At 64.2% G+C, this 56231-nt stretch carries 51 protein-coding genes and 1 tRNA gene (1 of these 52 running past the window's edge); 19 read left to right on the plus strand and 33 right to left on the minus strand.

The features are described from left to right. Positions 1–115: 115 nt before the first annotated feature. A complete protein-coding gene (locus ACIPG5_RS23805; protein ID WP_401378534.1) occupies positions 116–880 on the minus strand; it encodes a TOBE domain-containing protein in 765 nt (254 codons plus the stop codon). 54 nt (positions 881–934) lie between these two features. Further along, positions 935–1672: a double zinc ribbon domain-containing protein gene (locus tag ACIPG5_RS23810; protein ID WP_401378536.1), complete on the minus strand. Its 738-nt coding sequence runs from the start codon at positions 1670–1672 to the stop codon at positions 935–937. A gap of 89 nt (positions 1673–1761) precedes the next feature. Between ACIPG5_RS23810 and bioB the strand changes: the two genes are divergently transcribed. From bioB to ACIPG5_RS23855, 9 genes are all read left to right on the plus strand, one after another. Then, positions 1762–2820, plus strand: coding sequence for a biotin synthase BioB (gene bioB / locus ACIPG5_RS23815; protein WP_236236981.1), 1059 nt, complete (start codon positions 1762–1764; stop codon positions 2818–2820). A 1-nt stretch (position 2821) separates the two neighbouring features. Beyond that, on the plus strand, positions 2822–3994 hold the full coding sequence (gene bioF / locus ACIPG5_RS23820) for an 8-amino-7-oxononanoate synthase (protein ID WP_401378538.1): 1173 nt from the start codon (positions 2822–2824) through the stop codon (positions 3992–3994). Beyond that, positions 3987–4718, plus strand: a complete 732-nt coding sequence (locus ACIPG5_RS23825; protein WP_401378539.1) for an alpha/beta fold hydrolase — start codon at positions 3987–3989, stop codon at positions 4716–4718. The genes bioF and ACIPG5_RS23825 overlap by 8 nt, the downstream gene beginning before the upstream one ends. Continuing rightward, entirely contained in the window at positions 4711–5529 is an 819-nt protein-coding gene (bioC, locus tag ACIPG5_RS23830) for a malonyl-ACP O-methyltransferase BioC (RefSeq protein ID WP_286914891.1), read from the plus strand. Before ACIPG5_RS23825 ends, bioC begins: the two co-directional genes overlap by 8 nt. A 10-nt stretch (positions 5530–5539) precedes the next feature. Continuing rightward, positions 5540–6220 (plus strand): dethiobiotin synthase, encoded by a 681-nt coding sequence (gene bioD / locus ACIPG5_RS23835; RefSeq protein ID WP_401378541.1) that lies wholly within the window; start codon positions 5540–5542, stop codon positions 6218–6220. Positions 6221–6337: 117 nt separating this feature from the next. Beyond that, a complete protein-coding gene (locus ACIPG5_RS23840) occupies positions 6338–6634 on the plus strand; it encodes a pyrroloquinoline quinone biosynthesis protein PqqE (RefSeq protein ID WP_176514873.1) in 297 nt (98 codons plus the stop codon). Positions 6635–6936: 302 nt separating this feature from the next. After that, complete coding sequence (locus ACIPG5_RS23845) at positions 6937–8742, plus strand: phenylacyl-CoA dehydrogenase (RefSeq protein ID WP_176514875.1); 1806 nt, start codon at positions 6937–6939, stop codon at positions 8740–8742. A gap of 202 nt (positions 8743–8944) precedes the next feature. Next, on the plus strand, positions 8945–10228 hold the full coding sequence (locus tag ACIPG5_RS23850; protein WP_176514877.1) for a diguanylate cyclase: 1284 nt from the start codon (positions 8945–8947) through the stop codon (positions 10226–10228). 124 nt (positions 10229–10352) lie between these two features. After that, positions 10353–12131: an acyl-CoA dehydrogenase C-terminal domain-containing protein gene (locus tag ACIPG5_RS23855; protein WP_401378543.1), complete on the plus strand. Its 1779-nt coding sequence runs from the start codon at positions 10353–10355 to the stop codon at positions 12129–12131. A gap of 230 nt (positions 12132–12361) precedes the next feature. Here ACIPG5_RS23855 and ACIPG5_RS23860 read toward each other — a convergent pair whose 3' ends face one another. After that, positions 12362–13288, minus strand: coding sequence for a LysR family transcriptional regulator (locus tag ACIPG5_RS23860; RefSeq protein ID WP_176514881.1), 927 nt, complete (start codon positions 13286–13288; stop codon positions 12362–12364). 211 nt (positions 13289–13499) lie between these two features. Between ACIPG5_RS23860 and ACIPG5_RS23865 the strand changes: the two genes are divergently transcribed. Together ACIPG5_RS23865 and ACIPG5_RS23870 are read left to right on the plus strand one after the other, a co-directional pair. Next, positions 13500–14780, plus strand: a complete 1281-nt coding sequence (locus ACIPG5_RS23865) for an aspartate aminotransferase family protein (RefSeq protein ID WP_236236974.1) — start codon at positions 13500–13502, stop codon at positions 14778–14780. A gap of 138 nt (positions 14781–14918) precedes the next feature. After that, entirely contained in the window at positions 14919–15077 is a 159-nt protein-coding gene (locus ACIPG5_RS23870; protein ID WP_009681539.1) for a YqaE/Pmp3 family membrane protein, read from the plus strand. 3 nt (positions 15078–15080) lie between these two features. Here the strand turns inward: ACIPG5_RS23870 and ACIPG5_RS23875 are convergent, their stop codons facing one another. From ACIPG5_RS23875 to ACIPG5_RS23930, 12 genes are all read right to left on the minus strand, one after another. Then, positions 15081–16904: a S9 family peptidase gene (locus ACIPG5_RS23875; protein WP_401378545.1), complete on the minus strand. Its 1824-nt coding sequence runs from the start codon at positions 16902–16904 to the stop codon at positions 15081–15083. Beyond that, positions 16870–18018: a pyrroloquinoline quinone biosynthesis protein PqqE gene (gene pqqE, locus ACIPG5_RS23880; protein WP_401378547.1), complete on the minus strand. Its 1149-nt coding sequence runs from the start codon at positions 18016–18018 to the stop codon at positions 16870–16872. Before pqqE ends, ACIPG5_RS23875 begins: the two co-directional genes overlap by 35 nt. Next, a complete protein-coding gene (gene pqqD / locus ACIPG5_RS23885) occupies positions 17990–18265 on the minus strand; it encodes a pyrroloquinoline quinone biosynthesis peptide chaperone PqqD (RefSeq protein ID WP_176514890.1) in 276 nt (91 codons plus the stop codon). The genes pqqE and pqqD overlap by 29 nt, the downstream gene beginning before the upstream one ends. Further along, a complete protein-coding gene (pqqC, locus tag ACIPG5_RS23890) occupies positions 18262–19017 on the minus strand; it encodes a pyrroloquinoline-quinone synthase PqqC (RefSeq protein ID WP_401378549.1) in 756 nt (251 codons plus the stop codon). The genes pqqD and pqqC overlap by 4 nt, the downstream gene beginning before the upstream one ends. A 9-nt stretch (positions 19018–19026) precedes the next feature. Then, positions 19027–19938 carry a pyrroloquinoline quinone biosynthesis protein PqqB gene (pqqB, locus tag ACIPG5_RS23895; protein ID WP_401378551.1) on the minus strand — a complete coding sequence of 304 codons (912 nt, stop codon included), beginning with the start codon at positions 19936–19938 and terminating at the stop codon, positions 19027–19029. 80 nt (positions 19939–20018) lie between these two features. Next, positions 20019–20090: a pyrroloquinoline quinone precursor peptide PqqA gene (pqqA, locus tag ACIPG5_RS23900; protein ID WP_003243383.1), complete on the minus strand. Its 72-nt coding sequence runs from the start codon at positions 20088–20090 to the stop codon at positions 20019–20021. Between the two features lie 169 nt (positions 20091–20259). Further along, entirely contained in the window at positions 20260–22548 is a 2289-nt protein-coding gene (pqqF, locus tag ACIPG5_RS23905) for a pyrroloquinoline quinone biosynthesis protein PqqF (RefSeq protein WP_401378553.1), read from the minus strand. 11 nt (positions 22549–22559) lie between these two features. Then, a complete protein-coding gene (locus ACIPG5_RS23910) occupies positions 22560–23354 on the minus strand; it encodes a carbon-nitrogen hydrolase family protein (protein ID WP_314616514.1) in 795 nt (264 codons plus the stop codon). Positions 23355–23369: 15 nt separating this feature from the next. Then, positions 23370–25052: a flavin monoamine oxidase family protein gene (locus ACIPG5_RS23915; protein ID WP_401378555.1), complete on the minus strand. Its 1683-nt coding sequence runs from the start codon at positions 25050–25052 to the stop codon at positions 23370–23372. 162 nt (positions 25053–25214) lie between these two features. Beyond that, a complete protein-coding gene (locus ACIPG5_RS23920) occupies positions 25215–25529 on the minus strand; it encodes a helix-turn-helix domain-containing protein (RefSeq protein WP_401378556.1) in 315 nt (104 codons plus the stop codon). Further along, positions 25507–25869 carry a toxin gene (locus tag ACIPG5_RS23925; RefSeq protein WP_314616516.1) on the minus strand — a complete coding sequence of 121 codons (363 nt, stop codon included), beginning with the start codon at positions 25867–25869 and terminating at the stop codon, positions 25507–25509. Before ACIPG5_RS23925 ends, ACIPG5_RS23920 begins: the two co-directional genes overlap by 23 nt. 139 nt (positions 25870–26008) lie before the next feature. After that, positions 26009–26470 (minus strand): Lrp/AsnC family transcriptional regulator, encoded by a 462-nt coding sequence (locus tag ACIPG5_RS23930; RefSeq protein ID WP_401378558.1) that lies wholly within the window; start codon positions 26468–26470, stop codon positions 26009–26011. Positions 26471–26622: 152 nt separating this feature from the next. Here ACIPG5_RS23930 and ACIPG5_RS23935 point away from each other — a divergent pair, with 152 nt between their 5' ends. Continuing rightward, the gene (locus ACIPG5_RS23935) at positions 26623–27144 is read left to right on the plus strand and encodes a serine acetyltransferase (protein WP_401378593.1); all 522 of its coding nucleotides are present in this window, start codon (positions 26623–26625) and stop codon (positions 27142–27144) included. A gap of 49 nt (positions 27145–27193) precedes the next feature. Here the strand turns inward: ACIPG5_RS23935 and ACIPG5_RS23940 are convergent. From ACIPG5_RS23940 to rpsU, 5 genes are all read right to left on the minus strand, one after another. Further along, positions 27194–27270, minus strand: a tRNA-Ile gene (locus ACIPG5_RS23940). A gap of 16 nt (positions 27271–27286) precedes the next feature. Then, entirely contained in the window at positions 27287–31033 is a 3747-nt protein-coding gene (locus ACIPG5_RS23945) for an EAL domain-containing protein (RefSeq protein ID WP_176517385.1), read from the minus strand. Between the two features lie 122 nt (positions 31034–31155). Next, positions 31156–33006, minus strand: a complete 1851-nt coding sequence (gene rpoD, locus ACIPG5_RS23950) for an RNA polymerase sigma factor RpoD (protein ID WP_176517386.1) — start codon at positions 33004–33006, stop codon at positions 31156–31158. Positions 33007–33073: 67 nt separating this feature from the next. Further along, positions 33074–35056, minus strand: a complete 1983-nt coding sequence (gene dnaG, locus ACIPG5_RS23955) for a DNA primase (protein WP_401378560.1) — start codon at positions 35054–35056, stop codon at positions 33074–33076. Between the two features lie 293 nt (positions 35057–35349). Further along, positions 35350–35565, minus strand: coding sequence for a 30S ribosomal protein S21 (gene rpsU / locus ACIPG5_RS23960; protein ID WP_003255575.1), 216 nt, complete (start codon positions 35563–35565; stop codon positions 35350–35352). A gap of 204 nt (positions 35566–35769) precedes the next feature. Between rpsU and tsaD the strand changes: the two genes are divergently transcribed. After that, positions 35770–36795, plus strand: a complete 1026-nt coding sequence (tsaD, locus tag ACIPG5_RS23965; RefSeq protein ID WP_176517388.1) for a tRNA (adenosine(37)-N6)-threonylcarbamoyltransferase complex transferase subunit TsaD — start codon at positions 35770–35772, stop codon at positions 36793–36795. 15 nt (positions 36796–36810) lie between these two features. On the opposite strand, the gene plsY is transcribed toward tsaD, so the two are convergent. Continuing rightward, on the minus strand, positions 36811–37380 hold the full coding sequence (gene plsY / locus ACIPG5_RS23970; RefSeq protein WP_176517389.1) for a glycerol-3-phosphate 1-O-acyltransferase PlsY: 570 nt from the start codon (positions 37378–37380) through the stop codon (positions 36811–36813). A gap of 74 nt (positions 37381–37454) precedes the next feature. Between plsY and folB the strand changes: the two genes are divergently transcribed. Together folB and folK are read left to right on the plus strand one after the other, a co-directional pair. Further along, a complete protein-coding gene (gene folB, locus ACIPG5_RS23975) occupies positions 37455–37811 on the plus strand; it encodes a dihydroneopterin aldolase (RefSeq protein WP_176517390.1) in 357 nt (118 codons plus the stop codon). Continuing rightward, a complete protein-coding gene (gene folK / locus ACIPG5_RS23980; RefSeq protein WP_176517391.1) occupies positions 37802–38311 on the plus strand; it encodes a 2-amino-4-hydroxy-6-hydroxymethyldihydropteridine diphosphokinase in 510 nt (169 codons plus the stop codon). The genes folB and folK overlap by 10 nt, the downstream gene beginning before the upstream one ends. Positions 38312–38432: 121 nt before the next feature. Here the strand turns inward: folK and ACIPG5_RS23985 are convergent, their stop codons facing one another. From ACIPG5_RS23985 to ACIPG5_RS24035, 11 genes are all read right to left on the minus strand, one after another. Beyond that, positions 38433–39548: a multifunctional CCA addition/repair protein gene (locus ACIPG5_RS23985; protein WP_401378562.1), complete on the minus strand. Its 1116-nt coding sequence runs from the start codon at positions 39546–39548 to the stop codon at positions 38433–38435. A 59-nt stretch (positions 39549–39607) separates the two neighbouring features. Next, the gene (locus ACIPG5_RS23990) at positions 39608–41176 is read right to left on the minus strand and encodes a SpoVR family protein (RefSeq protein WP_176517393.1); all 1569 of its coding nucleotides are present in this window, start codon (positions 41174–41176) and stop codon (positions 39608–39610) included. Then, on the minus strand, positions 41173–42447 hold the full coding sequence (locus ACIPG5_RS23995) for a YeaH/YhbH family protein (protein WP_286914828.1): 1275 nt from the start codon (positions 42445–42447) through the stop codon (positions 41173–41175). Before ACIPG5_RS23995 ends, ACIPG5_RS23990 begins: the two co-directional genes overlap by 4 nt. Positions 42448–42578: 131 nt before the next feature. Then, entirely contained in the window at positions 42579–44501 is a 1923-nt protein-coding gene (locus ACIPG5_RS24000; RefSeq protein ID WP_176513938.1) for a PrkA family serine protein kinase, read from the minus strand. 283 nt (positions 44502–44784) lie between these two features. After that, positions 44785–45114 (minus strand): thiosulfate sulfurtransferase GlpE, encoded by a 330-nt coding sequence (gene glpE / locus ACIPG5_RS24005; protein WP_176513940.1) that lies wholly within the window; start codon positions 45112–45114, stop codon positions 44785–44787. 14 nt (positions 45115–45128) lie between these two features. Continuing rightward, entirely contained in the window at positions 45129–45995 is an 867-nt protein-coding gene (locus ACIPG5_RS24010) for a symmetrical bis(5'-nucleosyl)-tetraphosphatase (RefSeq protein WP_176513942.1), read from the minus strand. Beyond that, positions 45995–46375, minus strand: a complete 381-nt coding sequence (gene apaG / locus ACIPG5_RS24015; RefSeq protein ID WP_176513944.1) for a Co2+/Mg2+ efflux protein ApaG — start codon at positions 46373–46375, stop codon at positions 45995–45997. Before apaG ends, ACIPG5_RS24010 begins: the two co-directional genes overlap by 1 nt. Positions 46376–46522: 147 nt before the next feature. Further along, positions 46523–47323, minus strand: a complete 801-nt coding sequence (gene rsmA / locus ACIPG5_RS24020; protein WP_176516047.1) for a 16S rRNA (adenine(1518)-N(6)/adenine(1519)-N(6))-dimethyltransferase RsmA — start codon at positions 47321–47323, stop codon at positions 46523–46525. Next, on the minus strand, positions 47320–48309 hold the full coding sequence (gene pdxA, locus ACIPG5_RS24025; protein ID WP_401378565.1) for a 4-hydroxythreonine-4-phosphate dehydrogenase PdxA: 990 nt from the start codon (positions 48307–48309) through the stop codon (positions 47320–47322). The genes rsmA and pdxA overlap by 4 nt, the downstream gene beginning before the upstream one ends. Further along, complete coding sequence (gene surA, locus ACIPG5_RS24030) at positions 48306–49625, minus strand: peptidylprolyl isomerase SurA (RefSeq protein WP_176516042.1); 1320 nt, start codon at positions 49623–49625, stop codon at positions 48306–48308. Before surA ends, pdxA begins: the two co-directional genes overlap by 4 nt. Continuing rightward, positions 49606–52410, minus strand: a complete 2805-nt coding sequence (locus ACIPG5_RS24035) for an LPS-assembly protein LptD (RefSeq protein ID WP_401378567.1) — start codon at positions 52408–52410, stop codon at positions 49606–49608. Before ACIPG5_RS24035 ends, surA begins: the two co-directional genes overlap by 20 nt. Positions 52411–52540: 130 nt before the next feature. Here ACIPG5_RS24035 and ACIPG5_RS24040 point away from each other — a divergent pair, with 130 nt between their 5' ends. The 3 genes from ACIPG5_RS24040 to ACIPG5_RS24050 are packed head-to-tail and all read left to right on the plus strand — an operon-like array spanning position 52541 to position 54994. Beyond that, positions 52541–53560, plus strand: coding sequence for a phosphotransferase (locus ACIPG5_RS24040; RefSeq protein WP_314616532.1), 1020 nt, complete (start codon positions 52541–52543; stop codon positions 53558–53560). Next, positions 53557–54228 (plus strand): N-acetylmuramate alpha-1-phosphate uridylyltransferase MurU, encoded by a 672-nt coding sequence (gene murU / locus ACIPG5_RS24045; protein WP_401378569.1) that lies wholly within the window; start codon positions 53557–53559, stop codon positions 54226–54228. Before ACIPG5_RS24040 ends, murU begins: the two co-directional genes overlap by 4 nt. Before the next feature lies 1 nt (position 54229). Then, entirely contained in the window at positions 54230–54994 is a 765-nt protein-coding gene (locus ACIPG5_RS24050; RefSeq protein ID WP_176516034.1) for a TerB family tellurite resistance protein, read from the plus strand. Between the two features lie 94 nt (positions 54995–55088). Here ACIPG5_RS24050 and ACIPG5_RS24055 read toward each other — a convergent pair whose 3' ends face one another. Continuing rightward, entirely contained in the window at positions 55089–56087 is a 999-nt protein-coding gene (locus ACIPG5_RS24055) for an alpha/beta hydrolase family protein (protein ID WP_401378571.1), read from the minus strand. A 95-nt stretch (positions 56088–56182) separates the two neighbouring features. Between ACIPG5_RS24055 and ACIPG5_RS24060 the strand changes: the two genes are divergently transcribed. Beyond that, on the plus strand, positions 56183–56231 hold the start of the coding sequence (locus tag ACIPG5_RS24060; RefSeq protein WP_401378573.1) for a PAS domain S-box protein. The gene runs 2354 nt beyond the window's last position; 49 of the gene's 2403 nt are visible here — the first part of the coding sequence; the start codon lies at positions 56183–56185; the stop codon falls past the right edge of the window.

Raw genomic sequence — 56231 nt, forward strand, 5'->3', positions numbered from 1 at the left:
GTGCTCAAGGCACCTCGGGCTAACAGCTTGCCATTCACCGCTCTCACTCTAGATCTTATCCCCTCATGCAGACACAAGCGGGCTTGCCCCGCGAACCGCGCGCAGCGCGGCCCGCCTATACCGGTACCCCCAGCAACACCGACGACGGATGGAACTGCACCCGCACCGGGCTCCCCGCCTGCACCTTCTGCTGCGTCAGCCACTGCGCCTCGGCAAAGGCATACAACGTCTGCCCATTGCTCAGCGCCAGGCGCACTTCACTGGGCTCGTGGCCATCGATCAGCACTTCTTCGACGGTGGCTTCAAGCACATTGCTGCCTGCCTCTGTCGGGTCGCCGGCCCCCAGCAGCTGCACCCAGCCCGCCTTGAGCAGCGCCACCACCATGGTGCCCAGGGTCAGCTCCAGGCGCGCAGTGCTGTCATGGGTGATCAGCGCCGCGATTTCCAACCCGCCACCCAGGGCCAGGCTCACCCGGTCGTGCCGGCCTTCGCGGCGCAGGCCGCTGACCTGGCCCTGCAGCTGGTTGCGCGCGCTGGTACGCAGCATCAGGCGCCCGAGCAGGTCGAGGTCGCTGGATTCTTCTGCGGCTTCAAGCAGCTGGGCCTGCAGGTTCTGCAGGCGCTGGTACAGGCGCAGCACCCGCTCGCCTTCGGCCGAAAGGCGCGCGCCGCCTCCGCCGCGGCCACCGGTGCTGCGCTCGACCAGCGGCTGGCTGGCCAGGTTGTTGAGTTCGTCGATGGCATCCCAGGCGGCTTTGTAGCTGATGCCGGCCGCCTTGGCGGCGCGGGTGATCGAGCCTTGCTCGGCGACGTGCTGGAGCAGGGCGATGCGCTGCGGGCGGCGGGCGATGTGTTGGGTGAGCAGGGCAGGTAGGGACATGGGCTTGGCGGTCATGGGCTGATGGCAAGACGGTGCCTTCGTGCCGGTGCACAGTCAAGCCTGGCCCGGCTTTGGCGTGCGCGCCAGGCAGTAGACATCGACGCGCCGCGCGCCATCCTTGTGCAGCAGCTGGGCAATCGCCTGGGCCGTGGTGCCGGTGGTGAGCACATCGTCGACCAGGGCGACATGCCTGCCCTGGAACATGCCTGGGCGCTGCAGGCTGAACGCCTGGCGCAGGTTCCGGCGCCGCGCCTTGGCATCCAGCCCCTGCTGGGCAGGCGTGTCGCGGGTGCGCAGCAGCAGGCGCTCATCGCAACGCACATTCAGCAGTGACGACAGCCAGCGCGCCAGCATGCCGGCCTGGTTGAACCCCCGTTCACGCAGCCGCCTCCGGGCCAGCGGCACCGGCAACAACAGCTCGGGCACGGCCAGCCCTTCGGCATAGCGGTGAAGCAGGCCATGGCCCAGGAGCTCGGCCATCAACCGCCCAAGCGGCCATTGCCGGCGGTGCTTGAAGCGGCTGATCAAGGTGTCCACGGGAAACCCGTAGTGCCACAGCGCGACCACTTGCGCGTAGGCCGGTGCACGCCGGCTGCACGGGCCGCAGGTCAAGCCGGCCATGGGCAGCGGCAGCGCGCAGCGCACGCAGTGCTCGTCCAGCCAGGGCAGTTCCTGCTCGCAGGCCGCGCACAGGGGGTAGGGCTGTTCGGCCGGCTCGTCACAGAGCAAACAGGTATGATTAATATTTGTACAGTTGTAAACCAGTGCTTTTACATGCGGTTGACAGTTCATAGGCCTTCCATGACTATGCGAGCTATCCGTGATGCGCTGGCGGGCATTCCTGTCCCGGCGCCAGCTACAGCCTAAACAAGGAAACGCCGATGAGCGCCAGCACAACTGCTACAACACGTCACGACTGGTCCCTGCCAGAGGTCAAGGCACTGTTCCAGCAACCGTTCAACGACTTGCTGTTCCAGGCGCAGACCGTGCACCGCGCGCATTTCGACCCCAACCGTGTGCAGGTCTCGACGCTGCTGTCGATCAAGACCGGCGCCTGCCCGGAAGATTGCAAATACTGCCCGCAGTCCGGCCACTACAACACCGGGCTCGAAAAACAGAAGCTCATGGAAGTGCAGAAGGTCCTGGAAGAGGCCGCCCGGGCCAAGGCCATCGGCTCCACGCGCTTCTGCATGGGCGCTGCCTGGAAGCACCCGTCCGCCAAGGACATGCCCTACGTGCTGGAGATGGTCAAAGGGGTCAAGGCCATGGGCCTGGAAACCTGCATGACCCTCGGCAAGCTCGACCAGGAGCAGACCCAGGCCCTGGCCCAGGCCGGCCTGGACTACTACAACCACAACCTCGACACCTCGCCTGAGTTCTACGGCAGCATCATCACCACCCGCACCTACGGCGAGCGCCTGCAGACCCTGGCCTACGTACGCGATGCCGGGATGAAGATCTGCTCCGGCGGCATCCTCGGCATGGGCGAGTCGCTGGATGACCGCGCCGGCCTGCTGATCCAGCTGGCCAACCTGCCCGAACACCCGGAGTCGGTGCCGATCAACATGCTGGTGAAGGTGGCCGGCACGCCGCTGGCCGAGGAAGAAGATGTCGACCCGTTCGACTTCATCCGCATGCTGGCAGTGGCGCGCATCCTCATGCCCAAGTCGCACGTGCGCCTGTCCGCCGGCCGTGAGCAGATGAACGAGCAGATGCAGGCCCTGGCCTTCATGGCCGGTGCCAACTCGATCTTCTACGGCGAGAAGCTGCTGACCACCGCCAACCCGCAGGCTGACAAGGACATGCAGCTGTTCGCGCGCCTGGGCATCAAGCCCGAAGCGCGTGAAGAGCATGCCGACGAAGTGCACCAGGCCGCCATCGAGCAGGCGCTGGTCGAGCAACGCAGCAGCGAGCTGTTCTACAACGCAGCCTCGGCCTGAGATGGCCTTCGATCTGGCGGCGCGCCTGGCCGAACGGCGCGCCGCTGACCTGTATCGGCAGCGGCCGTTGCTGGAGAGCCCACAAGGGCCGCAGGTGGTAGTCGACGGCCAGCCGTTGCTGGCCTTCTGCAGCAATGACTACCTGGGCCTGGCCAACCACCCCGAAGTCATCAAGGCCTGGCAGGCCGGCGCCGAGCGCTGGGGCGTCGGCGGTGGCGCCTCGCACCTGGTGATCGGCCACAGCACGCCGCACCATGCCGTCGAAGAGGCCTTGGCCGACTTGACCGGCCGCCCGCGCGCGCTGCTGTTTTCCACCGGCTACATGGCCAACCTCGGCGCCATCACCGCCTTGGTGGGGCAGGGCGACACCGTGCTGCAAGACCGCCTCAACCACGCCTCGCTGCTCGACGGTGGCTTGCTCAGCGGTGCGCGTTTCAGCCGCTACCTGCACAACGACGCAGCCAGCCTGGCCACCCGCCTGGAAAAGGCCACCGGCAATACCCTGGTGGTTACCGACGGGGTGTTCAGCATGGACGGCGACCTGGCCGACTTGCCGGCCCTGGCCAAGGCCGCCCGGGCGCGGGATGCCTGGCTTATGGTCGACGACGCCCACGGCCTGGGTACCTTGGGCGATCAGGGTGGTGGTGTCGTCGAGCACTTCGGCCTGGGCGTGGAGGACGTGCCGGTGCTGATCGGCACCCTGGGCAAGGCGTGTGGCACCGCGGGTGCCTTCGTCGCCGGTAGCGAGGACCTGATCGAAGCGCTGGTGCAGTTCGCCCGGCCCTACATCTACACCACCAGCCAGCCACCGGCACTGGCCTGTGCCACGCTCAAGAGCCTGGAGTTGCTGCGCCGGGAAACTTGGCGGCGGGAACACCTGGCGGCGTTGATTGGCCAGTTCCGCCAGGGCGCCGAGCAGATCGGCCTGCAGCTGATGGACAGCCCGACGCCGATCCAGCCGATCCTGGTCGGCGACAGTGCAAAGGCCCTGCGCCTGTCGCGCATGCTGCGCGAGCGCGGGCTGCTGGTTACCGCCATTCGCCCCCCCACCGTGCCTGCCGGCAGCGCACGCCTGCGGGTCACCCTGAGCGCGGCGCACAGCCAGGCGCAGGTGCAGCTATTGTTGAATGCATTGGCCGAGTGTTATCCACAACTGGAGGCCGCCGATGCGTAACCGACTGATCCTTCTGCCCGGCTGGGGCCTGGGCACCGCTGCCCTGGAGCCGCTGGCCGCCAGCCTGCGGGCCCAGGACGCCCGCCTGCAGGTCGAGCTGATGCCGCTGCCGGAGCTGGCCGACGCCGATTTGCAGGCCTGGCTGGAGCACCTTGACCGCAAATTGCCCACCGACACCTGGCTGGGCGGCTGGTCGCTCGGCGGCATGCTTGCCAGCGAACTGGCGCGCAAGCGTGGCGACCATTGCTGCGGCTTGCTCACCCTGGCCAGCAACCCCAGTTTCGTCGCCCGCCCGGGCTGGCCCCACGGCATGGCCGCAGACACCTTCGGCACCTTCCTGGACGGTTGCCGCAGCCATACCTCGGTCACCCTCAAGCGCTTTCGCACCCTGTGCAGCGACGGCGCCCAGCAGCCGCGCACGCTGTTGCGCCAGCTTGGCGTGGGTGTGCCGGATACCGACCCGCTGTACCTGGCCAGCGGCCTGCAAGTGCTGGCCCAGCTCGATACCCGCGAAGCCCTGCAGGCCTACGCCGGCCCGCAGCTGCACCTGTTCGCCGGCAGCGATGCGCTGGTGCCGGCGGAAGCGGCCAAGGCCCTGAGCGAGTTGCTGCCCGACGTGGAAGTCGGGTTGGTCGAAGACAGTTCCCACGCCTTCCTGCTGGAATACCCACAGGAGCTGGCGGCGGGTATCAAGAGTTTCCTGCATGAGAGTGGCGATGACTGACCTTTCCCATCCAACCCTGCCTGGCACGCTGCCGGACAAGCGCCAGGTGGCGGCTTCGTTCTCCCGCGCGGCGGCCAGCTACGACAGCGTGGCGGCACTGCAGCGCGCCGTGGGCGTGAGCCTGCTGGAGCAGCTGCCGAGCGACCTGGCGCCTTCGCGCTGGCTCGACCTGGGCAGCGGCACCGGCTACTTCAGCCGGGTGCTGGCCGAGCGCTTTGCGCCTGCCAGCGGTGTGGCGGTGGATATCGCCGAAGGCATGCTGCGCCACGCCCGTGGCGAGCAGGGTGGCGCGGCCTATCACGTGGCAGGCGATGCCGAGCGCCTGCCCCTGGGCGATGGCAGTGTCGACCTGGTGTTCACCAGCCTGGCGGTGCAGTGGTGCGGCCAGTTCGCCAGTGTGCTGAGCGAGGCGCAACGGGTGTTGCGCCCAGGCGGCGTGCTGGCCTTCAGCAGTTTGTGCGTCGGCACGCTGGATGAGCTGCGCGCCAGCTGGCAGGCGGTGGACGGCATGGTCCACGTCAACCGCTTCCGCCGCTTCGAGGATTACCAGCGCCTGTGTGCGGCCAGTGGTTTGGAGCAGCTCGGCCTGCAGCGCCAGCCCCATGTGCTGCATTACCCGGATGTGCGCAGCCTGACCCATGAACTCAAGGCGCTCGGCGCCCATAATCTCAACCCTGGCAGGCCTTCCGGGCTGACCGGGCGCGCCCGTATGCAGGGCCTGCTGCAGGCATACGAGGCGTTTCGCCAGCCCCAGGGGCTGCCAGCCACCTATCAGGTGGTCTATGGTGTGATGCGCAAGCCACGGGCATGAGAGGAGTGAAATGAGCCAAGCCTATTTCATCGCCGGCACCGATACCGATGTCGGCAAGACCACGATCGCCGCAGGCCTGTTGCATGCGGCACGTTTGCAGGGCTTGAGCACCCTGGGCGCCAAGCCGGTGGCCTCCGGCGGCACGGCCACGGCCAAAGGGCTACGCAATGCCGATGCCCAGGCGCTGATCGACGAAAGCACGCTGAAGCTGGCCTATGAGGCGGTCAACCCGTTTGCCTTCGAGCCTGCCATCGCCCCCCATGTGGCCGCGCGCGAGGCGGGTGTGGCGCTGGAAGTGCCGGCGCTGCTCAAGGCCATGCGCCATGTGCTGGACCAGGGGGCGGATTTCACCCTGGTCGAAGGCGCGGGTGGCTGGCGGGTGCCGTTGTCCGACCATGCCAACCTGTCCGACCTGGCGGTTGCGCTGAAACTGCCGGTGATCCTGGTGGTGGGCGTGCGCCTGGGGTGCATCAACCATGCCCTGCTGAGCGCCGAGGCGATTGCCCGCGATGGGCTGCAGCTGGCGGGTTGGGTCGCCAACATCATCGAGCCGCGTACCTCGCGCCTGGAAGAGAACCTGGCCAGCCTGGCCGAACGCCTGCCGGCGCCTTGCCTGGGGCGTGTGCCGCGGCTCAAGGTGGCGAGCGCAGACGCGGTGGCAGAACACCTGCAGCTGGACCTGCTGGACTAGCGGGCATGCCCAGGGTCTATCAGCTAGCACTAGGCCATTAGGGATTTAAACGGGCCTTTTGCGTCATGGCCTGCTTTAATTGCCAGTGTTCCTATCCAGCGTCATTGGAGTTCTGACATGGAAATCACCGGTAGCTCCGCCTACTACGCGGGCCTTGGCGCCATCCAGGCCGGGCAGAACCGCATCGACCAGGCCGCCGGCCAGATCGCCAACACCACCGTCGAACGCGCCGCCACCAGCCAGTCCAGCGACTTCCAGGCCGAGCGCCTGCGCGGGGTTGATCGCAGCCAGCAGATGGACTTGGCGACCAGCACCGTGCAGTTGGCCCTGGGCAAGACCGAAGTCGAGCTTGGCGCAAAAGTCGCCAAGGCTTCCGACGAAATGCTCGGCCGCTTCATCGACACCTACGCCTGATCCAACAATCAGCAGCCCCTCAAACTTGTGGGAGTGGGCTTGCCCGCGAATGCGTCAGAACGGACATCCACTGTTGTCTGGGCCGGCGCTTTCGCGAGGCAAGCCCGCTCCCACAGTCGTTTATGGGCAGGATTTTCCCTAATGGCTGATATGCCATTTTTCGTGACTGAAATGGCACCATGGTCCCTCCTTGACATCCGGCGGTGCTAAACGTAAGTTTCAAACAACTGTTTGACCGAAAGCCACCAAGAGCTGGTCGGTATCGGCGGTCTCCCCAGAACTCATCACAGAGGTTCATCGCAATGCCTGATTACAAAGCCCCCTTGCGTGATATTCGTTTCGTCCGCGACGAGCTGCTCGGCTACGAGGCGCACTATCAGAGCCTGCCGGGTTGCCAGGACGCAACGCCAGACATGGTCGACGCGATCCTTGAAGAAGGCGCGAAATTCTGTGAACAGGTGCTGGCCCCGCTGAACCGCGTCGGCGACCTGGAAGGCTGCACCTGGAGCGAGTCGGGCGTGAAGACGCCGACCGGCTTCAAGCAAGCCTACGAACAATTTGTCGAAGGTGGCTGGCCGAGCCTGGCCCACGACGTCGCCCACGGCGGCCAGGGCCTGCCAGAGTCGCTGGGCCTGGCCCTGAGCGAAATGGTCGGTGGTGCCAACTGGTCGTGGGGCATGTACCCCGGCCTGTCCCACGGCGCGATGAACACCATCTCGGCCCACGGCACCGAAGAGCAGCAGCACACCTACCTGACCAAGCTGGTCAGCGGCGAGTGGACCGGCACCATGTGCCTGACCGAGCCACACTGCGGCACCGACCTGGGCATGCTGCGCACCAAGGCCGAGCCGCAAGCAGACGGTTCGTACAAAGTCTCCGGCACCAAGATCTTCATCTCCGCCGGTGAGCACGACATGGCCGATAACATCGTCCACATCGTCCTGGCCCGCCTGCCCGATGCCCCGGCCGGCACCAAAGGCATTTCGCTGTTCATCGTGCCGAAGTTCCTGCCCAACGCCGAAGGCGGCGTGGGCGAGCGCAACGGCGTGAGCTGCGGCTCGCTGGAACACAAGATGGGCATCCACGGCAACGCCACCTGCGTGATGAACTTCGACAGCGCCACCGGCTACCTGATCGGCCCAGCCAACAAGGGCCTGAACTGCATGTTCACCTTCATGAACACCGCGCGCCTGGGCACTGCCCTGCAGGGCCTGGCGCACGCCGAGGTGGCCTTCCAGGGTGGCTTGAAGTACGCCCGTGACCGCCTGCAGATGCGTTCCCTGACTGGCCCGAAAGCGCCGGACAAGGCCGCCGACCCGATCATCGTCCACCCGGACGTGCGCCGCATGCTGCTGACCATGAAAGCCTTCGCCGAAGGCAACCGCGCGATGGTGTACTTCACCGCCAAGCAGGTGGACATCGTCAAGTACAGCCAGGACGAGGAAGAGCGCAAGAAGGCCGATGCCCTGCTGGCTTTCCTGACCCCGATCGCCAAGGCCTTCATGACCGAAGTCGGCTTTGAAGCCGCCAACCACGGCGTGCAGATCTACGGTGGCCACGGCTTCATCGCCGAATGGGGCATGGAGCAGAACGTGCGCGACAGCCGTATCTCCATGCTGTACGAAGGCACCACCGGCATCCAGGCACTCGACCTGCTCGGCCGCAAGGTGCTGATGACCCAGGGCGAAGCGCTCAAGGGCTTCACCAAGATCGTGCACAAGTTCTGCCAGGCCCAGGAAGGCGTCGACGCGCTCAAGGAATTCGTCGAGCCGCTGGCCGCGCTGAACAAGGAGTGGGGCGAGTTGACCATGAAGGTCGGCATGGCTGCGATGAAAGACCGCGAGGAAGTGGGCGCCGCTTCGGTGGACTACCTGATGTACTCCGGTTATGCCTGCCTGGCCTACTTCTGGGCCGACATCGCCCGCCTGGCAGCCGAGAAGCTGGCGGCCGGTACCAGCGAAGAGGCGTTCTACACCGCCAAGCTGCAGACCGCACGCTTCTACTTCCAGCGCATCCTGCCGCGTACCCGTACCCACGTGGCGACCATGCTGTCGGGTGCCAATAACCTGATGGCGATGGACGAAGAAAACTTCGGCCTGTCGTACTAAGCCGCAAGGCTCTACAGAAACCCGCCTGCCCTCACCGGCAGGCGGGTTTTTTCATTCTGGCCTGCTTAAAACTGGTTACAACAAAACCTCAAGCGCAGCGCCCCCATGGCCGTTAACCCAGGTTGTCCTCATCTATTCATGTGCGCTGCCGATGAAGTAAGGGCACAATGCCATTATTGATCTGCCGGGTCGGAGATTACCCTTGTTTCGTCTAAACGCTGTACGCGCGAGCCACTTCCTGCCTTCGCTGGTTCTATTGTTGGCAGGGCTTGCGGCGGCTTACGTAAGAGACCTCAGCGTCTTCTTCACCTCACTGTTCAACGTGCTGCCCACGTTGGTTCTGCTGCTGGGCGGTGCTTATTGCGCCGTATACCGTCGCCAGCGCGAACTGTTTCTGATGGTCACGGTATATATCGCCTACTTCCTGCTCGATACCCAGACCGACTATTACCGTGACAACGGCCGCGTGCGTGAAGACGCAGCGGTGATCTTCCACCTGGTCTGCCTGCTGCTGCCGGCCTTGTACGGCCTGTTCGGCGCGTGGCAGGAGCGTACCCACCTGGCCCAGGACCTGCTGGCCCGCTTCGCCGTGCTGTTCGCCGTCGGCAGCGTGGCGGTGGCGCTGGAGCAGAGTTTCCCCGAAGCCTTGCTCAGCTGGCTGGCGGAAATCCGCTGGCCATCGCTGCATGGCCAGTGGATGAGCCTGATCCAGATGGTCTACCCGCTGTTCATCGGCGTGTTCATCCTGCTGGTGGTGCAGTACCTGCGCGAGCCCAGGCCCTTGCATGCGGCGCAGCTCATCGGCCTGGTGGGCATTTTCTGGATGTTGCCCAAGACCTTCATCCTGCCGTTCACCCTGAACATCATGTGCAGCCAGGTGATGCTGATGATCGCTGCCGCGGTTTCCCACGAGGCCTACCAGATGGCCTTCCGTGACGAGCTGACTGGCCTGCCCGGGCGACGCGCGCTGAACGAGCGCATGCAGCGCCTGGGGCGCAACTATGTGATCGCCATGACCGACGTCGACCACTTCAAGAAATTTAACGACACCCACGGCCACGATGTCGGTGACCAGGTGCTGCGCCTGGTCGCCAGCCGCTTGTCGAAGGTGACCGGTGGCGGGCGCGCCTATCGCTACGGCGGTGAGGAGTTCGCCCTGGTGTTTGCCGGCAAGACGGCAGAGGAATGCGTGCCCCACGTGGAAGCGGTGCGCGAGATGATCGCCAACTACGCCATGCAGTTGCGCGACCAGAACAACCGCCCGCAGGACGACTCGGCAGGGCGCCAGCGCCGCAGCGGCAGCGGCGGCGGCACGGTGTCGGTGACCATCAGCATCGGCGTGGCCGAACGCCAGGCCGAACACCGCAACCCGGAAGAAGTGCTCAAGTCGGCCGACCAGGCGCTGTACAGCGCCAAGGGCGCCGGGCGCAATTGCGTCATGGTCCATGGGCAACAATCGCGGCGCGGGGCGGTGCGAATGGCGTGACCGAATGTGACTATATGGTCGCGTGATGACCCTATGTCTCGCAAAAGTTGTTCGGTTACACTGGATTCAACCCCGTGCCGCGGTCAACAGTGACCGCCCCCGACCCGACTAGCGAGAGGTTGTGATGGCTGACTATAAAGCGCCCCTGCGCGACATGCGCTTCGTTCTGAATGAAGTCTTCAAGGTGGCAGAGCAGTGGGCGCAGCTGCCCGAGCTGGCCGAAGCGGTCGACGCTGAAACGGCCCTGGCCGTGCTGGAAGAGGCCGGCAAGGTCACCGGCAAGCGCATTGCCCCGCTCAGCCGCGCCGCCGACGAAGAAGGCTGCCACTGGGACAACGGCGCGGTGCGCACCCCCGCCGGCTTCATCGAAGCCTACAAGACCTACGCCGAAGGCGGTTGGGTCGGCGTGGGCGGTGACCCGCTGTTCGGCGGCATGGGCATGCCCAAGGCAATCTCCGCCCAGGTCGAGGAAATGGTCAACGCCTCGAGCCTGGCCTTCGGCCTGTATCCGATGCTGACCGCGGGCGCCTGCCTGTCGATCAACGCCCACGCCAGCGAAGCGCTCAAGGAAAAGTACCTGCCGAACATGTATGCCGGCGTCTGGGCCGGCTCCATGTGCCTGACCGAGCCCCATGCCGGCACGGACCTGGGGATCATCCGCACCAAGGCCGAGCCCCAGGCTGACGGCAGCTACAAGGTCAGCGGCACCAAGATCTTCATCACCGGCGGCGAGCACGACCTGACCGAGAACATCATCCACCTGGTGCTGGCCAAGCTGCCGGATGCGCCGGCAGGGCCCAAGGGCATCTCGCTGTTCCTGGTGCCGAAGTTCCTGGTCAACCCAGACGGCAGCCTCGGCGCCCGCAACCCGGCCACCTGCGGCTCGATCGAGCACAAGATGGGCATCCAGGCCTCGGCCACCTGCGTGATGAACTTCGACGAAGCGGTCGGCTACATCGTTGGCGAGTCCAACAAGGGCCTGGCGGCGATGTTCACCATGATGAACTACGAGCGCCTGGGCGTGGGCATCCAAGGCCTGGCCTCGGCCGAACGCTCCTACCAGAACGCCGTGGAGTACGCCCGCGACCGCCTGCAAAGCCGCGCCCCCGTTGGCCCGCAGGCGAAGGACAAGGTAGCCGACCCGATCATCGTGCACCCGGACGTGCGGCGCATGCTGCTCACCATGAAGGCACTGATCGAAGGCGGCCGCGCCTTCTCCACCTACGTGGCCATGCAGCTGGACAGCGCCAAGTACAGCGAAGACCCGACCACGCGCAAGCGCAGCGAGGAACTGGTAGCCCTGCTGACCCCGGTGGCCAAGGCGTTTCTCACCGACCTGGGCCTGGAGTGCACGGTGCACGGCCAGCAGGTGTTCGGTGGCCATGGCTACATTCGCGAATGGGGCCAGGAGCAATTGGTGCGTGATGTGCGCATCACCCAGATCTACGAAGGCACCAACGGTATCCAGGCCCTGGACCTGATGGGGCGCAAGGTGGTGGCCAGCGGTGGCGCCTACTACCGGCTGTTCTCCGATGAAATCCGCCAGTTCATCGCCAGCGCCGGCAGCGAGCTGGACGAGTTCGCCAAACCCCTGGCCGCCTACCTGGACCAGCTGGACGGGCTGACCGAGTGGGTGCTTGCACAGGCCAAGGGCAACCCGAACGAAATCGGCGCCGCCTCGGTCGAGTACCTGCACGCCTTTGGCTATGTTGCCTATGGCTACATGTGGGCATTGATGGCGCGCGCCGCCAAGGCGGGCGAGGGCGACGAGGCGTTCTACGCAGCCAAGCTTGGCACTGCGCGCTTCTATTTCGCGCGCCTGTTGCCGCGGGTGACTTCGCTGGTGACGTCGGTGAAGGCGGGCAGCGAGTCGTTGTACCTGCTGGACGCCGAGCAGTTCTGATTGATATCAGGTTGCCTGTAAGCATTTTCCTACATGACGCGGTGACTTTTCGCCACTGGTCTCAGATTGGATCCACGGTTACTCTTTGTACATGGACGTTGCGCAGGAAGCGCAAAGGACAGAACAGGGACAACGAAGGATTTCCTGCCAGGACGGTGGGGCGATAGGGATGTCACAGGGAAACAGTCTGGAAAACCCCGCTTAGGCGGGGTTTTCTTTGTGCGCGTGTTTTATCCGCCCAGCACATCCAGCGGTGAGGCCCCCAGCGGCCTGGCATCCGCCTCTTCTTCCAGCAGGTTGCGCAGCAACTCCACCGAAGCCTGCTGGCGCTGCGCATCGCGGAACACCAGGCCGACCTTGAGCGGCACCCGCGGTTCGCTCAACGGCTTCCACAGCAGCCCCTGGTCATCTTCGGCAGCATCCTTGGCCCGCCCCGGCAGGATCGTCGCCAGCGCGGTATGCGCCAGGCTGTCGAGAATCCCCCCCATGTTGTTCATCTCCGCCTGCACCTGGGGCCGGCGGCCCTGGCTTGCCAGCTGCTCTTTCCAGATCTGGCGGATCTGGAATTCCTCACCGAGCATCAGCATCGGCAACTCTGCGGCCTGGCGGATGGATACCTTCTTGAAATCCTTCAACGGGTGGGTATCGGGGATGACCAGTTGCAGTTCATCTTCGTACAGCAACATGCCATGCAAGCCGGGCTGGCGCGGTGGCAGGTAGCTGATGCCGATGTCCAGGCTGCCGTTGAGCAGGCGCCGCTCGATCTCCAGCCCCGACAGTTCATAGATCTGCACCACAAGGTGCGGCTGGGCCTTGCGCACCCGCTCCAGCAGCTGCGGCACCAGGCTTGGCCGCACGGTTTGCAGCACGCCGATGGCCAGCGTGCGCAGCGACTGGCCCTTGAAGTTGCGCATCGCCTCATGGGCGCGCTGCAGGCCATCGAGCAGGGGCAGGGCGTGGTTGTACAGGGTATGCGCCGCCAAGGTCGGCAGCAGGCGCTTGTTGCTGCGCTCGAAGAGGCTCAGGTCGAGGCTGTGCTCGAGCTGGCGGATCTGTTGCGACAGCGCCGGCTGGGACAGGGACAGGCGTTCGGCGGCGCGGCCGACATGGCCTTCTTCATACACCGCGACGAAATAACGCAGTTGGCGAAAATCCATAAGTAACACTTATCGAAAAAGCTGGAAAAACGGAATGGCCGCAAGCGCGGCCGACGCCTAGTCTATCGCCGTATTGCAACGGGTTACAGCGAGCAATCAAGGCATTGTTACCCCGTTTGAAAAACACTTTTGATAGGCAAGGCAAAATATTCATGCGCCGGCACCAAGACCGGACCCTGGCCGCCCTTTACCGTGATTGGTTGGAGCCCCGATGAACCTGTTCAACCTGCGCCGCTCGGCTCCTGCCGCGGTCGCCGAGCCCAAGCGTGCGCCGGTGCTCGAAGCGGACGTGCCAGCGCCGAGCCGCGAGCGCCTGATGCCGGGCAGCACACGGGCCGAGCATGTGTTCGTGCGTGGCCAGGGCTCCTGGCTGTGGGATGACCAAGGGCGTGCCTACCTGGATTTCACCCAGGGTTGTGCAGTCAATAGCCTGGGCCATAGCCCCAGCGTGCTGGTCAAGGCGCTCGGCAGCCAGGCCCAGGCGCTGATCAACCCAGGGGCCGGCTACCACAGCCGTGGCTTGCTGGCGTTGGTCGACCGCCTGTGCCGCAGCACCGGCAGCGACCAGGCCTACCTGCTCAACAGTGGCGCCGAAGCCTGTGAAGGGGCGATCAAGCTGGCGCGCAAGTGGGGCCAGCTGCATCGCAATGGTGCCTATCACATCATCACCGCCACCCAGGGCTGCCATGGCCGCAGCCTGGGCGCGCTGTCGGCCTCCGACCCGCTGCCCTGCAACCGCTGCGAGCCGGGGTTGCCGGGTTTCAGCAAGGTGCCGTTCAACGACCTGGCGGCGCTGCATGCGCAGGTCGACTCGCGCACCGTGGCGATCATGCTCGAGCCGATCCAGGGTGAAGCCGGGGTGATTCCGGCCACCCAGGCGTACCTGCAAGGCGTCGAGAAGCTGTGCCGCGAACTGGGCATCCTGCTGATCCTCGACGAAGTGCAGACCGGTATCGGCCGCTGTGGCGCGCTGCTGGCCGAGCAGACCTATGGTGTGCGCGCCGACATCATCACCCTGGGCAAGGGCCTGGGTGGTGGCGTGCCGCTGGCGGCCTTGCTGGCCCGTGGCAGTGCTTGCTGCGCCGAGCCCGGCGAGCTGGAAGGCAGCCACCATGGCAATGCGCTGATGAGCGCCGCGGGCCTGGCGGTGCTCGATACCGTGCTGGAGCCGGGGTTCTTCGAGCATGTGCAGGACAGCGGCCGCCACCTGCGCGATGGCCTGAGCCGCCTGGCAGGGCGCTACGGCCAGGGCGAAGTGCGTGGCCAAGGCTTGCTCTGGGCCTTGCAGCTGCAGGAGAACCTGGCCCATGACCTGGTTCAGGCAGCGTTGCACGAAGGGCTGCTGCTCAATGCACCGCAAACGGATGTGGTGCGCTTTTCGCCGGCACTGACCGTGAGCAAGGGCAACATCGACGAGATGCTCCTGCGCCTGGCCCGGGCCTTTGCCCGCCTGCATGCGCAACAGCATGCCCGCCGCGAAGTCTCGGCGTAACACGAATTCAACGAACCGTCTGGCGTTCCTGCGCATCGCCCTTGGCCTGTTTCATTTGGCCAGGGGCGTTTTTTTTGCCTGTGGAACCTCTGTCTGGCGCAGCTAGTCTCTGTTTAGACCCTTTGAGGAGAGACTCGCATGGACTTCATTCGCATCATCATCGCCATCATCCTGCCGCCACTGGGTGTGTTCCTGCAGGTGGGGTTCGGCGGCGCGTTCTGGCTGAATATCCTGTTGACCTTGCTGGGGTACATTCCGGGCATCGTGCATGCGGTGTACATCATCGCCAAGCGCTAGGCGTCACTGGCCCAGCACCCGGCAATAGAACTTCCACTCGGCTTCCAGCGCATGCGCAAGGTTCTCGGCCTTGCGCAGGCCATGCCGTTCACCGCCATAGAAATGCCCTTCGGCCTCGACCCCGTTGGCCTGTAGCGCCTCCAGCATCGAGCGCGTCTGCTCCGGCACCACCACCGCATCCAGCTCACCCTGGAAGAAAATCACCGGCACCTTGATCTGCGCGGCATGCAGCAGCGGGGTACGCTGGCGGTAGCGTTCGGCATCGTGCTGCGGGTCGCCGATCAGCCAGTCCAGGTAATCGCCTTCGAACTTGTGCGTGGCGCGGCCCAGGGCAATCGGGTCGCTGACGCCGTAGAGGCTGGCGCCGGCACGGAAAACATCCTGCAAGGCCAGGGCACACAAGGTGGTGTAGCCGCCGGCGCTGCCGCCGCGAATGAAGGCCTTGTGCCGGTCGATCATGCCGCGCGAGGCCAGGTGCTCTACCGCTGCGCAGGCATCCTGCACATCGCTTTCGCCCCAGCGCAGGTGCAGCGCCTGGCGATACGCGCGGCCATAGCCGGTGCTGCCGCGGTAGTTCAGGTCGGCGACGGCAAAGCCGCGTTGGGTCCAGTACTGGATGCGCGGGTCGAGCACCGGGTAGCACGCCGAAGTGGGGCCGCCGTGGATGAACACCACCAGCGGCGCCGGGCCTTGCGCGTGCGCGGGCGGGTAGAAGAAACCATGGGCGGTGCTGCCGCCGCTGCCGTAGTGGATCGGCTCGGGCAGGCTGATGCGCTCGGCCGGCAAGACCTCGGCGCCGCCGGCAAGGATGCGCACCTCGTGGCTGGCGCGGTCGATGGCGATCACGGCGGGCGGGCTGATCGGCGAGGCGGCGATGGCGTAGAGCTGCGCGTCATCCATGGCCAGGCTGCGAAAACGGGTGTAGGCGCTGGCGTAGCGTTCCACCTGGTCATCAGCGCGGCGCAGCCCCAGCTGGCCGAAGCCGTCTTCGAACCAGCTCGCCAGGTAGCTGTGCGGCCCCATGGCCAGCCAGGTGCTGGCGCCCAGCTGCCAAGGCGCTGCGGCGTGATCGGCGGGCTCGGCCGGCAAGGCTTGCCAGCGCCCGTCGACTTCGCCCCACGGCTGCCAGAACCCGTTGCGGTCCGACAGGCAATACAGCCGGCCCTGGGCATCGAAACGCGGTTGCTGCAGGGATTCGTCCGCGCCGGCCAGGCAGTGCGCCGGGCCCCAGGCGCCAATGGCGCTGCGCTCGCGGCACATCAGCCGGGTGATGGTCCAGGGTTGTGCCGGGCGGTCCCACTCGACCCAAGCCAGCCGCGAGCCATCATCGCTCAAGGTGGGCGAGGCGTAGAAATCGGCGCCTTCGGCCAGTACTTCGACCCCCTTTTCGTCGAAGGCCACCAGGCAATGCTGCACGCCCTGCCCGTGGCGCTCCTGCACCGCCAGCACGTTGCCGTCGTGCCACTGCAGGTCGCCGTAGCGGCAGGCGTCATCGTGCGTCAGTGCGCGGGGTGTGCCGCCATCGAGTGGCTGGGTGTAGACCTGCTGGTCCTGTTCATTGACGAACAGCAGCCCGTCGCCCCCCAGGCAGAAACTGCCGCCGCCATACTCGTAGACCCGGCTGCGGACGCTGAAGCCATCCGGCGTCAGGCAACTGGCCTGGTAGCCATGCCAGCGCCATACCCGGCAGGCGCCATCGGCCGGCCGGAACTCGTTCCAGAACAGCCCTTGGGCACTGACTTTGAGCTCGGCGAAATCGGTGCCGGCGGCGACGGCCTGGGCGGCGCTGAATTCAGCCGCGGGCGATGACACGGGAGTTTCGTTCATTGCGGAAGGTCATCTGTTCAATGGCGAGCTCGGCGGTTTGCGCCTCCTCGCGGGCCTTGAGGATGATGCCGTGGTCGGGCGACTTGGCGCACACCGGGTCGGCCTTGCTGGCATCGCCGGTGAGCATGAAGGCCTGGCAACGGCAGCCGCCGAAGTCCTTTTCCTTCTCGTCGCAGGAGCGGCAAGGTTCGGGCATCCAGTCATAACCGCGGAAGCGATTGAAACCGAACGAGTCGTACCAGATGTGGTGCAGGTCGTGGTCGCGCACGTTGGGGAACTGCACCGGCAACTGCCGGGCGCCATGGCAAGGCAGGGCAGTGCCGTCCGGGGTGATGGTCAGGAACAGGCTGCCCCAGCCATTCATGCAGGCCTTGGGGCGCTCTTCGTAGTAGTCGGGGGTGACGAAGATCAGCTTGCACGGGTGGCCTTCGGCCTTGAGCTTGGCGCGGTACTCGTTGGTGATGCGCTCGGCGCGCTCGAGCTGCTCGCGGGTGGGCAGCAGGCCCAGGCGGTTGAGGTGCGCCCAGCCATAGAACTGGCAGGTGGCGAGTTCGACGAAGTCGGCTTCCAGGGCGATGCACAGCTCGATGATGCGGTCGATCTTGTCGATGTTGTGCCGGTGGGTGACGAAGTTGAGCACCATCGGGTAGCCATGGGCCTTCACCGCGCGGGCCATTTCCAGCTTTTGCGCGAAGGCCTTTTTGGAGCCTGCCAGCAGGTTGTTCACCTGCTCGTCGCTGGCCTGGAAGCTGATCTGGATATGGTCCAGGCCTGCCTCCTTGAACGCGGCGATGCGCGCCTCGGTCAGGCCGATGCCCGAGGTGATCAGGTTGGTGTAGTAGCCCAGCCGGCGGGCCTCGCCGATCAGTTCGGCAAGGTCCTGGCGCACCAGCGGTTCACCGCCGGAGAACCCGATCTGCGCCGCGCCCATTTCGCGCGCCTCGGCCATCACCTTGAACCACTGCGCGGTGCTCAGCTCCTGGCCTTGCTGGGCAAAGTCCAGCGGGTTGGAGCAGTACGGGCACTGCAGCGGGCAGCGGTAGGTGAGCTCGGCCAGCAGCCACAGCGGCAGGCCGACCGGCACCTCAAGCGAGGCTGATCCAGTGTTCGGCACGGGCCACCTCCATGAATTGCTCGATGTCGTCGGCGACTTCGGGCACACCAGGGAATTGCTGTTCAAGTTCGCCGATGATCGCCGCCACGTCGCGCTTGCCGTCGATCAGGCCGCCAATCAGGCCGGCGCTGTCGTTGAGCTTGATCATGCCCTCGGGGTACAGCAGCACGTGGCCCTTTTGCGCCGGCTCGTACTGGAAGCGGTAGCCGGGGCGCCAGTTGGGTACCTGTTTGCGGTCAAGACTCATAGGGCGATCCCCTTGTGCCACACCCGTTGCTGGGTGACGGAATGATAAGGCGGGCGGTTCAGCTCGTAGGCCATGCTCATGGCATCGAGCATGCTCCAGAGGATATCCAGCTTGAACTGCAGGATTTCCAGCATACGCTCCTGGCCGGCCCGCGTGGTGTAGTGCTGCAAGGTGATCGCCAGGCCGTGCTCCACGTCACGCCGGGCCTGGCCCAGGCGGGTGCGGAAGTACTCGTAGCCGGCCGGGTCGATCCACGGGTAGTGCTGCGGCCAGCTGTCCAGGCGCGACTGGTGGATCTGCGGGGCGAACAGCTCGGTCAGCGAGCTGCTGGCCGCCTCCTGCCAGCTGGCGCGGCGGGCGAAGTTGACGTAGGCGTCGACGGCAAAGCGCACGCCAGGCAGCACCAGCTCCTGGGAGCGCAGCTGGTCGGGGTCCAGGCCCACGGCCTGGCCCAGGCGCAGCCAGGCTTCGATGCCGCCGTCCTCGCCGGGCGCGCCGTCGTGGTCGAGCAGGCGCTGGATCCACTCGCGGCGCACTTCGCGGTCCGGGCAGTTGGCCAGGATCGCGGCATCCTTCATCGGGATGTTGACCTGGTAGTAGAAGCGGTTGGCGACCCAGCCCTGGATCTGCTCGCGGCTGGCGTGGCCCTGGTACATCGCCACGTGGTAGGGGTGGTGAATGTGGTAGTAGGCGCCCTTGGCGCGCAGGGCCTGTTCGAATTCGGCCGGGGACATTGGCAATGCGTCGCTCATGGCGCCTCCTTACAACTCGATGCTCATGCCGTCAAAGGCCACTTCAACGCCGCGGCGCTGAACTTCGGCCCGCTCCGGGGAGTCTTCGTCGAGAATCGGGTTGGTGTTGTTGATGTGGATAAGCACCTTGCGCTGGCGCTCGAAGCCATCGAGCACCTCGAGCATCCCGCCAGGGCCGTTCTGGGCCAGGTGGCCCATTTCGCGGCCGGTGCGGGTGCCGACGCCGCGGCGCTGCATTTCGTCGTCCTCCCACAGCGTGCCGTCCACCAGCAGGCAGTCGGCGCCGTGCATCATCGCCAGCAGCTTGTCGTCGACCTGGCCGAGGCCGGGGGCGTAGAACAGCTTGCCGCCACTGTGCGTGTCTTCCACCAGCAGCCCCAGGTTATCGCCCGGGTGCGGGTCGAAGCGGTGCGGCGAGTAGGGCGGGGCGGCGCTGCGCAGGGGGAAGGGGGTGAAGCGCAGGTTGGGGCAGGCCGGGATGACGAAGCTGCCTTCGAGCTCGATGCGGTTCCACGTGAGGCCACCGTTCCAGTGGCTGAGCATGTTGAACAGCGGGAAGCCGGTGGTCAGGTCCTGGTGGACCATGTCGGTGCACCAGACCTGGTGCGGGCAGCCTTCGCGCAGGCTGAGCAGGCCGGTGGTGTGGTCGATCTGGCTGTCGAGCAGGACGATGGCATCGATGCCGGTGTCGCGCAGCGCTCGCGCCGGCTGCATGGGCGCAAAGGCCTGGAGTTGGGCGCGGATATCGGGCGAGGCGTTGCACAGGATCCAGTGTTCGCCGTCATCCGACAGGGCGATGGACGACTGGGTACGCGCCGTGGCGCGCAGGCTGCCCTGGCGATAGCCCTTGCAGTTGACGCAGTTGCAGTTCCACTGGGGGAAACCGCCGCCGGCGGCGGAGCCGAGAATCTGGATGTACATGGCGTGGCTCTCTGTGCGAAAAGCGTATCCGAAAAACGACGACGCCCCGGCGGGCCGAGGCGTCGAGCCGCAAGCAAGGCTTAGCGGTTGGCGAAATACATGGTGACTTCGAAGCCGATGCGCAGGTCAGTGTAAGCAGGTTTGGTCCACATGGGAGTCTCTCCTTCCGGATGGGTGGGTGGGGTCAGCTACTGTTGGGATGCCGCCTGGCTCAGGAGGTTCCATTGGCTGGGATTGCGCTATCTTACAAGAAAAATTTGTACCGGAAGGTTAATTCTTCGAAAAGCGCTCTTGCAGCCAACGTAATAATCCTGATTGCGCCTACCACCACGCACCTGCTGGCGCGGCTGTATTGGCCAGGCACAGACAGGGGGTGTGGGGGTGGAGAATCTGCGCAAGCAGGCCATCCAGATCTGCTTGTTGCGTGTTGAGAATAGACGCGCGCAACGCGGCCAGCGATTGGCTGTGCGCCGCCAGGTGTGTCTGCCACAGCCAATGCGCGAGATCGTCGTTGGCCATGGCCGCTTCGTCGAATTGATCGGCCAGTGCCTGGCGCGCGGCTGGGTCGAGCGTCACGCCCTGGCGCAGCAGGGTGCGCAGGTGGTCGAGGATTTCTGCCTGGCGAACGTGTGGTGATTGCACGCCGAACAGTATCCCGCCCACGCCCTCTACCTGACGAAAGGCACTGAATACCGCATAGCCAAGTTGCAGCTCCACCCGCAGGCGCTGGTACACCGGCCCCTGCAGCAATTGCGCGAGCAGGCGACCGCAGGCTTGCAGGTGGGGCGGCAGCGGGCAGAACAGCAGCAGTGCGTGTTCGCTGCCGGGAACCTCGGCGTGATGCCAGCGACCACCCTGCCAGGCAGGTGGCGCCTCTGCGTTGCCGACTTGGCCTGGGCAGCCTTGCAGCACTGTAGCCATAGTCACTCTTGCGGCTTCGTCGAAGCCCATGGCCAGCCCATGCCAGCGGCTGTGCTGCCAGGCGTCTTCCAGCACCTGCTGGTCGAGGGTATGGGCGGGCGCAGGTTTGGGAGGGGCGCCGAGCACGGCATCTGGCAGTTGTTCGAGCAGGGCTCTGATCGGGATCAGCGCAGGTGGCGCAGTGGCGGGTGCAGACCAGCTAGCGGGTGGGGGCGCGGCCAAGATCGCCAGCGCCTGTTCCACGGCCCTTGCCACCGCTGCCGGGTGCCCCGCGCAGCGCAACTGCCAGAACTCGCCGGCCGCGTTGAATTGCAGCTGGAGCGAGGCTCGTTCGCACCGCTGCTGCAAGGGGCGCAGGGCGCGATCAAGTGCGGCGTGCAGCGGCTGGCGCAAAGCCGAAGGTACCTGCCAGCGCAGATAGAGTGCCGCGTACTGGCGCGTTATGGGCAGTTGGTCGCTGAACTTCAACGCAGCGGGCAGCGGTTTTACCGGGCCATCTGGCAATTGATCCAGCAGCAGCGAATCGACCGCAGGCAGCGACCATTGTCCGTGCTCGCGGCTTGGCAGCTGTTCCAGCAGCGACGTGAAAGCGCGCAGCCCTTGAGGCGCCAGCGCCGCAAAAGGGTGACCAGTACTGTCCCGGCGCGCCAGCTCAAGCGCGCTGGCACTGCGTTCGCGGCGCTGTTGCAAGAGCCCGAACTCGGCATTCAGCTGCGCGGGGCCAACCTGGCGAAGGAAGCCGAACCAACCCTGCAGCAAGGCCCAGGCTTCATCGGCGCTGGCCTCGGGGCTCAGCTGCAAGTCGATGTGCCAGAGCAACTGCCCGGCGAAGGCGTACAGCATCTGCGCCTTGCACCCTTGCAGCCAGCCCCGCTGCTGGAGGGCGTCGAGCCAGCCGCCCGGCCTGCTGTCGTTCAGGCAGGCGAGTAACAGCTCCAGTGCCTGTTCGGCGCCTGCGGGCAGGTTGTCGTGGGCAGAGATCCGTTGGCTGTGCTGCGCCGGCAAGGCAGGTGGCGGCGCCTGCGGCACGGGCGCGCCGGGTGCGAAGAGGCCCGCCGCCTGCCTGCCAAGCTGCTCGAGTGTGTTGAGCGACTGGGGGCCGCACAGGCTCAAGGTGATCTGGCCACCCTGGTAGAAGCGCTCGTGGAAACCGCCGAGGGCCTTCTGGAAGGCCGGGTCCTGCAAGGCCAGGGTGTAGCGGTTGCCTGCATGAAAACCGCGCAGGGGATGGCCTGCAGGTGCCGCTTGCAGCAGCGCATGTTGCTGTTGGGCTTGCGGGTTGCGCGACCAGGCGATGAATTCGGCGTGGATCACTTCCCGCTCGCGGCGCTGGCGCTCGATGCCAAGGTCGGGTTCGGCGAGCATCTGGCACAGGCGCTCAAGCCCGCCGGCCAAGGCTGCAGGCGGCACTTCGAAAAAGAAGTCGGTGGTGCGTTCGCGGGTGCTGGCGTTGACCTGGCCGCCCAGGGCCTGGACATAGCGCATCAGCCCGTCCGCCAGTGGAAAGCGCGGCGTGCCGAGGAAGAAAAGGTGTTCGAGAAAATGCGCCAGGCCAGGCCACTTCGCCGGTGCATCATGGCTGCCTGCGTGCACCCGCAGCGCCGCCGCCGAGCGCTGCAGGCGCGGGGCGTGGCGCAGGGACAGGTGCAGGCCGTTGGCCAGGCAGAGGTGGCGGGTGGCGTCTGGCATGGCGGGGCTCGTCAGTGCCCGCGCCGGTGCAGTTCCTGACGCAGGTCGGTCAGGTAGGGAAACGCTTCGCGCCCCTTTGCTACCTGCTCATGCTCCAGTTCTGCCAGCAACTGGCACTCCTCGCGCCCAGCCATCGCCAGCAGGCTGCCGTCCGGCCCGATGATGCTGCTCTGCCCGCAATACTGGATCTCGCCTTCTGCGCCGCAATAGTTGGCGTACACCAGGTAGCACTGGTTCTCCTGGGCGCGCGAGCGCACGGTCACCTGGCAGACGAAGTCGTAAGGGGCCATGTTCGCCGTCGGCACCAGGATCAGCTCGGCCCCGGCCAGGGCCAGGCGGCGGGCATTTTCCGGGAACTCGATGTCGTAGCAGATCAGCAGGCCGACCTTCCAGCCGTCGAGTTCGACCACCGGGAAGTGGTCGGCGCCGGCGCTGAACATCGCCCGGTCCAGCTCCCCGAACAGGTGCGTCTTGCGGTAGTTGCTCAGGCTGCGGCCATGGGCATCGATCAGTTGCACGCTGTTGTAGATGGCCCCGTCGTCGCCGCGCTCCGGGTAGCCATAGACGATGGCGATGCGGTGGGCTTGGGCGATCTCCACCACCTCCATGGCCGACGGGCCATCCTCGGCCTCGGCCAGGCGCTCTACCTGGGCCAGGCCGATGTTGTAGCCGCTCAGGAACATTTCCGGGCACACCAGCAACTGCGCACCGCGCTCGGCCGCCAGTTGCGCCTGGTGCCGCAGACGTTGCAGGTTGCCAGGCACGTCCAGCGGGTGGGGTGCGCCCTGGAACAGAGCGATGCGCATGCTGCCTCCTTTGTTTCAATCTGCCAGTGCGATGGGCCCGATCTCGTCGAACACATCGCCCGGGCCTGGGTTGTCCGGGTGGGTGTGGCCACCAAAGTGGTTCATGATACCCCACACCGCATTCAGCGAAGTCTGTACCGCGCCTTCGACCCAGGCCGGCGTCCACGACACATCGTCACCGGCAATGAACATGCCCCGCTGCTCGGCGGGCATGTCCTGCTGCATGAAGTGCGCGTACATGCGCTGGTTGTAGCGGTAGTGGCCCGGCAGGGCCCCTTTGAAGGCGCCGAGGAAGTGCGGGTCGGCCTCCCAGGAAATGGTGATCGGGTCGCCGATGATATGCCCGGCGATGTCGGTTTTCGGGTAGATCTTCTTCAGCGCATCCAAGGCCAGCTGCACGCGTTTTTCCACCGGGTGCGGCAGCATTTTCAGGGCGTCGCTCATCCAGGCGTAGGACAGGCAGATCACCCCCGGCTTGTCGTCACCGTTGTCGAACAGGTAGGTGCCACGGGTCAGGCGGTCGGTGAGGGTCATGCTCATCAGGTCGCGGCCGGTTTGCGGGTCCTTGTCCTTCCAGAACGGCCGGTCGACCATGACGAAGGTCTTCGACGACTGCATGTAGCGGGTGCGGTCCAGGGCCATCCACATCTTCTGCGAGAACAGCGATTCCTCGCAGTCGATCTGGGTGGTCAGTAGCCAGCTCTGGCAGGTGGCGAGAACTGCGCCGTAATGGCGGGTGTCGCCCCAGTTGTCGGTGACCGCCAGGCGCCCGTCGGCTGCGCGGGCGATGCGCTTGACCCCGGTACGCGGCGCACCGCCATGCAGCGAGCTCAGGCTGGTGCCTTCGGGCCAGTGGCTGCAACGCGCGGGCACATGGCGCCAGATCCCTTGCGGCACCTGCTCCACGCCGCCGACGATCAGGTGCTGGTGGTCGTCGCAGTTGGTCATTACCACGCGGAAGATTTCCAGCATCGAGTTGGGGAAGTCCGAGTCCCAGCCGCCGGTGCCGAAACCGACCTGGCCGAACACTTCGCGGTGCTGGAAGCTGAGCTTGGCGAACGAGCGCGAGGTGGCGACGAAGTCGTAGAAGGTGCGGTCGTCCCACAGCGGTACCAGCTTGTTCCACAACTCTTTGAGGCGCAGCACGTCGCGGTCGCGGATCGCCTGCTGGATCTCGGCGAACTGGGCACCGCTTTCCAGCGCATCGGCCCAGGCATCGGCCATTTCGTGGAACAGTGCGGGCAGGTCGCTGGCCTTCTCGGCGTAGTAGGTCTGGCCTTCGAGGTCGATCACCGTGCTGCGCGAGGCCGGGGTCAGCGGGTTGGGGAAGGGTTTGGTCTGCAGGCCCAGTTTGTCGACATAGTGGTAGAAGGCGGTGGAGGACACCGGAAAGCGCATGCCACCCAGCTCGGCGATGATGCCGTCGGTGCCGTTGAAGGCTTGCGAGCGCAACCTGCCGCCCAGCTTCGATGCCTCGTACACCACAGGCTTGAGGCCCAGCTTCATCAGCTCGTAGGCCGCCACCAGGCCGGCGATGCCGGCGCCGACGATGGCCACTTCCTCACCGTGTCGAGCCGCCGGGATGCTGCCCAGCCCCGCGGGGTGTTCCAGCCAGTCGTCGAAGGCGAAGGGAAAGTCCGGGCCGAAGATGGTGATGGGTTTCTTGCCGTCTGCGGGGTGGCGGTTTTTCTTGTTCATGAAGTGACCTTGCCAGAGCGGCTGCGCGAGGAGCGGAGCCTGAGTATAGGAGATGCCTGGGGGTCATTTTAGGGAGCGGGGTGTTCGTAATTAAGGAGCAGAGTGGTGGCTTAATGTATGTTTTTTCGTCGTAACGACGATAGGTTGGTAGATTTTGACTGATCACGCCAAGGAGGCGAGATGCTCTACGGTCTCCGGGAATTTCTGTACCAGGCGGATCAGGGCGACTGCCTGGGCATTGGGTTTGGAGCGGCCCTGTTCCCAGTTTTCCAAGGTACGGGCATTGGTCCGCAGGTAGTTGGCGAAGAGCGCCCTGGACATGTTGAGCTGCTGGCGCAGTTCGATCAGCTCGTTCGGTGCCAGGGGGGCGAGCTCGGTCAAGGTGGCTTTATGCGTGCGCAAGGTCATCTTGCCCACCCGTTGTTCGGCTAGCGCGTCAAAGCCTTCAGTCAGTTCAGTGAAGAGGTTGCGGGGCATGGAGTGTCCTCATCAGTATTTCGCGTTCAAGCAGGTTTTTCAGCACCTTGCACTGCTGATCAGTAAGGTCGTCCTGCATGTCCTTGCCATATAGCGTGAACAGCCAGAACTGAGTACCTGCCAACCAGTAGTAGTAGATGACACGGATACCACCGCGTTTGCCTTTTTGCCGGTAGGGGTCTCGAAAGCGAATCTTCCTCAGGCCGCCAGTGCCCTTCATGACCTCGCCGGCCTGTGGACAACTGAGCAGGATTTGCTGCAGCGAGCGATATTCCTCGTCACTGAGGAACTCGGACCGGTGACGTTCGAACGGCGGCAGCTCAACAAAAATGGCATCCATTGATTGTACGTTATCTGCGTATAGTTTGGAGGGGGTGAGCAGGCCCGTCAATGGGCCGTTTTTCCAGCCTATACTTCTCGGCGCTGCATGAGCGCGCCGGAGAATTACCGCTTGTAACGCGGGTAGGAAAACTCCGAAATCATACCGGCTGACCGCGATCGACTTTGCTGCTGAGAATGATCGAGGTGGTGGTCTTCTCGACGCCCTCGACACTGCCAATCTGGTCCAGCAGCTGGTCCAGCTGTTCCGGCGTATCGCTGTGCAACCAGGCCACGTAGTCGAACTCGCCACTCACCGCGCACAGTTGCTGCACCTGCCCCATGGCACTCAAGCGCCGCACCACTTCCTTGCCGGAACGCGGCTGCACCTTGATCCCGACATAGGCTTGCAGGCCGCCCCCGATCAGGCGCTGCCCCAGGCGCACGCCGTAGCCGGTGATGACCTTGCCCTTTTCCAGTCGCGCCAGGCGCGAGTTGACCGTGGTGCGGGCGATACCCAGCTGGCGGGCGAGGGTGGCGACGCTTTCGCGGGCGTTGATCTGCAGCAGGGCGATCAGTTGGCGGTCGATTTCGTCGAGGGTGATGGGGCGTGAATCGGTCATGGAAAACTCTCGGCAGTGGGCTGGCAAGCCTAGCCACGCAAGGGTTGGCAGGGCAAGGCCAAGTGCATCGAGACAAGTTTTGCGTCATCATGGTGGGCCCATTTGCTGGAGGCCCCGGTGTGAAGTTCGCCGACCTGCTCGAATGTTGGAGGATGGAAGTCTCCAACAAGAAACGGCCAGGACGCTCTACCAGCCTGTTTTTCAATGTTCTGCGGCGTGCCCGCAAGGACAATAAACTGCGCTTTCTCTTCGCCTTTCGCCTGGCCCAGTTCCTCGAAGCTCGCGGCGGCCTGGCCAGGCGCCATGCCCGGCGGATGCAGCAGCGCCTGAACCTGAAGTACGCCGTGGATATCGACATCGGCGCACAAATCGCCCCCGGCCTGCGCATCGCTCACCTGCCCGGTGTGGTGATAACTCGCCATGTGAGCATCGGCCGCAACTTCTTCATTCGCCAGAACTGCTCGATCGGGATCAAGACCCTGGGGCTGGAGGACTACGCGCTGCGCATCGGCGACAACGTGAGCCTGGGGGCCAACAGCTGCATCATCGCCGACCACATCAGCATTGGTGACAATGTGGTGATCGGCGCCATGTCGCTGGTAACCCGGGATATCCCGGCCGACAGCACCTTCTACAACCCTCGCCAGACGCAGGTGCGCGATAACGCGCAGTAGATTCGAGCAGGCACAAAAAAGCCGCGCATTGGCGCGGCTTTGTCGTGTCTGGTGGGCCCACACGGACTCGAACCGTGGACCAAAGGATTATGAGTCCTCTGCTCTAACCAACTGAGCTATAGGCCCTCAGTAAGCGCCCGGATTATAACGAGGGTTTGGAAAGGGTGCCATCCGAAAGATCGGATAGTGCTATGCGAAGAAAGCTCGCGGCGAACTCCTCGGGCGGCAGCGGCAGGCTGACGATGTAGCCTTGGATCTGCTCGCAGCCTTCGGCGGCCAGGAACCGCTGCTGCGCCAGGTTCTCCACGCCCTCGGCAATGATCGTCAATTGCATGCTGCGGCCCAGGGCGATGATGGCCCGGGCGATGGCGGCGTCGTGCGGGTCATCGGGCAGGCCGCGGATGAACGACTTGTCGATCTTGAGAATGTCCAGCGGCAGGCGTTTGAGGTAGCTGAGCGACGAATAGCCCGTGCCGAAATCGTCGATCGCCAGCTGCACGCCCAACTGCTTGAGCTGGTGCAGCACGGCCAGGGCCTCTTCGGCCTGGCTCATGATGAAGTTCTCGGTGATCTCCAGCTGCAGGTCGCCGGCCTTGAGCTGGTAGGTCTTGAGCAGCTGTTCGATGCGTTTGGCCAGGCCGCCGTGGCGCAGCTGTGCCCCGGCGAGGTTGATCGACAGGGGGCCGAAGGCCTGGTAATCCATTTTCCAGTGGTGCATCTGCCGACAGGCCTGGTCCAGCACCCAGTCGCCAATCTGCAGGATGGTGCCGTTCTCCTCGGCCAAATGAATGAAGTGCTCGGGCGGCACCTCGCCGAAGGTCGGGTGGCTCCAGCGGATCAGCGCTTCGGCACCCACCAGGGTCTGGGACTTGAGGCTGAACTTGGGCTGGTAGCTCAAGCTCATTTCGTTGCGCTCGATGGCGCGGCGCAGTTCGTGCTCCAGGGCGATGCGCTCGCTGGCCTGGGCAGTGAGGTCGCGGGTGTAGGCCTCGACGCGGTTGCGGCCCTTGGCCTTGGAGCGGTACATGGCGGCATCGGCGTTGCGGATCAGCGTGGCGACGTCGGTGCCATCCTGCGGGTACAGGCTGATGCCGATGCTGGCACTGGTGAAGAACTCGTGCTCGCCGGCCTGGAACGGTGCGCTGAAGCCTGCCAGCAGCTTGTTGGCGATGGCGCTGGCATCGCTGGGCTTGTGCAGGCCGGGCAGGAGGATGATGAATTCGTCGCCGCCCAGGCGGGCCACGGTATCGACGTCGCGCACCTGCTCCTTGAGGCGCTGGGCGATGCCCTTGAGCAGCAGGTCGCCAACCGGATGGCCGAGGCTGTCGTTGATGTGCTTGAAGCGGTCGAGGTCGAGGAACAGCACCGCGCCCTGGCGGTTGGACACCTGCGAGCAGGTGAGCACCGCCTGCAGGCGGTTTTCGAACAGGGCGCGGTTGGGCAGCCCGGTGAGCGGGTCGTGGTGGGCCTGGTAGTCGAGCTTGGCCTGGGCGTGCTTGAGGCTGGAAATGTCGGCGAACACGGCAACGAAATGGGTGATCGCGCGCTCACTGTTGCGCACGGCGCTGATCGTCAGCCAGCCCGGGTACAGCTCACCGTTCTTGCGCTTGTTGAAGATTTCGCCCTGCCAGTGCCCTTCGGCGGTGAGCTGGTGCCACATGGCAGCGTAGAACGCGCTGTCATGCTGGCCGGAGGAGAGCAGGCGCGGGGTTTGCCCGAGCGCTTCGATTTCGCTGTAGCCGGTGATTTCGCTGAAGGCGCGGTTGACGGCGCTGATGCGCTGGTCGATATCGGTGATCAATACGCCTTCGGCGGTGTTTTCGAAAACGGTGGCGGCCAGCTGCAGCTTCTCTTGCATCAGGTGGCGTTCGGTGATGTCGCGGGCGATGGTCAGCATGCAGTCGACGCCGCCAATGGGCAGTGGCCGAGTGGACAGCTCGCACAGGCGAATCTGCCCGTCGCTGCGGCGGATATGGCAGCTGAAGTCGCGCACGAAGCCGTCGCGGGCCAGCAGGTCGATCAGGCGCTTGCGTTCGTTGAGGTCGACCCAGATGCCCAGGTCGAACGAGGTCTGGTCGATCGATGGGTTGAGTTCGTAGCCGGTCAGGCGGCAGAAGCCTTCGTTGACCTCGACCAGCAGGCCATCGCTCTGGCGCGACAGCAGCAGGCCGTCGGGGGAGGCGTGGAAGGCCTTGGCGAACTTTTCTTCGGAAATTTGCAGCTGCTGCTGGGTTTCCTTCAGCTGGCTGATGTCGCGCACCGCCACGACGAAGGCCAGGGTGCCGTCGAGTTCGAAGGTTTCGGCGGAAGTGAGGCCAGTGAACAGCTGGCCATTGCTGCGACGGAAGCTCATCTCCAGGTTGCGGATGCCATTGCCCTGATGCAGGCGCTCGAGCAGCAGGGGGCCAGTGCCTTGCACGCCCCACAGGTTCAGCTCGGTCGCCGTGCGGCCGACCACCTGGCCAGGTGAAAGGCCTATCTGTTCCTCGAACGCTTCGTTCACCTCAAGCAGGCAGCCGTCGCCAAGGCGGGCGATCAGCAGGATGTCGGGGCATTGCTGGAACACCGAGGCAAACTTCTGCTCGGACAGGCGCAGGGCGTCTTCAGTGTGCTTGGTTTCGCTGATGTCGATCATCAGCCCGCGCATCACCGGCCGGTGGCCGTGCTCGATCATGCTGACGATGTTGCGTACCCAAAGCGCCTGGCCATCGGCGCGGATCACCCGGTAATCGAGGCTGTGGTCGCGCCCGGCGGCGGTTTCGCTTTCGCAGAATGCCTGGGCCCAGAGGGCGTCGTCAGGGTGCAGGATGCTGCGCCAGAACCCGGGTTTGAGCCAGTCGTGCAAGGGGTAGCCCAGCAGGTCTTCGGCATGTGGCGAAACGTAGCTGTAGGTGAAATCGTTGGCGTCGGCCTCCCAGGCAATGGCCGACAGGCTCTCGATCAGGCCCCTGTAGTGGTACTCGCTGCTGCGCAGCTCCTGCTCCAGCGCGATGCGCCGGGAAATTTCCGAGCTGAGCCGGCGATTGATGCGGATGACCACGGCGAGGATGGCGACCAGCAGCAGCATGGCGGGCAGGCCGTAGATCAGCATGTCGTGCCAGAAGGTGCGTTGGTCCACCACGTTGCCGACCCAGCGTTGCTGGATCTGGCTGATTTCGTCGCTGGACATGTCGGCCATGACCTTGTCGAGGATGCCGACCAATACCTTGTCGTCGCGCGGTGCGGCCATGGCCAGCTGGTAGCGGTACGGGGTCTCGCCGCTGACGTACAGGCCCTCGAGCTTGAGCTGGCGCAGGCTCCAGATGCTCGAGGCAAGGTCGCCGACCACCGCGTCCACTTCGTCGGTAGCCAGCGCCTGCAAGGTCGAGCTGACATTGGGCATGGCCACCAGGTTGAGGTCGGGGTGGTGGGTGCGTAGCAGCTCGTGGGGGGCGTAGTTCTCCACCACGGCGATCTTCAGGCCGTAAAGGTCCTTGAGGGTGCGCGGTTGTGCGCCGCCTTCATGGGCCAGGATGACGATGGGGAAATCCAGGTAAGGGCGGGTGAAGGCCAGGTAACCCTGGCGCTCCGGCGTGGACATGATGCCGGGCAGCAGGTCGATGCGGCTTTCCCGTGCTTGCTGCAGTACCTCGGTCCAGCTGCTGGGCTCGATCGGCTTGAGCGTTACACCCAGGCGCTCCTGGAGCAAGGCGATGTAATCGGCGGCCAATCCCTGGTACCGGCCTTCCTGGTCACGAAACTCGAACGGTGGCCAGGAAGCGTCGACGCCCAGCTTCAGCTGCGGATGGGCAGCCAGCCAGGTTTTTTCCTCGTCTGTCAGGGTCAGGGCGCCGGCCGTCGTGTTCCACAGGATCAGGAGCAGCAACAGAATGGCCGGCATAGGCGGCATATCAGCCTCGCATTCAGGTGGTCTGAACTCGAGTGTAGACGGGCAATCGGCCCGGCGGGTAGCGAGTGGCCACGACCTTTTGTCACATAAGAAAAACCCCGGCCTGGGCCGGGGTTTTGTCTTCACTCGTCGAGGAAGGAGCGCAGATGCTCGCTGCGAGTCGGGTGGCGCAATTTGCGCAACGCCTTCGCCTCGATCTGACGGATCCGCTCACGGGTCACGTCGAACTGCTTGCCCACCTCTTCGAGGGTGTGGTCGGTGTTCATGTCGATACCGAAACGCATGCGCAGCACTTTGGCTTCACGTGCGGTCAGGCCCGAGAGCACGTCGCGGGTCGCTTCCTTGAGGCTTTCGACCGTGGCCACGTCAATCGGGGACTGCATGGTCGAGTCCTCGATGAAGTCGCCCAGGTGCGAATCTTCATCGTCACCGATCGGGGTTTCCATGGAGATCGGCTCTTTGGCGATCTTCAGTACCTTGCGGATCTTGTCCTCAGGCATTTCCATGCGCTCACCGAGCTCTTCCGGGGTCGGTTCACGGCCCATTTCCTGCAGCATCTGGCGGGAAATACGGTTGAGCTTGTTGATCGTCTCGATCATGTGCACCGGGATACGGATGGTGCGCGCCTGGTCGGCGATCGAACGGGTGATCGCCTGGCGGATCCACCAGGTGGCGTAGGTCGAGAACTTGTAGCCACGACGGTATTCGAACTTGTCCACCGCCTTCATCAAGCCGATGTTGCCTTCCTGGATCAGGTCGAGGAACTGCAGGCCACGGTTGGTGTACTTCTTGGCGATGGAAATCACCAGACGCAGGTTCGCCTCGACCATCTCTTTCTTGGCGCGACGGGCCTTGGCCTCGCCGATGGACATGCGACGGTTGATTTCCTTGATCTCGGCCACGGTCAGGCCGGTCTCGGTCTCGAGGTCGATCAACTTTTGCTGGCAAGCGACGATGGCGGCGTCCTTTTCACCCAGGGCGGCAGCCCACTTGGTGTTGCGCTTGGCCAGGTCACCGCTCCAGGTCTGGTCGGTTTCGTTGCTCGGGAACAGGCGCAGGAAGTCGGCACGCGGCATGCGCGCGTCACGCACGCACAGTTGCATGATGGCGCGTTCTTGCTGGCGCAGGCGATTCAGGGCGTCACGTACACGCTCGACCAGCACATCGAACTGCTTGGGCACCAGCTTGATCGGCATGAACAGATCAGCCAGGGCCTGCATTGCACCGATGCTCTCGGCGTGGTCGCGGCCATGCTTCTTCAGCACCTTGAGGGTGATGGCGAGCTGGTCGGAAACGGCACCGAAACGCTGGGCTGCAACGACTGGGTCAGGACCGCTCTCGGTCTCTTCCTCGTCGTCACCGCTTTCCGATTCTTCCTCTTCGTCGTCGGACTCTTCCTTCGCGGCCGCGGCCTTGGCGCCAGGGATCGGCACCTCTTCGGTCGGGGCGGCGATGTTGTCGTCAGGGTCGATGTAACCGCTGAGAACATCCGACAGACGGCCACCTTCGGTGGTGACGCGGTCGTATTCGCCGAGGATGTAGTCGACAGTGCCCGGGAAGTGGGCGATAGCGCCCATCACTTCGCGGATGCCTTCCTCGATACGCTTGGCGATTTCGATTTCGCCTTCGCGGGTCAGCAGCTCGACGGTACCCATTTCGCGCATGTACATGCGCACCGGGTCGGTCGTGCGGCCGATATCGGTTTCAACTGCCGCCAACGCTGCTGCGGCTTCTTCGGCCGCGGCTTCGTCGGTGTCGGCTTCCGCCAACAGAAGGGCATCCGCATCCGGAGCACTCTCGAATACGTTGATCCCCATGTCGTTGATCATGCGGATGATGTCTTCCACCTGTTCCGGATCTGAAATATCCTCAGGCAGGTGGTCGTTGACCTCCGCGTAAGTCAGGTAGCCCTGCTCACGACCGCGGGTGATCAACTCTTTGATACGAGACTGCTGTTGCGCTTTTCCGGACATAACACCCTATCCACTGAAGGTCTTGGCGGGCAAAAAACAAGCCGAGGATTATACCCGAGCATGGGCCTCACGCGCCAGATGAGGTCGGCGTTTGTGCGGGAACATTCCGGCTCAGCAGGGCGAGGAGCTGTGATTTTTCCTCGCTGGTCAATTCGCTTTGACGTGCTTTTCTGAGCAGTTGTTCCAGGCTGCGCTCGCGTTGGCGGGCGGACAAGCTAGTTATGGTGTCGAAAAACTGTTGTTCAAGGTTGTCGGCCACGATCAGCCATTCCTTTTCCGCCAGGGCCCGCAGCAGGCGGCCTTGTTCGGTCCCATGCCAGCGTGCAATCAGTTGCATTGAGCTTAGCCCAGGATTTTTCTGCGCGGCTTCGATCAAGGCCACCAGCAACTGGCTGTAGAGGTGTTCTTCATCGGCGAAATGGCTGGCGTCTTCGACCTTGCCGGCCAGCAGCGGGTGGTGCAGCAAGGTGCGCAGGGCGGCCAGGGTCGGCGGTTCTACCGGTGCCGGCGTGCGTGGCGGTGCCTCGTCGCGTTGCTGCCAAGGCTTGCCGCCTTTGCGGTTCTTGTCCCAGGGCTTGTCGCTCCAGGGTTTCTTGGCGCCGCCCTTGTTCGGCTTCCACTGCTGTTCCTGCTGCGCCGGGGCGTAGTCGTGCGCCGGCATGTCGCTGTAGTCGGGGGTGTAGCTGGCCATGGCGTCGTAATCGAAGCCAGGGTCGTAGTCGGGCACGCTGCTGGCGGCAGGGGCGTGCTGGGCCAGTTGCTCGACCTGCTGCGGGTCGAGGCCGGTGATTTCCTTCAGGCGGTTGCGCATCAGCTGGCGCAGGTTGGCACCGGGAATCTTTTCGATCAACGGTGCTGCCAGGGTCGCCATGTGCGCCTTGCCTTCCAGCGAACGCGGGTCGGCTTCGGCGCTCAGTTGCTCGAAGAAGTAGTCGGCCAGCGGCTGGGCGTGCTGGTTGATGCGCGCCATGAAGGCATCAGTGCCTTCGGCGCGCACCAGGCTGTCGGGGTCTTCGCCTTCGGGCAGGAACAGAAAGCGTGCGCGGCGCCCATCCTGCAGGGCCGGCAGGGCCGACTCCAGGGCGCGCCAGGCAGCCTTGCGCCCGGCCTGGTCGCCGTCGAAGCAGAACAGTACGCTGGGCACCACGCGGAACAGGCGCTTGAGGTGTTCTTCGCTGGTGGCGGTGCCGAGGGTGGCCACGGCGTTGCGCAGGCCTTGCTGGGCCAGGGCGATGACGTCCATGTAGCCCTCGACGACGATGATCTCGTCGAGGTTGCGGTTGTGCTTGCGCGCCTCGTACAGCCCGTACAGCTCCTGGCCCTTGTGGAAAACCGGGGTTTCCGGGGAGTTGAGGTACTTGGGCTTGTCATCGCCGAGCACTCGGCCACCAAAGGCGATGATGCGCCCGCGGCTGTCGCGGATGGGGAACATCACCCGGTCGCGGAAGCGGTCGTAGCGCTTGCCGCTTTCGGCGTTCTCGATCAGCAGGCCGGCATCGATCATCACCTTCTGTTGCAGGGTGTCGGCACCCAGGTGCTTGAGCAGGTTGTCCCAGCCCGGCGGGGCGAAGCCCAGGCCAAAGTCGCGGGCGATTTCGCCTGACAGGCCGCGGCCCTTGAGGTACTCCACCGCGGCTTTGCGGGTGGGGTGGTTGCGCAGGGCCTGGCGGTAGAACTCGGCGGCGGCATCGAGCAGCGGGTAGAGCGGCGAGTCGGTTGGCTGGCGGGGTTTCTGCCCGCGCCGGCCTTCTTCGCGGGGCACTTCCATGCCGGCAGCGCGGGCCAGTTCCTCGACGGCCTGGGGGAAGTCCAGGTTGTCGTGGTCCATGACGAAGCCCAAGGCGTTGCCGCCGGCACCGCAGCCGAAGCAGTAGTAGAACTGCTTGTCGGGGCTGACCGTGAAGGAGGGGGTTTTCTCCTTGTGGAACGGGCAGCACGCGGAGTAGTTCTTGCCGGCCTTTTTCAGCTGGACGCGCGAACTCACCACGTCGACGATGTCGAGGCGGTTGATCAGGTCGTCAATGAAGCTTTGGGGAATCAGCCCGGCCATGGCAGTCTCGTCATCTGGCAACTGGCAAGTCTAATCGCTAGCGCACCGGTTGGGGCGAGTGATGCTAGGGGGAAGTGCGAGGGAATGTGTGCTCGTCGGTAGCCACCGGGATTACCAGGGGCTCGTCAGTGTGACGTGCACGGCTGGCCGAAACCAGTTCTGACGCGTTGACACGATTGCCCGCTGCGAATTGCGACGGACGCCTTGGGCTAGCTGCTCAAGGGTGAAACAACCGCTGCCATCGGCCCGGCGGTGAGCCGGGCAGGGCAGAAGCTTTGCGTTGAACGTCTGTATTAGTACAGACGAACGGCGCGGCGCTGTTCGCGCTGAACTTTCTTGGCGTGACGCTTAACAGCAGCAGCTGCTTTGCGCTTACGCTCTGCGGTCGGCTTCTCGTAAAACTCGCGGCTACGAACTTCAGCCAGTACACCGGCTTTTTCGCAGGAGCGCTTGAAACGACGCAGAGCTACGTCGAAGGGTTCGTTCTCTTTAACTTTGACGGCTGGCATCCAGGGCTACCTTAATTCATTACCGGGGTAGACGTGCTCCTGGCAAAACAAAGGTGTGCTGGAGAACGTCGGTTTTCAAGGGTTGCGGATGTTAACCCTTAGTACGCCGGAATGCAAAGCCTCTGATCGAAAACCGCTGGTCGGCACCCGGCACGGGGACTATCATGCGCGGCTTCGAATTCAGCCCCCACAAGGGACGAGCCCATGCTAGTACTGGGATTGGAAACATCCTGCGACGAAACCGGCGTCGCATTATACGACAGTGAGCGCGGTTTGTTGGCCGATGCGCTGTTCAGCCAGATCGACCTGCACCGTGTGTTTGGCGGGGTCGTGCCCGAGCTTGCGTCGCGTGACCACGTCAAGCGCATGCTGCCGTTGATCCGCCAGGTGTTGGACGAGGCCGGCTGCGTGGCCACCGAGATCGACGCGATCGCCTACACCGCGGGCCCTGGCCTGGTCGGTGCGCTGCTGGTCGGCGCTTCGTGCGCCCAGGCCCTGGCGTTCGCCTGGGACATCCCGGCGATCGGCGTACACCATATGGAAGGCCACCTGCTGGCGCCGATGCTGGAGGAAAACCCTCCCGAATTCCCGTTCGTCGCTTTGTTGGTGTCCGGCGGCCATACCCAGCTCGTTCGGGTCGATGGCATCGGCCAGTACCAACTGCTGGGCGAGAGCCTGGATGACGCTGCCGGCGAGGCATTCGACAAGACGGCCAAGCTGATCGGCCTGAACTACCCCGGCGGCCCGGAAATCGCTCGCCTGGCCGAGCGCGGCGTGCCAGGGCGCTTCGTGTTCCCGCGGCCGATGACCGATCGCCCGGGCCTGGAGTTCAGCTTCAGTGGCCTCAAGACCTTCGCCCTGAACACCTGGCAGCAATGCCGCGATGCTGGCGACGACAATGAGCAAACCCGTTGCGACGTGTCCCTGGCGTTCCAGCAGGCGGTGGTGGAGACTCTGACCATCAAGTGCAAGCGCGCACTCAAGCAGACCGGCCTCAAGCGCCTGGTCATCGCTGGTGGCGTCAGCGCCAACAAGGCACTGCGTGCCTCTCTGGAGGACATGCTCGCCGGGCTCAAAGGCAACGTGTACTACGCGCGTCCCCAGTTCTGCACCGACAATGGCGCGATGATCGCCTATGCCGGCTGCCAGCGGCTGTTGGCCGGGCAACAGCAGGACCTGGCGATCAGCGTGCAGGCGCGCTGGCCAATGGAGCAGTTGCCACCGTTGTAAACGGACAGGCGAACGTCAGAAATGGCGTTCGCGCCCGGCGAACAGGTCGCGAAGGTTATTGCGATGACGCCAGACGATCATCACCGTGAGCACGCTGATCGGCAGCAGGGCCTCGGGCTCGCGCCAGGCCAGCAACGGCAGGGTCAGTGGTGTGGCGATCAGGGCGGCCAGGGAGCTGGTGCGGGTGAGGTAGAAGGTCAGCAGCCAGGCACCGATGGCCAGCAGCGCGGCCGGAAAGTACAGGGCCATGAGCATGCCGGCCGCAGTGGCGACGCCCTTGCCGCCCTGGAAGCGGAAGTACACCGGGAACAGGTGGCCCAGCACCGCGCAGACGCCGACCCAGGCCTGTTCCTGCAGGTCGAGGCCGGCCAGGCGCGCGAGCAGCACGGGCAACAAGCCCTTGCACAGGTCGCCAAGCAGGGTCAGGATCGCCAGTTTACGGCCCGCCAGGCGTAGCATGTTGGTGGCGCCGGCATTGCCTGAACCGCTGGAACGCGGGTCCGGGCTGCCCGAAAGGCGGCTGAGGACGATGGCGAAGGACAGCGAGCCAAGCAGGTAGGCGAGCAGCGCCAGTAACCAAAACATGCTAACTATTCCGGGCGAGGACGCCCTGATTCTAACGGCGCCAGTCGCCCTTGTCGTGTTGTGGAGAGAAGTGCTTGGACAGAGTGTTCATCGAAGGCCTGGAAGTCGAGACCGTCATCGGTGCCTATGACTGGGAACGGGATATTCGCCAATGCTTGCGCCTGGACCTGAGCTTTGCCTGGGACAACCGCCCGGCCGCGGCCGGTGACGATTTGAACCTGGCGCTGGACTATGCCAGCGTTTCGTCGCGCATCCAGGCCTTTGCCGAGCAGGCACGCTTCGAGTTGGTGGAAACCTTCGCCGAACGGCTGGTCGCGGTACTGATGGAAGAGTTCCACATTCCTTGGGTGCGGCTGAAGCTGACCAAGCCGGGCGCCGTTCCTGCGGCCCGTGGTGGTGTTGGCGTGGAGATCGAGCGCGGATGCCTCTGAGCACGGTTTACCTGGGCCTTGGCAGCAACATCGACCGCCACGCGCACCTGTGCGCCGGGCTCGATGCGCTGGCTGCCATCCTCACCGACATGCGCTGTTCTCCGGCCTTCGAGAGCCAGGCGGTGGGGATCAAGAGCGGCCCGTTCATCAACTTCGTGGTGACCGGCAAGACCGACTTGCCGCTGATGGAGCTGGACCGCCGGCTCAAGTTCATCGAGGCCGACAATGGCCGTTATGCCCCTGACCGCAAGGGGTTGCCGCTGGATATCGATGTGCTGATGTATGACGATCTGCACGGTAACCACGATGGCCTGGTGCTGCCCAGGGCCGAGATCCTGAAAAATGCCTTCGTGCTGTGGCCGTTGTCGCTGCTGGCGCCTGACCTGGTGCATCCGGGGGTAGGCAAGCGCATGGCGCAGCTGTGGCAGGAGGCGCGCATCGAACAGGTGCTGGCGCCGGTGCCGTTCGAGTGGCGCGGGCTGCAGCTGACGCTTGGGTAATTGTGGGAGCCGGCTTGCCGGCGATAGGGCACTGAAAGGCTACCCAAGGCTGCAACTATTCGCTGGCCTCATCGCCGGCAAGCCGGCTCCCACAGAGATTGCGCAAGCGATTAGGGCTGCTTCAGTGGCCAGCGCCGCTTTTGTAGTCTTGTAGCGCTTTCAGTCGTTCTTCCTTCAGCGCCTCTCCCAGTCCTTGCCCAGTCAGCCCCGCCGCCACCAGGGGCTTCACGTCCACCGCCCTGGCTGCCGCCGCTGCGCCGCGTAGGTAGTCACCCTGTGGATAACTTGGTGCGCCCGCACCACGCGCATCCATTTCGCACGCGGCTATGAAGTCTTCGAAGCGCTGCGGCCGACGATACACATCGAACTTTTGCAGCAGCTCCAGCAGTGTCTGGGGTTCGAGTTCGAGGGCCTTGCGCCCATGCCCCGCGTATTCGCCCACCAGCAGGGCGAGTTCCTGGCATTCTCGTGGCGCCTTGAAGCGCTGGTTCAGTGCCTTGATCGATGCAGGATCAAGGCCCTGCAACAGGCACGCCCAGCGCACATGCAGGGGCTGATGATGCTTGGCGGCCTGGATCAGCGCAGCCAGCGAGGCTGCATCGGCGTCAAGCTCCGGCATCAGCTGTTGCAGGGCTGCGCAATCGTGGAGCACCTGGATGAATACCTGAGGTTCGTCCTCCATCAGAGCGCGCTCGATCTCTTTCCAGCTGCGCTCGGCGGTCAACGCCTGCAGCTCGCCGGATTCGCTGATCTGCCGCATCAGCGCCAGGGTTTCATCGGCGACGCTAAAGCCCAGCGGCGCATAGCGTGCGGCGAAGCGCGCCACGCGTAACACACGCAGGGGATCTTCGGCGAACGCCGGCGAAACGTGACGCAGAATGCCCTGCTCAAGGTCGCCCTGGCCATGGTAGGGGTCAATGACGTTGCCGTGGTCGTCCTCGGCCATCGCATTGATGGTCAGGTCACGGCGAATCAGGTCTTCTTCGAGCGTCACGTCCGGGCTTGCGTGGAAGGTAAAGCCGCCATAGCCGCGCCCGCTCTTGCGTTCGGTGCGGGCCAAGGCATATTCCTCGCCAGTCTTGGGGTGCAGAAAAACCGGGAAATCAGCGCCCACCGGGCGGTAGCCCTTGGCGTGCATTTGCTCGACGGTCGCGCCGACCACCAGCCAGTCGATATCACTCACCGGGCGCCCGAGCAGGCGATCGCGTACCGCGCCGCCGACTTTGTAGATGTGCATGTGCAACCTCCATTACTGCCCACAGGATACCCTGTCGGCAGCAATGGCGGTGCCTTGCGCTAGAGGTGATGAATGACGGCCAGGTCCATGCGGCCATAGTCGCCGCTTTCGCCGTGCTCGCCACGGGGAGGCATGTGATGGGTCTTGACCACCTGCTCGCCCTGCACGGTTTCCAGGTGGATGTCGAAGCCCCACAGGCGGTGCAGGTGCTTGAGCACCTCTTCGGTGGAGTCGCCAAGCGGTTTGCGGTTGTGCTGCTGGTGACGCAGGGTCAAAGAACGGTCGCCGCGGCGGTCGATGCTCCAGATCTGCACGTTCGGTTCGCGGTTGCCAAGGTTGTACTGGGACGCCAGTTGTTCACGAATGATGCGGTAACCCGCCTCGTCGTGAATGGCCGGCACCACCAGGTCGTCGCGCTGGTCGTCGTCGAGAATGCTGAACAGCTTGAGGTCGCGGATCACCTTGGGTGACAGGTACTGCAGGATGAAGCTTTCATCCTTGAAGCTGCTCATGGCGAACTTGATGGTCGACAGCCAATCACTGCCTGCGATGTCTGGGAACCAGCGGCGGTCCTCCTCGGTGGGGTTTTCGCACATCCGGCGGATGTCGGTGTACATCGCAAAACCCAGTGCGTAAGGGTTGATGCCGTTGTAGTAGGGGCTATCGAAGCCGGGTTGGAACACCACGCTGGTGTGTGACTGCAGGAACTCCATCATGAAGCCTTCAGTGATCAGGCCTTCGTCGTAGAGGTCGTTCATCAGCGTGTAGTGCCAGAAGGTCGCCCAGCCTTCGTTCATGACTTGAGTCTGGCGCTGTGGGTAGAAGTACTGGGCGATCTTGCGCACGATGCGTACTACTTCGCGTTGCCAGGATTCGAGCAGTGGGGCGTTTTTCTCGATGAAGTAGAGGATGTTTTCCTGAGGTTCGGAGGGGAATCGCGCATCGTCGCGGTCTCCGCCTTTTTCCGCACTTTTGGGGATGGTGCGCCACAGGTCGTTGATCTGCCGCTGCAGGTGCTCCTCGCGGTCCTTCTGGCGCCGGCGTTCCTCCTCGGCCGAGATCGGATAGGGGCGCTTGTAGCGATCGACGCCGTAGTTCATCAGCGCATGGCAGGAGTCGATCAGGTCTTCCACGGCGTCGATGCCATGGCGCTCCTCGCACTGGGCGATGTACTGCTTGGCGAACACCAGGTAGTCGATGATCGAGGTGGCATCCGTCCAGGTGCGGAACAGGTAGTTGCCCTTGAAGAAGCTGTTATGGCCATAGCAGGCGTGGGCGATCACCAGTGCCTGCATGCACATGGTGTTCTCTTCCATCAGGTAGGCGATGCAGGGATCGGAGTTGATCACGATCTCGTAGGCCAGGCCCATCTGGCCGCGGCTGTAGGACTTCTCGGTACTGAGGAACTGCTTGCCGTAGGACCAGTGGTGATAGCCCAGCGGCATGCCCACGGAGGCGTAGGCATCCATCATCTGCTCGGCGGTGATCACTTCGATCTGGTTGGGGTAGGTGTCCAGGGCGTAACGCTCGGCCAGCCGGCTGATTTCCCGATCGTAGGTCTGGATCAGCTCGAACGTCCACTCGGACCCGGTGGAAATGGGTTGGCGTCTCTGTGCTCTGGCGGTCATGTGGCTAACCTGCGCTGGAAGAGTTCACGGAAGACCGGGTAGATATCGCCGGCCGAAACCAACTGTTGCTGGGCGAACGTGTCGGGGAAGGCCTCGCCGATTCGCTCGTACTCGTACCACAGCGCCTGATGTTCACGCGGGGTGATCTCGACGTAAGTGTAGTACTGCACGTGCGGCATGATCTGCTTGGACAGGATCTCGCGGCAGATCGGCGAGTCATCGTTCCAGTTGTCGCCGTCGGACGCCTGGGCTGCATAGATGTTCCAGTCGCTGGCCGGATAACGCTCGGCCATGATCTCCTGCATCATCTTCAGCGCGCTGGAGACGATGGTGCCGCCGGTTTCCCGGGAGTAGAAGAATTCTTCCTCGTCGACTTCGCGGGCACTGGTGTGGTGGCGAATGAACACCACTTCGATGCGGTCGTAGTTCCGCTTGAGGAACAGGTACAGGAGGATGAAGAAGCGTTTGGCGATGTCCTTGGTGGCCTGGGTCATCGATCCGGACACGTCCATCAGGCAGAACATCACTGCCTTGGAGCTGGGGTTGGGCTGTTTGACCAGCAGGTTGTACTTGAGGTCGAAGGTGTCGAGGAAGGGCAGGCGGTTGATGCGTGCCTTGAGCCGATCGATTTCCTGTTCCACTTCCTGGATATCGGTGAAGTTGTCGGGCTCCTCGACCTTGAGCCGGGCCAGTTCCTTTTGCGCCTCACGCAGCAGCGCACGGCTGCTGCCGGTCAGGGCGATACGCCGGGCATGGGCCGAGCGCAGCGTGCGCACGATATTGATGCGCGACGGGTTGCCTTCGTTGGCGATGCCGGCGCGCACGGTCTTGAATGTGTCGGTGCCGGTCAGGTGGCGCTTGACCAGGTTGGGCAGCTCAAGGTCTTCGAACATGAATTCGAGGAATTCTTCCTGGGTGATCTGGAAGACGAAATCATCCATGCCCTCGCCGGAATTGCCGGCCTTGCCACGCCCGCCACCCCCGCCGCCGCCCCCTTGGGGCCGGGCGATATGCTCGCCGGCGGTGAATTCCTTGTTGCCTGGGTGCACGATGGTCTGCTTGCCGCCACGGCCATGGTGCAGCACCGGTTCATCGATGTCCCGCCCGGGAATGCTGATCTGTTCGCCATGCTCCATGTCCATGATGGAGCGGCGGCTCACCGCCTCTTCGACGGCTTTCTTGATGTGTTCACGGTAACGCCGCAAGAAACGCTGGCGGTTGACCGTGCTCTTGTTCTTGCCGTTCAGGCGTCGGTCGATAACGTAGCTCATGGTCCCTCCGGTAGCTGGGAACAGCTGCACGCTTCAAGCTACGAGCTGCTGCACGTACTAGCCAGCAAAGCAGCCACCGCCGCCCGAAGCTGGTTGGCCAGCTGCGGGCGAACGGCGTGTAGCTTGCCGCTTTATTGCGATTTCCTGACCCGCAGGTACCATTCCGACAGCAGGCGCACCTGTTTGTCGGTGTAGCCACGCTCCACCATGCGCGTGACGAAGTCGTTGTGTTTCTGTTGGTCTTCCTTGCTGGCCTTGGCGTTGAAGCTGATGACCGGCAGCAGGTCTTCGGTGTTGGAGAACATTTTCTTCTCGATCACCACACGCAGCTTCTCGTAGCTCAGCCAGCTCGGGTTCTTGCCGTTGTTGTTGGCGCGGGCGCGCAGCACGAAGTTGACGATCTCGTTGCGGAAATCCTTCGGATTGCTGATGCCGGCCGGTTTCTCGATCTTTTCCAGTTCTTCGTTGAGGGCGATGCGGTTGAGGATTTCGCCGGTTTCCGGATCGCGGTATTCCTGGTCCTGGATCCAGAAGTCGGCGTACAGCACATAGCGGTCGAAGATGTTCTGGCCGTACTCGCTGTACGACTCGAGGTAGGCGGTCTGGATTTCCTTGCCGATGAACTCGATATAGCGCGGTGCCAGGTACTCCTTCAGGTAGCGCAGGTAGCGCTCGCGCACTTCTGCCGGGAACTGTTCCTGTTCGATCTGCTGTTCCAGCACGTACAGCAGGTGCACCGGGTTGGCGGCTACCTCGTGCGGATCGAAGTTGAACACCTTGGAGAGGATCTTGAAGGCGAAGCGGGTCGACAGGCCGTTCATGCCTTCGTCGACACCCGCGGAATCGCGGTACTCCTGGATCGACTTGGCTTTCGGGTCGGTGTCCTTGAGATTTTCGCCGTCATACACGCGCATCTTGGAGTAGATGTTGGAGTTTTCCGGCTCCTTGAGGCGCGAGAGCACGGTGAACTGGGCGAGCATCTTCAGCGTGTCCGGCGCGCAATGGGCCTTGGCCAGGGAGCTGTTGACCAGCAGTTTGTCGTAGATCTTGATCTCGTCGCTGACGCGCAGGCAGTACGGCACCTTGACGATGTAGATCCGGTCGATGAACGCCTCGTTGTTCTTGTTGTTGCGGAAGGTGTGCCACTCCGATTCGTTGGAGTGGGCCAGCAGGATCCCGGAGTAGGGGATCGCGCCGAGGCCTTCGGTACTGTTGTAGTTGCCTTCCTGGGTGGCGGTGAGCAGTGGGTGCAGGACCTTGATCGGCGCCTTGAACATCTCGACGAATTCCATCAGGCCCTGGTTGGCCCGGCACAGCGCACCCGAATAGCTGTAGGCGTCGGCGTCGTTCTGCGGGAATTCCTCGAGCTTGCGGATATCCACCTTGCCGACCAGGGCGGAGATGTCCTGGTTGTTCTCGTCGCCAGGTTCGGTCTTGGCAATGGCGATCTGGTTGAGGATCGACGGGTACAGCTTGACCACCCGGAACTTGCTGATGTCGCCGCCGTATTCCTGCAGGCGCTTGGTGGCCCACGGCGACATGATGGTGTTCAGGTAGCGCCGCGAGATGCCGTACTCCTCTTCGAGAATGGCGCCATCTTCGGTGGCATTGAACAGGCCCAGCGGCGACTCGAAGACCGGTGAGTCCTTGATCGCGTAGAAGGGGACCTTTTCCATCAGCTGCTTGAGTTTCTCGGCCAGCGACGATTTACCGCCGCCTACCGGGCCCAGCAGATAGAGGATCTGTTTCTTCTCTTCCAGGCCTTGGGCGGCGTGGCGGAAGTAGGAGACGATCTGGTCGATGCACTCTTCCATGCCATGGAAGTCGGCAAAGGCCGGATAGCGGCGGATCACCTTGTTGGAGAAGATGCGCGACAGCCTGGAGTTGGTTGAGGTGTCGATCAGTTCCGGCTCACCGATGGCCAGCAACAGCCGTTCAGCTGCCGATGCGTAGGCACTGCGATCCTCTTTGCACAGCTCGAGGTACTCCTGCAGCGAGAGTTCTTCCTGGCGCGTAGACTCGAAACGTTGTTGGAAGTGGCTAAAAATACTCATGACGTCACCTCGCTCGATACGTGGAGACGACGCCGGATCAGTCAGCTGATGCTGGCATGCAACCGGGTTCGCCGATTGCTGTATACCCCCCAGAACACCCTGTAACGCTACCGATGACCCGCACGCCGGTGTACCGGCTCTCCCCTTTTTTTGGATGGCCTGCGCTTAAGAATAGTTGGTTATCCGCAAGGTCAAGGGGAAGCGGCGAGGAAGTTGCCAGTGACCGTTCGTCAGGTCAGGCGCAAGCCCGCGTGGGGCGCGGGCTGCAGTAAAAATGAAAAAATTACTCGGGCGTGCCTTGGGCGGTTTCGGCCGGGTAGGTGGCGCGCCACAGCTCGAAGCCGCCATCGACGCTGTACACGTCCGAAAAGCCTTGGCCGACCAGGTAGGCGGCGGCGCTCTGGCTGGAATTGCCGTGGTAGCAGACCACCAGCGTTGGCGCGTCCAGGTCGGCATTGCGGATGAAGTCGGCGACCGAGTGGTTGTCCAGGTGCCGGGCGCCGGTGATGTGGCCGGCGGCATAGGCTTGCGGGTCGCGAATGTCGACGACGACCGCACCTTGCGCGCGCAGGGCCAGGGCCTGCTCGGGAGGGATGCGCTTGAATTCGCTCATGGGTACGGCTTCCTTCAGGGGTGGACGTTGAGTTTATCGGGTTGTGGAGGCTGGCGCAGGTTGCCGTCGTCGGCACACTCGCAGCGGTGGTATTCACCGCTGTCGACGTTGTACAGGGTCATCGCCCCGCCCCACACGCAGCCGGTGTCCAGGGCGATCACGCCAGGCTCGTCGACGCGGCCTTCGAGCGCGGCCCAGTGGCCGAAGATGATCTTCACGTGGCGCGAGCGGCGGTCCTTGTGGGCAAACCACGGCTTGTAGCCTTTGGGCGCGGTGCCCAGGCCTTCCTTGCTCTTGAGGTCGAGCTTGCCGTCGGCGGTGCAGAAGCGCATGCGGGTCAGGTAGTTGGTGATGACCCGCAGGCGTTCGATGCCGCTGAGGTTCTTGCTCCACTTGTGCGGCTCGTTGCCGTACATGCCGTCCAGGTACAGCTTCAGGCGCCCGTCATCACGTAGCGCCTCTTCGACTTCTGCAGCCAGCTCCAGCGCCTTGCCGAGTGTCCACTGTGGCGGAATGCCGGCATGCACCAGGGCGATACCGCGTGGCTCGTCGTAGTGCAGCAGTGGCTGGCGGCGCAGCCAGTCGAGCAGCAGGTCGGCATCGGGTGCTTCGATGATTTCGCGCAGCGTGTCGCTTTTCTTCAGGCGCTCGACGTTGTGCCAGGCCGCCAGCAGGTGCAGGTCGTGGTTGCCCAGCACGCAGACCAGCGACTGGCGAATCGAGTACAGGTAACGCAGGGTTTCCAGCGATTCGGGGCCGCGGTTGACCAGGTCGCCCACCAGCCACAGGCGATCGACTGCCGGGTTGAAACGCACGCGTTCGAGCAGGCACTTGAGCGGCTGCAGGCAACCCTGCAGGTCACCGACGGCGTAGGTGGCCATCAGTGCAGGGCCCCCGGGACCGCGAGGCGGAAGGGCATGATCTCGGCATCGAAGCGTTTGCCGTCTTCGGCGAACATCTGATAGCTGCCCTGCATAGTGCCCACGCGGGTGCTGATCACCGCACCGCTGCTGTAGGTGTGGCTTTGCCCCGGCTCGATGGTCGGTTGCTGGCCAATCACACCGGCGCCACGCACTTCTTCGACTTCACCGTCGCCATTGGTGATCAGCCAGTGGCGGGACATCAGCTTGGCGGTGACCGAGCCGTTGTTCTGCACGGTAATGGTATAGGCGAAGGCGAAACGACTGCTTTCGGGGTCGGATTGTTCTTTGAGGTAGCGGGTCACGACGCTGACGTCGATCTGATAGCGGGGGTCGGACATGCAAGGGCCTTGAGCAAACACGCGAATACGGCGATTCATGCAGTCTAGGCTATTGGCGGGGGGGAGGGCCAGTGCGTGGGGAGACAGGGGAGTGCCAGTTGAGGCGCCATCGCCGGCATGCCGGCGATGGGGTTGGCAAGGGCTGGATCAGGCTTGCTGATCGGCGAGCTGGTCGGCCAGGCGCACGAAAGCGGCCAGGTCCAGCTGCTCAGGGCGCAGGCTGCCGTCGACGCCGGCAGCTTCGATGGCCTGGCTGTCGAGAAGGCCTTTCAGCGTGTTGCGCAAGGTCTTGCGACGCTGGTTGAAGGCTTCGCGAACCACGCGTTCCAGCAGCAGATGATCCTTGGCCGGGTATGGCAGCACTTCATGCGGCACCAGGCGCACGATCGCAGAATCTACCTTCGGTGGCGGGTTGAACGCCCCGGGGCCGACGTTGAACAGGTGTTCGACCCGGCAGTGGTACTGCACCATGATCGACAGGCGGCCCCAATCACCACCGCCTGGGCCTGCAGCCATGCGCTCGACCACTTCCTTCTGCAGCATGAAGTGCATGTCACGGATCAGGCCGGCATGGCTGAGCAGGTGGAAGATCAGCGGGGTGGAGATGTTGTACGGCAGGTTGCCGACCACTTTCAGGCTGCGCGCGGGAACGCCCAGCTGGTTGAAGTCGAACTTCAGGGCGTCGCCCTGGTGCAGGCGGAAGTTGTCGCGGCCTGCGAACTTGTGCTGGAGGATCGGCACCAGGTCCTTGTCCAGTTCCACCACGTCCAGCTGTGCGCCGCTGCCCAGCAGGCCCTCGGTGAGGGCGCCCTGGCCCGGGCCGATTTCCAGCAGGTGTTCGCCGGCCTTGGCGTTGATCGCGCGCAGGATGCGGTCGATGATGCCCGCGTCATGCAGGAAGTTCTGGCCGAAGCGCTTGCGCGCCCGGTGTTGGTATTGCTCGTTCATGGTCGGTTCTCGGCCATCTGGTAGGCGGTTTCCAGGGCGACGCGCAGGCTGCCGGTGTCGACCTTGCCGCTGCCGGCCAGGTCCAGGGCGGTGCCGTGATCGACCGACGTGCGGATGATCGGCAGGCCCAGGGTCACGTTGACGGCTGCGCCAAAACCTTTGTACTTGAGTACGGGCAGGCCCTGGTCGTGGTACATCGCCAGCACCGCGTCGCAGTGCTCCAGATATTTGGGGGTAAACAGGGTATCGGCCGGCAGCGGGCCGCGCAGGTCCATGCCTTCCTGGCGCAGACGGGCCAGTGTCGGCTCGATGATGTCGATTTCTTCGCGGCCCAGATGGCCGCCTTCACCGGCATGCGGGTTGAGCCCGCAGACCAGGATACGTGGGTTGGCGATGCCGAATTTGTCGCGCATGTCGGCATGCAGGATGCGCGTCACGCGCTCCACGCGCTCGGGGGTGATGGCGTCGGCGATGTCCCGCAGCGGCAGGTGCGTGGTCACAAGGGCTACGCGCAGGCCATGGGTCGCCAGCATCATCACCACCTGGGCGGTGTGGGTCAGGTCGGCGAGAAATTCGGTATGGCCGGAGAAGGCGATGCCGCTTTCGTTGATCACGCCCTTGTGCACCGGGGCGGTGATCATGCCGGCGAAATCACCGTTCATGCAGCCTTGCCCGGCACGGGTCAGGGTTTGCAGGACGAACGCGGCATTGGCCTGGTTCAGCTGGCCGGCCACGACGGGCGCCGCCAGCGGGGTGTCCCACACATATAGGCTGCCGGCTGGCGCCGGCTGCTCTGGCCACTGGCCCGGTTGCACCGCCAGCAGGTTGACGGCCAGCCCCAGCTGCGTGGCCCGCTCGGCGAGCAGGTCACGGCTGGTGATGGCAATCAGGGGGTAAGGCTGGGCGTCGGCGGCGAGCAGCAGGCACAGGTCGGGGCCTATGCCGGCTGGTTCGCCGGGGGTGACGGCGAAGCGCAGGGGCTTCACTGTGCGGCCTGGTCAGCGCCAGGCAGCTTGATTTCAACGTAGGCTTCGTCGCGGATCTGGCGCAGCCAGGTCTGCAGCTCTTCGTCGTACTTGCGGTTGCGCAGCACGTTCAGGGCCTGTTGCTCGCGGGCCTGCTCGGTGCTGTCGGTGGCGCGGCGGCCCAGCACTTCCAGCACGTGCCAGCCGTACTGGGTTCTGAACGGCTTGGTCACTTCACCTTGCTGGGCGTTGGCCATCTGCTCGCGGAACTCAGGCACCAGGCTGTTCGGGTCGACCCAGTTGAGGTCGCCGCCGTTCAGGGCAGAACCTGGGTCTTCCGAGAAGCTCTTGGCCAGCTCGCCGAAGTCTTCGCCGTTCTTGATCCGGTCATACAGGCGCTCGGCGAGCTGCTCGGTGGCGGCATCGCTGCGAATCTCGCTTGGCTTGATCAGGATGTGGCGCACATGCACTTCATCGCGCAGCACGTTCTCGCTGCCACCGCGCTTCTCCTCGAGCTTGAGGATGATGAAGCCGTTGGGGATGCGGATTGGCTGGGTGATGTCGCCCACGGCCATGCTGCTGAGCATCTTGGCGAAGTCTGGTGGCAGCTGGCCGGCTTTACGCCAGCCCATCTCGCCGCCTTCCAGGGCGTTTTCGCTGGCAGAGCGCTCGATGGCCATCTGGCCGAAGTCCTTGCCCTGCTTGAGCTGCTGGTAGACATCGCCGACCTGGCGCGCCGCAGCCTGGATGGCGTCCGAATTGGCCGCTTCCGGGGTAGGAATCAGGATGTTGGCCAGGCGGTACTCTTCCGACATCTGCATCTTGCCCAGGTCCGAGTTGAGGAAGTTCTTCACTTCCTGCTCGGATACCTGGATGCGCTCGGCCACACGGCGCTGGCGCACGCGGCTGATGATCATCTCGCGCTTGACCTGCTCGCGGGCGTCATCGAACGACAGGCCGTCATGGGCCAGGGCAGCACGGAACTGCTCCAGCGACATGCCGTTGCGCTGGGCAATGGTGCCGATGGCCTGGTTCAGCTCTTCGTCGGTGATGCGAATGCCGGAGCGTTCGCCAATCTGCAGTTGCAGGTTCTCGACGATCAGGCGTTCCAGTACCTGCTGTTCCAGCGCGCTGGTCGGCGGAACGCCGCCGCCGCGCTTGGCGATGGTTTGCTGTACCTCGTGGACGCGCTGGTCCAGTTGGCTCTGCATGACCACGTCGTTGTCGACGATGGCCACCACACGGTCCAAAGGTTGCGGTGCGGCATGCGCCACGCCGCTCAGCAATACAGCGCCCAGCAACGCGGGGCGCAGACGATCAATAAGCTTGGTCTTCACGTGTACGGTAACCTTGAATGCCTTGGTCGAGGAAAGATTCGACCTTGTTGCCTACCACGCCACCGAGGCCTTTCAGCACGATCTGCAGGAAGATGCCATGGTCGCCTTTTTCGTTCTGCGGAGTGGCCTGGCTGAAGTCGTCGTAGTCGATCCAGTAACGGTTGATCAGGCGCAGTTTCCAGCAGCAGTTGTCGTATTCGAAACCGCCCATGGCTTCCAGGGTGCGATTGCGGTTGTAGTCGTGCTGCCAGCGGGCGATGACGTTCCATTGCGGTACGACCGGCCAGATGACCGAGAAGTCGTGCTGCTGGATCTTGTAGTAGTCCTTGATGTAGTTCGGGCTGCCCGGCGTGCCATAGTCGCCGCCGCCCACCTTCCAGGTACCGGTGGTGGAGTCGTAGGCGATGGTGTCGTTACGGTAGCGATAGCCGACGTTGACGATCTTGTTCGGGTTGTCTTCAGGCTGGTAGTGGAACATCGCGCTGCCCGAGCGGGTGCTGCGGCTGTCCGGGTCCCAGTTGAAGTCCGAATTGAAGCGCCAGTCGCGGTTGAAGTAGTAGTTGTACAGCAGTGCGTATGGCGATACGTCGGACTGCGAGTCCTTGCGGGTACGGTAGTCGATGCCCGGCAGCTGGACCTTGCGGTCCTTGAAGTAGTACGCCTGGCCAATGCTGAAGTTCTGACGCTCGAAGCCGTTGTCTTCGATGTAGCGGGTGGTCACACCAAGCGACAGCTTGTTCTCGTCACCGATGCGATCGACACCGCTGAAGCGGTTGTCGCGGAACAGCGAGTCGAAGTTGAACAGCGTTTCACCGCTGTCGAACAGTGGGATGTCCTTCTGGTCCTTGTAGGGGACGTAGAGGTAGAACAGGCGCGGTTCGAGGGTCTGGCGATAATTGGTGCCGAACATCGAAGTGTTGCGGTCGAAGTACAAGCCGCTGTCGACGCTGAAGATCGGGATGTCGCGGTCCAGAGAGCTGTTGTAGCTGCCGTACGCCGGATTGGCCGATTGGGCGATAGCTTGAGCCTTGCCTTGGCCGTCCAGGTCCAGATCGTAATGGGTGTAGGCGTACTTCAGTTTCGGCGTAACGAAGCCATAGCTGGCTTGCATTGGCAAGCTCATGGAAGGCGCTACGTTCAAACGGTTGCCGTTGGCCCGAGCAATGCCGGAGATGTTTTCATCAAGGCGTCGCCCGTTCGGCCCTGCGGTCGTGTCCAGTTCACCGTCTTCGTTGAACACAGGGCCCTTTTTCAAGTCCCTGTCGAAGCGCACAGCCTCGGTTTCATAGGCGAAGTTCAAGCCACCCGGTTGGAATGGAAGCACGCCGTTAAGGGTGATCTGTGGCAGGCGGTCGTATGGGGTGATCTGCGAAATGGTCGCCATTTCGTAGGCGTGCATGTTCAGGCGAGCGGTGTAGCTATCACCCCGCCAGGTCAGCGCACCCTGCTGGTTGACCACGTCCTGGCTCTTCACGCCGAGCTGGTCGGTTTCAAGGTCCTGGAAGTAGAAAGGATCGCTGATGTCGGTGTAGTCGACTTCAGTCATCAGGCGCTCGTCCAGGCCACCCTTGTGCTGCCAGTTGATCATCCAGCGCTGATCTTTGTAGTCAGTCTGGTCCTTGCGATCGTCGTTCTTGTCGTTCAGGTACGCGCCGCCGAACTGGCCTTCGCTGGACTTGGTCAGGTAGCGGAATTCGCCTTCCATCAACAAGCCACGCTTGGTCATGTAGCGCGGGTACAACGTGGCGTCATAGTTTGGCGCCAGGTTGAAGTAGTACGGGGTGACCAGCATGAAGCCGGTGTCGCTGGTGCTGCTGAACGACGGCGGCAGGAAGCCGGACTGGCGACGGTCATCGATCGGGAAGTAGATGTACGGTGTATAGAACACCGGGAAATCCTTGACCCGCAGGGTGACGTTGGTCGCGGTACCGAAGCCGGTGGCCGGGTTCAGGGTGATGTTGTTGCCCTTCAGCTGCCAAGCGTTGCTGCCCGGCTCGCAAGTGGTGTACGTACCGTCCTTGAGGCGGATGATGGCGTTTTCGCCACGCTTGGCGTATAGGGCGTTGCCGCGGATGTGCGACTTGTGCATCACGTATTCGGCGTTGTCGACCTGGGCCTCGCCCGTGTCGAGCTGAATCTGCGCCTCGTCGCCGACCACCAGCGAGCCGTTGTCGCGGATCTTCACGTTGCCCTTGAGCTCGCCGCGGTTCTCGGTCTGGTAGAGGTTGGCCTCGTCGGCCTCGACCTGCATGCTGCCCTGGCGCATGACCACGTCACCGGCGAGGGTAGCGATCTGCTGCTCCTGCTGGTACCTGGACACCTTGGCATTGATGTAGGTCGGCGATTCGTCCTTCGGCGTGGTGTCGGCCATGCCAGGGCGGATAGGCTCGACATACGCGCCACCGCAGTACGGGCCGGTTTCGGCCAGCTGCGCGGCAGTGAGCTTTTCACGCGGGACCCAGTCCAGGTGGCTGTAGTCTTCGCTGCGCGACTTCAGGCCACGGCCCTTGCTCTCGGTGACCAGCATCGGTTTTTCGCCGCCTTCGGCTTCAGCCGACGGGGCTTCGGTGCCGGACGTGAGCGCGGCACCTTCGTGCACGGGGCGCGGAGGCAGGTTATTGACGGGGGACTTGGGCTTGCAGTCCCAACCACCGGAGGCGGACACTTGGCAGTCGAACTGCTCGGCAGCCACCGCATAAGGGGTGGCCAGAGGTTGCATGGCCAGCAGACCGCCGGTCACCAGCAACGGAAACTTTCTACGAAACGCGGGGGATTTCAATGCCATCTTATTAGTCCGGGCTTCCTGCGTGCCATCTGCCCGCGTGTGGGGCCGCACGCCTCTCGATGGTCTGAAAAAGATGCTGGATAATAAAGCATGACCCGCTTGACGGCTAGGGCCGTCGGAGACCCTTGTAATGCCTGAACACGATGTACGCCTGCAACAACTGACTGTATGGCTCGATGAGCAGCTCGATCAGCTTTTCCGTAACAACGCCTGGGGCGAGGTGCCCGAGGGCAGCCTGACCGCCGCCAGCAGCGATGCGAGCTTCCGCCGCTACTTCCGCTGGCAGGGCGCAGGGCGCAGCTTCGTGGTCATGGATGCACCACCGCCCCAGGAAAATTGCCGACCATTCGTCGCCATCGACCACCTGCTGGCGAGCGCCGGCGTGCATGTGCCACAAATCCATGCGCAGGACCTGGAGCGCGGCTTCCTGCTGCTGGGCGACCTGGGCCACCAGACATACCTCGACATCATCGATGCCGACAACGCCGACGCCTTGTTCGCCGACGCCATCGCCGCGCTGCTGGCGTTCCAGCGCCTGCCGATGGACGCTGCGCTGCCCAGCTACGATGACGCGCTGCTGCGCCGCGAGGTTGAGCTGTTCCCTGAGTGGTACGTTGGCCGCGAGCTTGGCAAGGCCCTCGACGACGCGCAGAAAGCCACCTGGCAACGCGTCAGCCAGCTGCTGATCGACAGCGCCCTGGCCCAGCCCAAGGTGCTGGTGCACCGCGACTACATGCCGCGCAACCTGATGCAGAGCAGCCCCAACCCCGGCGTGCTGGACTTCCAGGACGCGGTCTACGGCCCTGTCACCTACGACATCACCTGCTTGTTCAAGGACGCCTTCCTCAGCTGGCCCCAGGCCCGCGTCGAAGGCTGGCTGCGCAACTACTGGGGCCAGGCGCTGGCCGCCGGCATCCCGGTGCAGCCTGAGTTCGAGGACTTCCAGCGCGCCAGCGATCTGATGGGCGTGCAGCGCCACTTGAAAGTGATCGGCATCTTCGCCCGCATCTGCCACCGCGATGGCAAGCCGCGCTACCTGGCCGACGTGCCGCGTTTCTTCGCCTATATAGATGAAGTGATCAGCCGCCGTCCCGAGCTTGCGGAGCTGGGCCAGCTGATCGCCGAACTCAAGGCCGGAGCGCGTGCATGAAAGCGATGATCCTGGCGGCAGGCAAGGGCGAGCGCATGCGCCCGCTCACGCTGCATACCCCCAAACCGCTGGTGCCGGTCGCCGGCCAGCCGTTGATCGAGTACCACCTGCGCGCCCTGGCGGCGGCCGGGGTGACTGAGGTTGTGATCAACCACGCCTGGCTTGGCCAGCAGATCGAAGACCACCTGGGCGATGGTAGCCGTTTCGGCCTGGGCATCCGCTATTCGCCAGAGGGCGAACCCCTGGAAACCGGGGGCGGGATCTTCAAGGCGCTGCCGCTGCTGGGCGAGGCGCCGTTCCTGCTGGTCAATGGCGATGTCTGGACCGATTACGACTTCACCCGCCTGAAGGCGCCGTTGCAGGGCCTGGCGCATCTGGTGCTGGTGGATAACCCGGGCCATCACGGCCGCGGCGATTTCCGCCTGCTGGGCGAGCGGGTGGTGGACGGCGACGATGCGCCCGGCACCCTGACCTTCAGCGGCCTGTCGGTGCTGCATCCGGGCTTGTTCGAAGGCTGCCGGCCAGGTGCGTTCAAGCTGGCGCCGCTATTGCGCCAGGCGATGCAGGCCGGCCAGGTGAGCGGCGAGCATTACCGCGGCCACTGGGTCGATGTCGGCACCCTGGAGCGCCTGGCCGAGGCCGAGCGCCTGATCGGCGAGCGCGCCTGAGATGTGGTGGCCAGGCACGGTGATCGGGCTGGGTGCGGGTTTTGCCGTCGCCAGCATTCCCGGTGCATTGCTCGGCGCATTGCTGGGCCAGGCCATGGACCGGCGCCTGCGCGTGCAGGGCTGGGCAGACATGCGCGAGCGCCTGGGCGGGCGCTCGGCCCTGCGTGACGAGGAGTTGTTGTTCGTGCTGCTCGGGCGCCTGGCCAAGAGCGATGGGCGGGTCGCCGAGCAGCATATCCAGCAGGCCCGCCAGGAAATGGTGCGCCTGGACATGGCCGAGGCGCAGCGCCTGCGTGCGATTGCCGCATTCAACCGCGGCAAGGCCGGCAAGGACCGGCTGGGCGCGCACTTGCGGCGTATCCGCCTGCAGCCGCATGCGGCCGAAGGCACCTTGCGCGCGTGCTGGCGCATGGCCTGGGCCGATGGCAAGGCTGGCCAGCATGAGCGCGAGCTGCTGCTGGAGTGGGGGCAGAAACTGGGGCTGAGCCGGCGTCAGGTGCAGGCCATGTCGCTGGAATACGAGCCGCGCAAGGCCCCGGTGGCCTCTGGCGTCATGACCTATGCCGCGGCGCTGCGGCTGCTGGCGGTCGAGGCGGATACCGACGGCGACCGGGTCAAGCAGGCCTATCGCCGCCTGGTCAGCCGGCACCACCCGGACAAGCTGGCCGGGACCGGGGCCAGCGAAGCGCAAGTGCGCGAGGCCACCGAGCGGACCCGGGAGTTGCATCAGGCCTACGCGTTGATCCGCAAGCGGCGGGGGCTGTGAGGGCCCTATCGCCGGCAAGCCGGCTCCCACCAGGATCCAACAGACGCCAGGGTCAGTGTGGGAGCCGGCTTGCCGGCGATAGGCGCCGCGCGGCCTATTCCTGCGGCACCATCCACCCGCGTACGCGGCGGAACAACTGCTCCTGCTCGGCACCCAGGTTGCCCGGCATGGCAATCAGCGACAGCTGCTTGTACTGGCTGTCCTTCTGCCGCTTGCTGGCCTGCAGGCGCAGCTCGGCGGCCTTGCGGTCGCTGCTGCGGGTGGCGTAGTAGAGGTCGGCGGCCGGCACCTTGAGGGTCGGCGCCAGGCTTTCCAGGTCATGCTCGACCCGCGCCGGGGTCTGCGCCGCGATCATCACCAGTTTCTGCACCTGCGCGGGCTGTTTCTCGCTCAGATAGCGCGCGGCCCAGTACGCACCGCTGCCATGGCCGATCAGCACGATGCTGCGTGAGTTGTGCTGCTGGGCATAGGCGACGGCGGCATCGAGGCGGGCGAAGATGCGTTCGGCGTCGGCCTGGTCGTTCTGCTCGCTGGCTTGTTCGGCGTCGGTGCCCTGCGCGGCGTCGCCATCGGCCGCCGTGGCCTGGGCGATGTTGGCGTTGGCGTCGGCCGGGGTGTCCTTGGCCGGTGCCGTCTCGCCCTTGTCTTTTTGCGGCTCGGCGGACGGCTTGCTTTCCACCCGCGCCTGCGGGCTGTCGGCAAGCAGGTCGGGCAGGCTCAGGCTCAGGCTGTGCCAGCCGATATCGGGGAACTTGCGCCGCAGCGGGCCAACCGCGTTCGGCCAGTCGGCGTTCTCGCCGGCACCCGGGACGATGATCACCGTGCCTTGCGGGTCGCTGTCGTTGGCGGGTTTCCACAACGCCAGGAAGCTTTCGTTGCCGGCCTGCAAGGTCTCTTGCTCGGCCTTGGGCACCAGGCGCTCCAGGGCCTGCGCATCTTCCTGGCTGCGTTCCAGCAGGGGCGGTCGCGGCTCGGCAGCCGCGCTTGCCTCGGCGGCTGCGGGTTGTTTTTCGGCGTCGGCGGCCAGGGCGCCGAGGGGCAGGAGCGAGGCGAGGCAGCACATTGCCAGCGTCGTGCGATAAAGTGTCAACATGGATCAACCCAAGGCCAGAATAATACCGGCAGCCTAATAGTATTTGCCCGTGACGGCCATGCTGCTGGGCCGCCCTTGCCAAGACGAGCGTGTGAATGAAGCGATTGCGTCGCCTGTGGGTTATCGGCTGCTTGTTGCTGCCCT

Origin of the sequence: Pseudomonas sp. NPDC087029 (genome assembly GCF_044745345.1) — a bacterium.
Classification (GTDB): Bacteria; Pseudomonadota; Gammaproteobacteria; order Pseudomonadales; family Pseudomonadaceae; genus Aquipseudomonas; species Aquipseudomonas faucium.

What these genes read in the sequence shown, in the direction of transcription:
- ACIPG5_RS23805 (WP_401378534.1), bottom strand. Translation starts at nt 880, where the DNA reads ATGTCCCTACCTGCCCTGCTCACCCAACACATCGCCCGCCGCCCGCAG.
- ACIPG5_RS23810 (WP_401378536.1), bottom strand. Translation starts at nt 1,672, where the DNA reads ATGAACTGTCAACCGCATGTAAAAGCACTGGTTTACAACTGTACAAAT.
- bioB (WP_236236981.1), top strand. Translation starts at nt 1,762, where the DNA reads ATGAGCGCCAGCACAACTGCTACAACACGTCACGACTGGTCCCTGCCA.
- bioF (WP_401378538.1), top strand. Translation starts at nt 2,822, where the DNA reads ATGGCCTTCGATCTGGCGGCGCGCCTGGCCGAACGGCGCGCCGCTGAC.
- ACIPG5_RS23825 (WP_401378539.1), top strand. Translation starts at nt 3,987, where the DNA reads ATGCGTAACCGACTGATCCTTCTGCCCGGCTGGGGCCTGGGCACCGCT.
- bioC (WP_286914891.1), top strand. Translation starts at nt 4,711, where the DNA reads ATGACTGACCTTTCCCATCCAACCCTGCCTGGCACGCTGCCGGACAAG.
- bioD (WP_401378541.1), top strand. Translation starts at nt 5,540, where the DNA reads ATGAGCCAAGCCTATTTCATCGCCGGCACCGATACCGATGTCGGCAAG.
- ACIPG5_RS23840 (WP_176514873.1), top strand. Translation starts at nt 6,338, where the DNA reads ATGGAAATCACCGGTAGCTCCGCCTACTACGCGGGCCTTGGCGCCATC.
- ACIPG5_RS23845 (WP_176514875.1), top strand. Translation starts at nt 6,937, where the DNA reads ATGCCTGATTACAAAGCCCCCTTGCGTGATATTCGTTTCGTCCGCGAC.
- ACIPG5_RS23855 (WP_401378543.1), top strand. Translation starts at nt 10,353, where the DNA reads ATGGCTGACTATAAAGCGCCCCTGCGCGACATGCGCTTCGTTCTGAAT.
- ACIPG5_RS23860 (WP_176514881.1), bottom strand. Translation starts at nt 13,288, where the DNA reads ATGGATTTTCGCCAACTGCGTTATTTCGTCGCGGTGTATGAAGAAGGC.
- ACIPG5_RS23865 (WP_236236974.1), top strand. Translation starts at nt 13,500, where the DNA reads ATGAACCTGTTCAACCTGCGCCGCTCGGCTCCTGCCGCGGTCGCCGAG.
- ACIPG5_RS23870 (WP_009681539.1), top strand. Translation starts at nt 14,919, where the DNA reads ATGGACTTCATTCGCATCATCATCGCCATCATCCTGCCGCCACTGGGT.
- ACIPG5_RS23875 (WP_401378545.1), bottom strand. Translation starts at nt 16,904, where the DNA reads ATGAACGAAACTCCCGTGTCATCGCCCGCGGCTGAATTCAGCGCCGCC.
- pqqD (WP_176514890.1), bottom strand. Translation starts at nt 18,265, where the DNA reads ATGAGTCTTGACCGCAAACAGGTACCCAACTGGCGCCCCGGCTACCGC.
- pqqC (WP_401378549.1), bottom strand. Translation starts at nt 19,017, where the DNA reads ATGAGCGACGCATTGCCAATGTCCCCGGCCGAATTCGAACAGGCCCTG.
- pqqB (WP_401378551.1), bottom strand. Translation starts at nt 19,938, where the DNA reads ATGTACATCCAGATTCTCGGCTCCGCCGCCGGCGGCGGTTTCCCCCAG.
- pqqF (WP_401378553.1), bottom strand. Translation starts at nt 22,548, where the DNA reads ATGCCAGACGCCACCCGCCACCTCTGCCTGGCCAACGGCCTGCACCTG.
- ACIPG5_RS23910 (WP_314616514.1), bottom strand. Translation starts at nt 23,354, where the DNA reads ATGCGCATCGCTCTGTTCCAGGGCGCACCCCACCCGCTGGACGTGCCT.
- ACIPG5_RS23915 (WP_401378555.1), bottom strand. Translation starts at nt 25,052, where the DNA reads ATGAACAAGAAAAACCGCCACCCCGCAGACGGCAAGAAACCCATCACC.
- ACIPG5_RS23920 (WP_401378556.1), bottom strand. Translation starts at nt 25,529, where the DNA reads ATGCCCCGCAACCTCTTCACTGAACTGACTGAAGGCTTTGACGCGCTA.
- ACIPG5_RS23925 (WP_314616516.1), bottom strand. Translation starts at nt 25,869, where the DNA reads ATGGATGCCATTTTTGTTGAGCTGCCGCCGTTCGAACGTCACCGGTCC.
- ACIPG5_RS23930 (WP_401378558.1), bottom strand. Translation starts at nt 26,470, where the DNA reads ATGACCGATTCACGCCCCATCACCCTCGACGAAATCGACCGCCAACTG.
- ACIPG5_RS23935 (WP_401378593.1), top strand. Translation starts at nt 26,623, where the DNA reads ATGGAAGTCTCCAACAAGAAACGGCCAGGACGCTCTACCAGCCTGTTT.
- ACIPG5_RS23945 (WP_176517385.1), bottom strand. Translation starts at nt 31,033, where the DNA reads ATGCCGCCTATGCCGGCCATTCTGTTGCTGCTCCTGATCCTGTGGAAC.
- rpoD (WP_176517386.1), bottom strand. Translation starts at nt 33,006, where the DNA reads ATGTCCGGAAAAGCGCAACAGCAGTCTCGTATCAAAGAGTTGATCACC.
- dnaG (WP_401378560.1), bottom strand. Translation starts at nt 35,056, where the DNA reads ATGGCCGGGCTGATTCCCCAAAGCTTCATTGACGACCTGATCAACCGC.
- rpsU (WP_003255575.1), bottom strand. Translation starts at nt 35,565, where the DNA reads ATGCCAGCCGTCAAAGTTAAAGAGAACGAACCCTTCGACGTAGCTCTG.
- tsaD (WP_176517388.1), top strand. Translation starts at nt 35,770, where the DNA reads ATGCTAGTACTGGGATTGGAAACATCCTGCGACGAAACCGGCGTCGCA.
- plsY (WP_176517389.1), bottom strand. Translation starts at nt 37,380, where the DNA reads ATGTTTTGGTTACTGGCGCTGCTCGCCTACCTGCTTGGCTCGCTGTCC.
- folK (WP_176517391.1), top strand. Translation starts at nt 37,802, where the DNA reads ATGCCTCTGAGCACGGTTTACCTGGGCCTTGGCAGCAACATCGACCGC.
- ACIPG5_RS23985 (WP_401378562.1), bottom strand. Translation starts at nt 39,548, where the DNA reads ATGCACATCTACAAAGTCGGCGGCGCGGTACGCGATCGCCTGCTCGGG.
- ACIPG5_RS23990 (WP_176517393.1), bottom strand. Translation starts at nt 41,176, where the DNA reads ATGACCGCCAGAGCACAGAGACGCCAACCCATTTCCACCGGGTCCGAG.
- ACIPG5_RS23995 (WP_286914828.1), bottom strand. Translation starts at nt 42,447, where the DNA reads ATGAGCTACGTTATCGACCGACGCCTGAACGGCAAGAACAAGAGCACG.
- ACIPG5_RS24000 (WP_176513938.1), bottom strand. Translation starts at nt 44,501, where the DNA reads ATGAGTATTTTTAGCCACTTCCAACAACGTTTCGAGTCTACGCGCCAG.
- glpE (WP_176513940.1), bottom strand. Translation starts at nt 45,114, where the DNA reads ATGAGCGAATTCAAGCGCATCCCTCCCGAGCAGGCCCTGGCCCTGCGC.
- ACIPG5_RS24010 (WP_176513942.1), bottom strand. Translation starts at nt 45,995, where the DNA reads ATGGCCACCTACGCCGTCGGTGACCTGCAGGGTTGCCTGCAGCCGCTC.
- apaG (WP_176513944.1), bottom strand. Translation starts at nt 46,375, where the DNA reads ATGTCCGACCCCCGCTATCAGATCGACGTCAGCGTCGTGACCCGCTAC.
- rsmA (WP_176516047.1), bottom strand. Translation starts at nt 47,323, where the DNA reads ATGAACGAGCAATACCAACACCGGGCGCGCAAGCGCTTCGGCCAGAAC.
- ACIPG5_RS24035 (WP_401378567.1), bottom strand. Translation starts at nt 52,410, where the DNA reads ATGGCATTGAAATCCCCCGCGTTTCGTAGAAAGTTTCCGTTGCTGGTG.
- ACIPG5_RS24040 (WP_314616532.1), top strand. Translation starts at nt 52,541, where the DNA reads ATGCCTGAACACGATGTACGCCTGCAACAACTGACTGTATGGCTCGAT.
- murU (WP_401378569.1), top strand. Translation starts at nt 53,557, where the DNA reads ATGAAAGCGATGATCCTGGCGGCAGGCAAGGGCGAGCGCATGCGCCCG.
- ACIPG5_RS24050 (WP_176516034.1), top strand. Translation starts at nt 54,230, where the DNA reads ATGTGGTGGCCAGGCACGGTGATCGGGCTGGGTGCGGGTTTTGCCGTC.
- ACIPG5_RS24055 (WP_401378571.1), bottom strand. Translation starts at nt 56,087, where the DNA reads ATGTTGACACTTTATCGCACGACGCTGGCAATGTGCTGCCTCGCCTCG.